We start from the raw sequence: 56,803 nt of genomic DNA, 5'->3' as shown, positions 1-56,803 counted from the left end.
CTCCAAGATCCCCGCTCATAGGCCGACCGTCCACCTGCCAGATCAACACCTCCGGCAAGGGATCCATCAAGGCCAGCAAATCCCGCAAATAGACCTCGAGGCCGGGACCATCGTTAAAGCTGATCGAGACGGCCCGCAGCCACCGCAGCCAGGGCTTTAGGGATCCCCACAATTGCGCGAATTGGCTCTGTCGACCGATACGGGTGTGGATTTCCACCGCCTCAACCCCCAGCTCTAGCAAGGACGGCAGGATCTCCGCCGCCGCAACCTGATAGCCTTGGGTGGCGATGCGTTGGTGGGGACACACCGGCTCACAGCGGCCACAGCCGTAACAGAGCTCTGCCCGGATGTGAACCTGGGTGGAAGTGCCTGCCCGGATCAGGGCGTGGGGCGGACAAACGGCTAGGCAGGGCTGCGGACAGTCGGCAGGACAGACGGGATCCGTCAGCACCGCCTTGCGAAAATGCACATCTTCGCCGTCGTTGACGCTGACCATCAACCAGGGGGACCCCACCTGGGGATCTTCTGCCTGGGCCCGCCGGATCCCTTCTTGGGCAGCTTGCACAATGGCTGGGTCAGCGGCGACGTCAATGCAATCGGCACCGGCAAGCGTGTAGAGGAAAGCTAACTCTCGAATCGACGGCAAGTGGTGGAAACTTGCGCCGCAGATCAGCTTAAACCAAGTACCCTGTTGCAGCGAGACGTTCGGCAAGGTCACAGGCACGGAAGGCCACCGGCAAGATGAGAGTCTGGGCTGCAGGCCGCCTACTTGAGATGGTAGCAAAGAATTTTCGAGGAATCTGAACAGATCCTCAGGCACTCTGCAGAGGTTGCCACCGAATTGACCGCTCTCGACCCAGCTCCACCACAAATTTCACGCCCTTATCTTCTTGGCTCAGCTTCACCAGGTAGGAGAGCTCTTGCCGGCTGAGCACATGCCCCTCGTAAAACCAAAACACCAATCCCTTGGCCTTTGGGGGCAAGGTGGCGCGGTACTGCTCGATCAACGAGGGGTAGAAATAGGTGCGCCGCTGCGATTTGCCCAGCGTGGCAGGCCGCACCCCATGGCTGGACGTCAGATAACTGGCCAGATCCCCAATCCCCTTGCTGGAAAGGGTGACTACCTCGTAGCCAGCTCCGCGCAGCCGCCGCAGGTAGTGCCCTTCCGATCCCCCTTCTGGGGTAACAAAGATGGCCAGAGCCCCACACTGCTCGAGCTGCTGCACAAACTTGGCGCCTGAGCCGACCAGCAACATGGCAATAACTCCGTCGTTTTCAGGGTTAGCAAAAGAATCCCCAGGCCAGCCCGCCTAGGCCGAACGGATCCCTTGCCTGTGCTCATTGTAGCGGGAGTATGTCCCCAGCCAGGGATAGAAGCTACAGATAGAACTCATAGAGAAGCTCGCCGACTCTTTGCCGCGCGGAAACTGCCGGCTTTGGCTGAGGGGTAGCCGACCAATGGTGAAGATACCCGTACCTTCGCCTTTGTGGGGAAGAAGACGTGAAGAAGAGTTAAGATACATACAAGCATCTGCTTGCAAGTCTCAGAAACAGCCGGACAGGGCAACTGGAGAGTCCGGCGGCGATGGCTTCACCCATGTCAGGACGGACAAACCGCTTATGCGACGAGGCAAGCTTTTGACTTGACAGTGGCCGGGTTCGTTACGGCACCCCTCAGCTTGACAGGAGAGCAACAGGCGATGGCTCAAGAAATCTATCCCGTTACCAAAACCGACGCTGAGTGGCGACAACTGCTCACCGAAGAGCAGTACTATGTGCTGCGCCAAGAGGGAACCGAGCCCCCCTTCCGCAACGCCTACTACGACAACAAGGCTCCAGGGATCTATGTCTGCGCTGGCTGTGGGCAGGAGCTCTTTTCCTCGGCAGCCAAATACGACAGTGGCACTGGTTGGCCCAGTTTTTGGGAGCCGATTGCTCCTCATGTGATCGGCACCAAGACGGATTGGAAGTTGCTTGTGCCTCGCACCGAGGTTCACTGCTCCAACTGTGGTGGTCACTTAGGGCACGTGTTTCGGGACGGTCCCCCACCAACGGGTCTGCGCTACTGCATCAACTCTGCTGCTCTGAAGTTCATCCCCGCCACCACCTGAGCCTCTCCTCAGGCAACGCTAGAATTGAGCCACCTGCCTGGGTGAACCTATGTCGGACTACACCTTTTTGGATGCTGCCTCGATTTTGCTGCGGGAGGGTCTGGAGGCGCTTTTGGTGCTGGTGGCTTTGCTGGCCCTTCTGCGCAAAAGTGGGCAGTCGGCCCCGCAGCGCTGGGTGTGGCTGGGGGGATCCATGGGTCTGCTGGCAGCGGTGATGCTCGCCTTGCTGGTGAAGTTGTTTTTCCAGCAGTTGCTGACCCACACCCGCCAAGAGGTACTGGAGGGGATGACTGGGCTGGTGGCAGCAGGTTTGCTGTTTTCGGTCAGCCTCTGGCTGCACCGGCGGGCCGCCCTTGCTTCCTGGCAGACCTTTGTGCAAGAACAAGCCCAGGCAGCGCTCGCCACAGGCCAGGTTTTTTCCCTAGCTTTCCTGGCCTTTGCAGCGGTGTTTCGCGAGGGGGCAGAAACGGTGTTGTTTTACGTGGGATTGGCCCCTTCCCTGGCGGCAAAAGATCTCTGGCTGGGGATCGGTCTGGGATCCCTGCTGCTGGTGGGGATGGCGGTCTTGCTGCTGCAGGTGGGGCTGAAGCTGCCCTTGGGGGCTTTTTTCCGGGGTTTAAGCCTGCTGATTTTTTACTTGGGCTTTAAGTTCCTGGGCAGCGGCCTCCATGCTTTGCAAGTGGCGGGCTGGCTTCCGATCACCCCCTTATCCGGGATCCCGAAGCTGCGCTGGTTGGGTTTGTATCCCACTTGGCAGACGCTGATCCCACAAATGGTGCTGCTGGGAACAGCCTTTGTCTTGTGGATGAGGCAATGGCGGCGGGCTGACTCTGCTCAAAAGCTTTCTCCGTGAGAAACTTTCTTTGCGAGCAGGGTGCCTCCCACAACCCTCAAGTTCGAGGGGCTGGGGTTTCGAGGGTTGTTGCTCGAAGTAGCCGGCGATCCTCCCTCTTCCTGGGGTGAGCAAAGTGTCCCGGCTGGACTCAATTCTCGGTGCCCAGCTACGCATTCCGGCCCAGAAAGACGAAGCCCGCCAGCAGGGAGCTGGCAGGCCGCTGGATCTTGTCGGGGATCCCACTTGCGATCGCTGTCGATAAACCGAGACCGATCTGCAGGGTTACCAGAAATCAGGTGTCGTAAACACGGCACTCGACGGCGTCGGGGTTTTCAGCACAGTGCTGCTCAAGGCTGCTGGGAGCTTTGGGCTGGTGGCTGCGGGCTGCCAGCACTTCCTCAACAGCATCCCAAGCTGCACGGCAGTGGGGATCCCCTTCGCCGTACTCAGAGCAGACTTTGCGCGCGTTCTCCAGCTCTTTGGCAATGACTTCAGACAGTCCCATATTCTCAAGCTCCTTTCAACGAGATGGGGCCAGGGGCCCACGGGTATAATCTGCTGACGCAGATCCGCAGGGATCTAGCGCACTCGCGGATCAACAGGCAGAAACCTGCCGCTCCGCAGGGTAGATAAGTCCAGGATGATGCCTTGCTGCCAACCTATCGATCGCTGTGGATACATTACCATTCTAAGCAGCGACCGCCGGGGGTTGCAGCCACCCTTTTGCGATCTCTTCGGGATCAGCGGGGCTAAGACCTGAAGGCGCCAAACAGTTGTCCAAGCTGTTGCCGCACCTGCTCTGGGGATCCCTGATGGCGCACCTGTCCTTCGGAGAGGAAAATTGCTCCATCCGCCCATTCCAGCTCTGCCAGCCGATGGGTTACCCAGAGAGCGGTGATCCCCTCTTGATCCACCAGGCGGCGGATGCACCGCAGCAACTCCGCCTGGCTCTCGGGATCCAGCAGGGCTGTTGGCTCGTCCAAAAGCAGAACCTCGCTGCGCCGGGCCAGCGCCCCGGCAACTGCTACCCGTTGCTTCTGCCCACCGCTGAGGCCGTGGATGGGCCGGCGGATCAAGTGCCGCAAGCCCACCTGCTCCAAGGCCATTTCCACCCGCTCGGCAATCTCTTCCAACGTGAGGGGTTCTGCCCCCAAACCAAAGGCGACGTCTGCCCCTACCGTCGGCATGAACAGTTGGTGATCCGGGTTTTGAAACACGTGGCCCAGCCGCCCGCGCACCTCCAGGTGGCCCGCTAGGGGCTGAGGATGGGTGAGGGATCCGGACAACAGTTGCAATAGGGTAGACTTGCCGCTGCCGTTAGGCCCCAGCAGCATCCACAACTGGCCTTTGGGAATGACAAAGCTGCACTCCCGCAGAACCGGGGGACGCTCCGGCCAGGCAAAGGTCAGGCCCTCCACCCGAATGGCCGGCGGGGACTCCCTCTTGCCGCCGCGCAAGGACTCTGTCCCCCTCTCCGACATGAGAATCCCTCGCGAAGACCCGAAGAGCTGCTCTCAACCCTGCAACTGCGCCAAAAAGCCGGGACGAGTTCCTGGGGCACCAGGGCCACCCGACTTGGTGGTCATTTGCACGCCACACAGCTCGCCGGTGAGCAGGAACACCTTTTTGCCGGTGCGGTCACAGGTCAGCTCCAAGCTTTGGGGGGATCCGCTCTGGAGAGCGTTGACCACGCTTTGGTAGGCGCGGTTGGCCGCTTCCTCCTCTTTTTGGTGGACGACGATGGGGGCGGGATTCCCTTTCAAAAGCAATTCTAGGATATACATGGCTGACCGTTCGCGTAGTGGGCTGTGGACACCTGATCCCAGTATCGCAGGTTAAGGCGAGAGCTGGAGATCCCTGCCCTAGGGACAGGGGAAGGTGGGGGCGGGATCCCCTTCACTGAGGCCGGCAAACCAACTGGAAAGGGCGGCTGGCAGGCACAGGCCGGGGTTGCCCCCAATGTGGAGCCGTTCTAGCCGCGGCAGTTCTGCCAAGAAGCTGGGCAGCTTGCCTGTAAGCTGGTTACGGGCCAGGCGCAGATCCCGCAATTGCTTAAGCTGGGCTAGCTCGGGGGGTATGGGTCCGCTGAGGCGATTGTCCGACAGGTACAGATTTTCCAGGTTGCGCAGTTGCCCCAGTTGGGGCGGAATGGGCCCAGAAAGCTGGTTGCGATCCAAAAACAGCCCCTTAAGAGAGCTGAGCTGGCCGAGTTGGCTAGGAATGCTGCCACTGAGCTGGTTATCTTGCAAGCAGAGGTTTTCTAGGCGGCTGAGCCGACCTAGCTCTGGAGGAATGGATCCAGAGAGCTGGTTGTGATCCAAAAACAGTCCCCGCAGCTTGCCCAGTTGTCCTAGCTCCGGTGGAATGGGGCCGGAGAACTGGTTGTAGTCGAGAAAAAGCTGTTCCAACTCCCTCAACTGCCCCAGCTCGGCGGGGATAGGGCCGGAAAGTTGGTTGTAGCTTAGGGACAGAGCCCGCAGCCGGCGAAACTGGCCGATCTCCGGCGGCAGGGATCCCCTTAGCCCGCGGCGATCCAACACCAACTGGACAAGGCACTGATCTCTATCAAACAGAGCTACTTCCTCCACCACCACCTCAGGCCGGCCCATTGCGGCCAAGATTTGCCGGAGGAAGAGAGGATCCTGGCAGGAGGCAGCAGGCCAGGCCATCCTCCCCCAGCTCAGCCAAGCCCAAATCACCACTAGACCCAACACCCACCACCGCTGCTGAGCTTTTCCTAGCCCCTGCCCCATTGCCCTGCTCCCGAGGATCCCTGCTCGAGCTTGCCCGAGTTGCCTTAAGGGAGCATAGCTCCAGAGGCCTCCCAACTGCCAGGCAGCCTCAGGAATTGGCAGCAGCAAGTTGCCAGGGAATAGAAGAGCAATGAGAAGATTGCCGCGACAGCCAACAGCGGCAAAACTGCTAAGATGAGAGCCTAGAGCTTAACTGCCTGGGAGCGCTGGATCACCTCAGCTTCGCTTAGAGGGGTGGGGGCGTGAAAAGACAGGCACCAGGGAGTTTGGATTTTGCAGGGCGGGTGAAGCTGCTGCGAGGAGAGATAAAACTGTCCCACCTTTAAGACAGCCACATCTTCTCCGCTTCCTCCCCGCTGGGCAATTTGCTCCCGCACTACCTCGATGGCTGCCGGAGACGTGACCCGGCCAAAAAACTGGGTGGAGCAGTTGGCGATGACGTTGTGGTCGATGCTCTTGGGTGCTTGGGTAGCAAAAATGAGACCCAAGCCGTATTTGCGCGCTTGGGCGGCCAGGCGCAGCAGGCTCTGCTTGCAGGGGGTAGTCCCCTGGGAGGGCACAAAGTCTTTGGCCTCGTCGATGACCAGCAGCCCGCGCACTGGCGCTTCCGGCGGGGCGGGGTTTTTCTTGATCCAGGTAAACAGCGCCATGGCCAGTTGATTGAGAAATTGCTGCTGTTCCCCCAGGGTGGGAAGGCCCACCAAGTTGACAACCGACACCCGGGTTTTGCCGTAGTCTGAGCCCAGCCCCAACAAGATGGCCGGATCCAACGCCATCCCCTGTTGATGGAGCAACTTGTTGTTAACCATGGCAGCCTTGAGGAGATTAGCCATCTGCAGCGCCAGTTGCGGCGCCTTGCTGATACCAGCTCCTGCTTCCGGAGGCAGGTCCGCAAGGAACTCGGCAAAGTCAGCTAGAGATCCCGGCTGGTGGGTGGCAAAGTATTTCAAAGCTGCCTTAAGAACCCCCCGCTTCAGCTCGTCGCTGACGGTCTTGCCGGGGGCCACGATCTCCTGGAGGGCGCCCCAGGCCATGTCGACGGCTTGCTCCAGCTCTTCGGGATCACCGGCCAGCGCAGCAAAGTCCGGCAGGGGGGCAAGGGTGAGGGGGTTGCCCGCCGCCAGCCCAGGGGTCCAAACCACCACCTCGGTTTGGGCAAAGTAGCGCTCTGCCTTGGCTTGATCCTCCTCTGTCCAGCCCTCGGGAGCGGCAGGCCAGGGATCCCCCAGCCGGGCCAAGTCGTTGGCTGCATCGATGACGATGGAAGGGATCCCTTGCAAGGCTGCCTCTTCCACCATTCGCCTCAAGAGCACCGTTTTCCCCGAGCCGCTGCCAGCCAAAATCACAGTGTGCCGCACCAGCTCCTCGATGGGCAGAAAAACTGGCTCACCCTCCCGGTTGGCTATCCAGCGTCGTCCGACAAACAAACCTGGCGAAGGTCTCGGCGGCTGCAAGTCTTGCTTGGCTTCAGGAGCTTTGCCGTTGCCTGCCCTAGGAGGGGAGGAAACTCCCTTTTCCTCAGGCTCAGCTCTCGTAGCCCAGTCAGCCGGGATCCCTTCCCTCAGCCAGGCAAGGATTTTGGCCAGCGCTGAATCCGGCTCAGCATTTGCCAGTTGGGTAAGAGGTTGCCGTTCCGCCAGCCAATCTCTAAAACCGGGTCTGGATTTGAGCTGCTCCAGGGCCAGCAGAACCCTGATTTCCCTTTCACTGGGCCGCCAGTGGATCCCACCCTCCTCAAGGAACTTTTGCCACAGTTTCTGAGTACGTTCGCCTCCTGGTAGGGAGGTAGTGCGCACCACTACCAACTTGCGAAATCGCAGGGCCGCGTCGATCCCGGCTGCCGTCCTAGCAGCTACTAAGCGAGTTTGGAAAGATCTAGGATTAGTTGATTGAATAGCTGTAAAACAAAGGTGCCTTTCCCGCTCGTTTGCCTCGTAGAAGATTAGCCGCAAGCGAGAATGCAGAGGCGAGAAACCTCTGGATCCAGGGAAGTCAGTTTCCACTTGGCTGCCAATACTAGCCGGCAACTTTTCCTGCCAGAAGAGAAAGTTGCACAGAGAAGCTAGGGGCTCTTTCCATATCTCGTTCTCGTTTTCCTGTAAATACGGGGAAATATCAACCTTTTGCTTGGTCTCCTCAAAGATTCGATCTAGTTCCTTCAGTGGAGGGGGACTTGGAGTGATAGGAGCAGAACTTGGGACACCTAACTCGGTAACTCTCCCTTCCCGTAGGCATTGCTCCCTGTGCTCATGACATTTCTGGAGGAGCTGCCGAGGATAGATACTCTGCTGGAAGAACTCCGGCTTAAACGGGTAGGAAGGATAGGGAGGGATAAAGCCCACCTTGTGGTAGGCAGCCTGCAGGCGAGGAACAACAACTCCCTCAGCGACAGCGACACTGTCCCGAGGAAGAGGCCTCAAAGTTAAAGGCGGCTCAAAGCGTCCTGTAAAGGTTTGAACAGCTGTTTTCGTTAGAATTTCCCAAGACTGGTTTAGGCAAGAGATGATGACAAGGGATCGGGAGAGGCAGTCCCGTAGCCCAATGAGGCCACCTGCGATGTTATGAGTGATGTTTTGGGAAGCTTCTCTTTCTGTCTCTGGCGAGAGCTCCTGCAAGGATGACGAAGGACTAGGACTTGTTTGAGATTGCACAAGAATGGGATCTAACTGATCCAAAGCAACTACAGTGGGTCCCCTTAGGCTCATCAGCCAAGAAAGTCCTGCAACAACTTGACTAGGATTTAAGCCGGCGTTGGTAAAACCGAATTGTCGGGCAACCTCTGATTCCACACCTAGGCCCTGTATCCAGCTAGTACCTATTGACGCCAGTGAAAAATCATTCGAATTAGCTAGAATGGCAGCTCGTACACAATCTTGGTACTTGATGGTGTGCTTGCGATCTTGAGTGAATAGCCATTGCAGAGTTTGTCTAATGACGTCGAGCAAAGATTCGTGGGAAAAACTGGCGATCTCCTTCGCCTGCTTGGGAGTAGAGAGAGCTCTCAGAAAGACCAGATCGAGAATTTTTTGGAGCTGGCTAGTGCCATCAGGCTCTTCCTGAAGCAGAGAGGTGAGGTAGCCCTGGATTACGGTTTCCCAAAAGTCTTTCACATCGGTCATGTCCACTAGGACAAATCCCACCCCTTTTTCAAAGCAGCGCTGTCTTAAGACCCTGAGAAGGTGGGTTTTGCCAGAGCCACCATTGCCAAGCACAGGGATTCCAAAGGGTGTCTCCATCTGGGGAGATTGGATTAACTTCTCCAGCCGGCTGAATAGCTGCTCCCTGACATCCCGGTTAAGCTCAGGAACGTCAAAATCCGGAGGTTGCCAGATTTTTCTAAGATGAACTGTCCAATCAAAATCAACCTCCTTGAGGGCTTCTAGAGCTTTTTGTTGGTTGATTGAGAAAGAGGTACTTTCCTTGGAAGTCATGGCTAGTTCCTAACACGAAGAACGTGCTTTTTGTAGCCGTACAGGTCAATAGCTGCGGCTTCGATTTCAGGAGTAATGGACAGAGGATCGTCCAGGTTCATCAGCACTATCTTGGCTTGGTCGTGCAAAGTCAGGAGCGCCTGATCCAATAGCCAGGAGGGAACATCGGGAAATCTTTTGCGCAAGTCGGATAAGTAGACTAGGTAGTAGCGCCCTCCCATCTCCTCGCAGGTGCGAAAGACCTTCTCGAGGAAGTTAGGATCAACCTCCCCTTCGCTAACTTCCCAGGGCTGCGTTTGCCCAGTAGGAACAGGGGCTGCTCCACCGAGAGAGGGTCTGTTCGCGCTACTCGGCCGTAGGCCTAGAATCCGCGCCAAGGGAACGTTCTCCCGCTGTGCGTAATCCACTAGGGTTGCCAACGCCTTTTGCAAAACAACTGCTGCCTCTGGCGACTTGGAACGGGCAATGGCCGTTGGAGGTGTGGTAGAAGCCCAGTCCCAGGCCTTGTCAGTCAGCACAAGCCGGGTTATCCTCCTTCCCTTTTCGACTACAGTCTTGCATTCAATGAGGCCCTTTTCCTCCAACAGCTTGAGCTCTTTGGCCCTATGCTTTGGCTTCACTTGCGACTTGGTCGGTTCTTCCCCTGTTAGCAGGAGCTTCCAGAGCAAAATTTCACTTTTGGGCAACAAATCGCTCATTTCCCCAACCTCCAGCCCTGCCTCAAAGCCGGCTCTGTTGCAATTGAACCACCTTGCGGATCATCTCCACCGCCCGCTCGCAGTCGGACATCACCAGCTCATTGGGAATCCGCAACACCAAGTAGCCGGAGATGAGCAACTCGTAGTCCCGCAGGCGATCCTGGTAGTAGTGGTTTGGCTCGCGGTGCTCTGGCCCATCCACTTCCACTACCACCTTACCCTCCCGCCAAAGCAGATCCGCTCGGAAAGCGCGTCCGTTAACACTCTGTACAGTTTGGTTGAATTCCAGCAAATTCTTTAACTGCGCATCTGCTGCCACCCGGTCGGCCAGCTTTCTCTCGGCGGGACTGAAGGGGTGAGGGGATCCCTTGTAACCCACCACCACCTGCACCGAGCTGTCGAACTCCTTTAGCCTCTCAGGAAGCGGCAGTCGAATGGCACCGTAGCTCACGGAGGCCAATTCGGGGTGATCAGTCAAAGCGCTCGGCACCACCAGCACCAGCCGTGCCTGACTGTGGTCAGCCAACCAGATCGCTGCCTTGGCCAAGCCGAGTAAGTAGCTGGGCGCCGGCTCTGTCTCGTCGGTTGCCAAAGCCAAGGTCAGCTCGCGAGGGGCAATGGCCTTGGCCAGTTGCTGCACCTGGATCGCCCGCTGGATCCCTGGCAGCAGAGGCAGGCGTTGCTGTTGGCACAGGTGCATGGCCGCCTTGAGCCAGGCGTTGGCAATGGTGGGATCCTGTTTTGCTGGTAGCTCTTGGGCGCGGAGACGATTGTGAGCCTGAGCCTCTGCCGTTGTGCCCGGCTCAAACTTTTCCCCATACCAATAAGGCCAGAGGGATAGAGCTACCCTCGCCAGCACCTGCAGACACTCATCGAGGATGGCATCCTGGGCAGGAATTCGGTGCCAAAGCTTGGAGACAAAGACCGTCTCTCGAGTTTCAGCCTCCTCCGCCAGGCTCGCTAGCGCTTCCTCCACGCACGGCGCCAGCAACAGCTTGACCTCCCCCTCTTTGCCTAGGTCTTGCCACGAAAGAACGGCCACCCCGCCTCTCCCACCTGCCTCCTGGAATCCTAGCCTAGGCCAGGCCGGGGGGAGAGGGTATCGCAAGCTGGGTCGGCAGGGATTCGAACCCTGGGCCAATCGGTTAAAAGCCGAGTGCTCTACCGCTGAGCTACCGACCCGAGTTTACACTTTCGTTATGATAGCAGGACTTTTGTCACATTCGCAAAGACTCTAGCCGGATCCCCGAGAGTTTTGCTAGTCTAGATTTAAGCTAACCCCGGGGCTGTAACGGTTTCGACGGGGTGGCGAACAAGGGTTCATGATGCAGGTCGGGATTGAGCTTATCCCGTTACCACCAGGCTCAACACAGTACGTGCGAACAACGTCGTACCTTTTGCTCGTAAAGCGGCCGCTCTGGCTGCCTAAGGCTCAGTAACCAAGAACTTACTCTGAGCTCGAGGATCCTCTCACGACCCCGTTAAGTGGGCGGATCACAACCCCAACGGGTGCAGCTCTCTTCTCCGGCTCCGTCGAGGGAGAGCCTAAGCTTAGGCGGAGATCTCCCATCGCCGGGAGCTAAACGGCGATCCCCGCCTCGAGGGTCAGAAAGGCTAAGCCTGTGAAGGAGTGAGCCCCCAGTACCCATCTCGGACACGGGTTCGACTCCCGTCAGCTCCATCTCCAGGTCAACCTGAGGTTATTGGCCCAGACCATCCTCGGTCAGGAGGGAGACGGGGCCTTTGAGTCCCTCTAGAGGTGAGTTCCTCAAGCGGCTTTACGGGCGGGGAAGCTGCCATGGCTGTGCCCTACAATCAGGGACAGTGGGTTGGAGAAAAGAGGGCCATGCGGCTCGTCGACCAACAGGGGCGTCTCCTGGGCAAAGTCAGTCTCCTGGATCTGGGGGCGCTGGCCATTGTAGTAGCGGCGATTGTGGCTGTCCTGTTTTTGCCAGGGCGGCAAGCGGGCAGCGTCGTCCAGGTGGGGGGTGGCCCCACGCTGCCGGTGGAAGTAGATATGATCGTGCGGGGGGTTAGCAGCCGATCCCTAGAACCTTTTCAAGCAGGTCAGAAGGCTGACTTGATTATCCGCAACCAACCCTACGGCCAGGTGGAGGTGGTGCGGGTGGAAAATGTCAGCCGCACTGTGCCGGTGGTTTTTCCCGATGGACGGGTTGAGAACTTGCCTGACCCCGAGCCCTACCGCTTTGATCTGGTGTTTACTTTACGGGGACGGGGCCAGCGGACAGAAAATGGCATTGTCCTAGGCAACAACCGCGTCAAAGTCGGCGTTCCCCTGGAGCTCGAGACCTTTAGCTACAACTTGCGTGGAACCGTGATGGATGTGCGGCTGCTGCAATCGTAGAGGATCTCGAGCCTGATGCAGCTACAGGAGATCGCCCAAAAATTGGGATGCCCCTACGAGGGAGATCCCACCCTAGAAATTCACGGCGTGGCTAGCCTAGCAGAGGCGCGCCCAGGAGAGCTGAGTTTTCTCAGTGAAGCCCGCTACCTACCCTTGCTGGAGCAGACCCAAGCCAGCGCCGTCATTGTGGAGGAATCGCTGGTTCTGCCCCGCCCCATTGCTTGCCTGCGAGGGAAGGATCCCCGTCTGCTGTTTGCCCAGGCCATCGAGCTGTTTTACCAGCCCTACCGCCTACCCGTTGGCATCCATCCCACCGCTGTGATTGATCCCAGCGTTGAGTTGGGAGAAGGTGTGGCCATTGGGCCGCATGTAGTGGTGATGGAAGGGGTGAAAATTGGCGACTACACCCAAATCCACCCCAACGTAACCATCTACCCCCACGTGCGGATTGGATCCCGGTGTCAGCTTTTCGCCAACTGCGTCATTCACGAGCGCACCGAAATTGGCGACGACTGCCTCATCCACAGCGGCGCGGTCATTGGCGACGACGGCTTTGGCCACATTCCCCTCCCCGATGGCTCCTGGCGGCGCATGCTGCAGGCGGGCCGGGTGGTGCTGGAAGACGGCGTGGAGGTGGGCAGCAACACCACCATCGACCGGGCTGCCGTCGGCGAGACCCGCATTGGCCGCGGCACCAAGATCGACAACCTGGTGCAGATCGGCCACGGCGTGAAGACGGGATCCCACTGCTTGATCGTGGCTCAGGTGGGCATTGCCGGCAGTACCCAATTGGGCCACCACGTCATCTTGGGCGGGCAATGTGGCTTGGCGGGGCACCTGCACATTGGCGATGGCGTGCGTGTGGCCGCCCAAACAGGGGTGACCAGCGACATTCCTCCTGGCCAAACAGTAGCCGGCTACCCCCACCAACCCATTGCCGAATGGCGTAGGAGCATGGCAGTCCAACGGCATCTGCCCGAGCTGCAGCGGGCCCTGCGCAAGCTAGAAGCCCGCGTGGCTAAGCTGGAGCAGAGCAGTGGGACATAGATGGGGATCCCTGCCGATGGCTAATTCACTTGCTTGCCCCCAACGCAAAGATGCTAGCCCAAGAGAAACTGCAGAAAATCACTCCCCTCACCCGCGAGCAACTGGCAGAGCTCATGCCTTCGGCCCAGGGGCTGCTCAGCGATGAGCCCGAATAATTCTGGTGAGCTGCCTCACCCGCATCTGGCAGGATCGCAACGACTACTTCCTGGCTTGGAACCTTACCGTTTACTACAGCCGCGACCAACTCAAAACCAAAGACTTCCACGGCCCAGATCTGTTTTTGGTCAAAGGGGTAGAAAACCGCCCCCGCCCTTCTTGGGTGGTGTGGGAAGAAGGGGGGAAATATCCAGACTTGATTGTTGAGCTGCTCTCCGAGTCCACAGCCAAAGTGGATCGAGAGGAGAAGCGGGAGCTGTACCAGAGGATTTTCAGAACTCCAGAGTACTTCTATTTTTCTCCTGAGACCCTGGAGTTCATGGGTTTGCGGCTAAGGGGGGAGAAATACGAGGAGATTCCGCTCACAAAGGAGGGGTGGCGGTGGAGCGGGGTGCTGGGATTGTACCTGGGGATTCACAACCAGCAGCTTCGGTACTTCTTCCCCAATGGTGAGCTGGTGCCTACTCCTGAAGAAGCTGAGAGAATCGAGCGCCAACGTGCTGAGCAAGAGCGACAGCGAGCAGAGCGCCTGGCCCAGAAGCTGCGGGAGCTGGGGGTGGATCCCGATACCTTGTAAGGGTAAAGAGAGGAGAACTAGCAATGACTAGCCCGAACCCAATTACTGAGGTGCTGGATCCGGTTTATCTACCCGAGTTGCCCCCCACCCAAGACGAGCTCCCCTACGACGACAGCGAACCTATGGAAAGCTGGCGGCACAGGTGCCAGATGGACTTGCTCATCTCCACTACCCAAACCTGGCTGCAGCAGCGCCCTGATGGCTTTGTCGGTGGCAATATGTTTCTCTACTACAGCTTGGAGCAGACCCGCGGCCGCAATTTCAAAGGGCCGGATTATTTTGTGGTGTTGGGCGTGCCTAAAGGCGAGCGCAAAAGCTGGGTGATTTGGGAGCAGGGCAAAGGGCCGGACGTGGTGATTGAGCTTCTTTCTCCCAGCACTGCCCAGGAGGACAAGACAAGCAAAAAGCAACTTTATGAGCAGATTATCCGGGTGCCGGAGTACTTTTGGTTTGACCCGTTTGATCCAGAAGACTGGGCGGGGTTTCGGCTAATGGGCGGCCGCTACGAGCCAATTCAAGAGGATGCAGAGGGTTGCTTGCCGAGCGAGGTTTTGGGATTGTGCCTAGTGAAGTGGGAGGGCAGGTTTCGGGACATTGAGGCCACCTGGATTCGCTGGGCCACTGCTGCTGGGGAACTGGTACCCACCGAGGCCGAACTGGAGCGGCAAAGGGCTGAGCAGGCCGAACAACGGGCAGGGCGCCTGGCCCGGAAGCTACAAGAGCTAGGGGTAGATCCAGACGCCCTGTAGACAGCCAAGTAACTCAAGACAACAGATGGATCCCTAGGAGGCCAACAGCAACACAGGTAGCTTTTGAATAGCAGGCCGTAATCCCTTGGGAAAGCGCTCCCGCTTCAAGGGATAGCGATAGTTGAGTTGGGGAATAAGTCTCTCCCATTGATAGGGGTTCAAGCCAGCTACCACTGAACAGAACGGCTCTCTACTGAGCTCTAACCCCTCTTCCATGAGCCTGAGAGCTATGTTGCCTGCAGCTATCTCCAGAGTTTGATTGGCCAGTTGCGGATCCGGATCCCCTAGGAAGATCAGAGCATAGTCTTCTGGCTGAGGACTGCGCAGAATTGGCTCCAGCAAGCCCTCCAGTTCTTGGATAAGCTGCTCTGTCTCCATTTCCCAGTAGGGGAAAAGGCCCACGTTGATCTTGCTCAGGCGGATCCCTTGTGGTTTGGAGGTTTCTGTTAGGCTATCTCTCATCACTACCAGGTTTTCTGAAGGACTCAGCCAAACTCCTGTGTAATCGACACTATGGAGCTGAAAAAAGGCTCTGATTTCCTGCTCGAAGTCATGAACAGCTTTGCAACATCCTTGCCAGTGTCCGTAATCATCGATTTGGATGAATCCTTGGGAATGAACCTGATCATAGAAATGATGAAAAATATCCATCGTTGATTGATACCAGTCAGCATCTGCATGCAGCAGAGCAATCTCACCCACTTGCTCTCGATAGGCAGGCAAGGTGTCAGCAAACAGCCCTGGCACGGGGACAATGAGATCCCAAACTCCCAGTTCCTTGGCAATCACCTCTAAGTTCTCCGAAATGGGTGCCGCTAAAGCACCGGATCCAAAACCCGTATCGTTGGAAGCAACTCCTCGATAATCTCGATCCACCTCTGTTGGATCAGGCATACCTGAGAAGGTATCGAAAGCATATAGCTTGCGAGGTCGACGGCTGTAGTTCTTAATCACCCAGGCCAGCAAAGCTGAGCTTCCACCCCTGCAAACACCACATTCTACAAAGTTCCCAGGAATGTCTTCTTCACAAACCTGCTTAGCCAGTGAATAAAGGCTCCAAAGACGCTCAAAGCCCAGCAAGGTAAAAGATTTAACTTTCTCTAGCACCCTAGACAACTCAAGGTTACAGACCGGATAGTCCTTGAGGTGCTCTGGCAATGTCCAATTCACAGCAGGGTCTGGAATATGCTCAACGGGCTTGACATTGCCTCGCCAGGCCACTCCCATAATTTGCATGGTCTGGTAAATCATCGTGTTCCAGCCCCTGTCTCTCAAGTAATTCAAACCTTCAGCCACATCCGGCGAGGCTAGATCATGAAACAGAATCAAGACATCCTCAGCAGCATAGCGCTCTGCCACTTGAGCATCCTGCAAGGGGGCTGGTGAGGTGTGGTCTCCATCGATAAAAATCAGAGACCAGCGGCGATTCTCTGTCTTGGCGATCTCCTCTACCTTTGCTGGGCTATAGCCAGGGTAGAGATTGACATTAGAGCGAACTCCAGCCGAGCGAAGAGATTGATCCACACTTCCATAAATCTGGGGATCGGCCAGAGCAGGATCTACCACATCGAGAATAACTCCTCCTGCCGCCAGGTGCGCAGTTGACCAACCTAGCCAACAGCCGATCTCTAGGGCGTTTTTTCCTTGTAGCTTAAGGGCAGTATTGTACAGAATATGAGCCTCGTCCCGACTAACAAAGCCGATGGTAGGTTGACGTAGATCCGTATGCCAAAGGTGAGGAACTTCTTTCCGTAGATAAGGCCAGGGGTGAGAGCTTGGCTCGGCCGCAATCATTGAAGGAAAGCTATGGTCAAGATGTATTCTAATCTGGTTAGGCGATACGTAGTCGTATCTCTTGACCGGAGTGGAGATGATGCCTGAATACCGCAAGCTAGCTTCAATCTTAAAACCTTCAGTTGTAAGCGCAATATGAGTTGGTCTCACCTTAACGTCGGCTGTAAGATGTATGATTCCTACTGGATTGTGAGGTGGAAAAGGATCCACCCAAATCTTCCTTTGCAAATCCCATTGGGGCATCTCATAATGGGCTAGCCAGTTGCAATTTAATGGCAAAAGTTCAACTCTATCCAGACCTATATCTCTATAAATAGCCACGTTTAGAGCAAACTGGTCTGTCCACAAATCAAGGCACCTAGAAATAGCTTGACCTAATCTTTTGCCCCATATTGACCAATGAATAGACTGTCTGGCACCAGAGAACACACCAGCATTTAGCAGAGGCTCTATATCTAAACGATCAAATTCCGTGTGGTAGAAGTAAAGGTGGTAGTGCCAAGATATCCAAGTTTGCATCCAGGGTCTATTCTTATGTTTAGCTACTAACTCTGGAACTATTGAGAAGCTCTTTCTTTTTGCTCCTAAGACAAGAAGATCAATCGCAGACCAGTCTTGCACCCAAGCATCTGCATCAATCCAAATGTAAACTTCATAACCTGGGAAATATTCAGGCAAAAAAGGTCTAGAGACCAGCGCTTTGAGGTACCTAGGTTGTTTATCGACATCAGGAACGTTGTAATTCCAATCTGGCTCTACGATATAGTCAACGTACTGACCTATCCATTGCAACTGCTCTGGCGTACACCCTACATCAAAAAATCCAATATCTACAGAGTCGCCCTGTGGCTTTTCTCGAATAGAGAGAATAGTTCCCTGAACCAATTCAAAAAACTTGCTATCGGCACCTGTAACGATGATAGTTGAGTTCATGACTTCTATCTCTCCTATCTAAGACCTTACTTCTTGTCGAAAAGATGAAATCTGTTTATGTAGCAAAGAGCTCCCTTTTGACCGGCTATGATCTCCCCCTGCCAGAGGAGATGAGAGGGATCCAGCATCTGGTCAATCCGCTTGCGGTCTTGCTCAGAAGTAAACTCCACGTAAATCACCTTGATGTCCCTAAGCTGCGGCTGCAGGTTAGCCAATACCTCCACCTCGTTCCCACCTGTAGCTACCCTGAGCACATCGATAGACTCCAAACCCAGCTCCCTCAGAGCTGTCCTTGCCCCCCGGAGAGGGAGCACCTGTTCTACTCCCCACTCTGTCTCGATGTCTTCTGGCCAGAGGCGACGAGTCCTGCAGCTATCCTGCCCTGCCAAGCCCACTGAGTGCACAAAGCAGTTGCCCAAACCAAGAGCATTCTGCTGCAGCAGGTGCAAAGCCAAGGGATCCACCTCAAAGCAGTGGATGACTGCTTCAGGGCAGAAACCCCGAAAACAAACGCTCGCAAGGCCTACTCCAGCTCCAATGTCAGTAATCGTCTTTACCTTAAGGACGAACAGAGGAAAGCTAAGGTAGACTCTTCCGTAAAAAACTGTATCTTTGTAAAGCTTTACCGAAAACTTAAGTCCGTTTACAGCCAACTCAGGCATTGGAGTTTCCATCAACTTGCCAGCGTTAGCAAACAAAAGCTGGCCATCTTCTGCCAGGACAAAGGCGAAGTTGGCCTTTAGTGGCTGCCCCAGCCGCTGCAAGTCCTGAGCCGTGCACACCACGGCATCAAAGCTAGGCCAACCACTCGGCTTGCCCTTCAGCTCATGCACTCGCTCCGGCACCCCCCGCTGTTGCCACAAGGCGCAGGGATCCCCAAACCCCTCTTCCACGTACAGCTCCAGCCGCGGCAAGTCCAGCAAGTCCGCGGCTATCACCCCAGGACAGCCTCGGCCAACAAATACCCTCAGTCGCTCCTGCACGCGATGCAGCTCTTGAATGGGCTCGTAGATTCGTAGTCGTGTGTCTATCCAGGCAGAGCTGGCCGTGCTGACAAAGTAGCGCACATCAGAGCGGGGCGAGTAACGAAAGGGCTCCGGCAGCTCTCCCCCAAACACCCAGTCCAGCAGGTTCTGAATGCGGTGGCGGGGATGCCAGTGTTGGTCGAAAGTGTGATAAGCGCGGCGGGCAATTTGAATGGCTTCTTGGGGATGGTCTAGGTAGTAGCGAACTTTTTCCAGGAGTTCGGCTTCGGAGTTGTAGGTGTCGCAGTAGGTGCCGGGCGCCAAAAGTTCGTCCAATCCTGAGGCGAAGGAGAGCTGGTCAGTAAGCAGAAAGCCCCCTGCAGAAATCACTTCCAGGTTCCTTAAGTTCAGATCCCCATTTTGGCTGCAGTTAAAGGAAATCAGAGAATGGGCAAACCATTTGGCTGCCTCTTGGCGGTTGGCTGTTTTGATGAGGATGGGCAAATCTGCATTCTTTATGGCTTGAACCAGCCGGCAACGCCTGGGATGGCGGGATCCCTGTTGGCCGACAAAGACCACTTGATTTTCTCTATCTTCTACCCAATCGTGGGTAACAGTGCGCATGGAGATAAGAGGCAACCAGGCAAGATTCTCAGCGCCTGCTGCGGCAAACCAGTGCAAATGCTGGAAGTTATAGGCAGTAGCGACGTAATCAAAGCCTTCAGTAGCCCAGTAGGCCAAGAGATGGTTGATGGGAAGTTTCCGGTGGTGGGTGTCTCCAGCTAGCAAGAGTGTGGGGCATTTAAACTTCCTTGTATTTAGGGGATTACTCTGTACAAAGCTGGAAGTCCAAACAATAACTAGGTCAAACTCCTTATTTGTAATTTGCTCAGACTGCTGCACAAAGTCATAGAGGTCATAGTCTTCCTCTGGGCACTCCACCAATTCCTTAGAGAGATTGACAAAGTTTAGTCCAAAGCCCTTGGCTTTCCTCTTGGGGCAAAGACTGACCTGCCGATCTGAAAGCTGCGGGGGCGGGATATAGTCTGGCGGAGTTGGCCAATTGAGGAGAATTCGCGGAGCATTGGCCTTGATGTCTTGCATTTCTCGACTCCCCAAGTTGAGCGGCAGGTTCTTCTAGCTCCTACAGGCTACTAGGATTGGACACAACAACAAGGGATCTCTGTTGCCCTGGAAAACGATAAGCCGAGCATAGGTTATAAGCAACCCCATGGATCCCTGTCTGCAAGAGCCGAATCCAGTTTACCTGCCTGGATGGCCCCTACCCAAGACGAGCTCTCCTACGACAATGGCATACCCATGGAAAGCTGGCGGCACACGTGCCAGATGGACTTGCTCATCTCCACCACCCATGCCGAGCGAGGTTTTGAGGCTGTACCCAGCGAAGTGGGAGGGTAGGAGGCCACCTGGATTCTGTGGGCCACTGCCGCTGGGGAACTGATGCCTGCCAAGGCTGAACTGGAGCAGCAAAGGGCTGAGCGCCTGGCCTAAAAAGCGCCTGGCCTAAAAGTTGTGAGAACTGGGGGTGGATCCGGGTACATTAAGTTAGAGCAGACGTCAGGGATCCCTCCCCATGGATTGCCAAGACCTTGCTCAGGATCTTCTCCTAGAACTGGAGCAAGCTCAGAGTCTCACCCAGCTCCTAGATTGGGCTTTAGCCTGCCTTCCTAGCCAGCAAATCTTCTGCCAGATTGGCTGGGAAGAGTCCGCAGCTGTTTTGCAGGCAATGCTTCGCTATCCTGAAAAGTTAGCAGTGATTCTACGGAATCCCCTACAGAGCTCATCCGAAAAGTCAATCAGCACAGAAGATATCCAAACCCAAATTTCTCAGTTGGGATTAGAAGAACGGGTTCTACTCCTAGAAGGCCCCATCCCTGCCCTTTTGGCAGATCTCGGTCAATGTTTCCCAGAGACCCAGATTGGCGTTTGTTTCTGGACTGAACTCACGGACTACCGTACCTGTCTGCTTCAGTCTTTGCTACTGCGGGATTACTTGGCCGACTCAGCCCTGTACTTAGTTAACCATTGCCACTACGGAGCCATAGCCCAAGCCAGCCTAGATTTGATGGGGGTGGATCCCAGTTTTCACCTGCAAAAGATTTTTCACAATCTGGGTCAAGGTATCTATCTCCTAAGCTGGGATCCCCAGCGCAAAGGCTTAAGCGAACGAGACCTGGCTTACATCCAAGCAACTGCCCCTGGATTATTGCTATCTACCAGTCCACTGTTCCTCACCTTTGCTCAGCCGGATCCACCGGAGCCAGCGCGGTTTTATCCCTGCAGGTACGTTAAGCTAGATAACTTCCTACCTGCTGAAGTCAACCAAGCAATTCTAGAGCATGCCATCGCTCACCAAGATAAGTTTATCCCCTCCAGAAGCTATAGCCAAAACAACACCGAAGCTGAGTCACTGAAGTTCCGGCGATCCTTACGTCTGGATTATGCTTATTTTCAAGAGTATGGATTCCTGCTGAGAGAAAAAATTGCGGCAGTGGCTCCTGATATCTTTGTTAAGCTTGGTATTGAAGATTTTGATATTCAAATCTTTGAAATGGAGATGGTTGCTAGCCATGATGGTTGCTACTTTACCATGCATGCTGATAACTCCTACCCGCAAACCACTTTTCGACAAGTGAGTTGTGTATATTACTTTCACAGAGAACCAAAGCCCTACCGAGGAGGTGAGCTACGTATCTATGACACGCAGAGGCAGAAGCCACACCCACCAATCCTGTACGGAACCTATGACGAGGTGATCCCGACCAACAACAGCATCGTCTTTTTCTCCAGCAGCTGTCTGCATGAGATCCTGCCAGTGTTCAGCCCTAGCCAAGCCTTTGCCGATAGCCGCTTCACTATCAATACTTGGCTAGGAGCCAAGCAATTCACCTAAAGGCTTGCAGCTCCACCATGGCCAGAGTTTGCATAATTACCACTGTTCGGGATCCAGGCGTGTGCTTGGAGTCGTTCATTCGCTATCACCTTGCCCTTGGAATTGCCCATATTTATATCTTCTTTGACGATCCAGAGGATCCCGCTATTCAGGTGGCACTTCAGTTTTCCGATGTAACGGCTATTCCCAACGATGAAGCTTTGCAAGTCCAACAAGCATTGGGGAATGTTCTCTACCCAAAATATGGCCCTCATGTTGGCTATGAGGTCATGGCTCGCCAGATCCTTAACGTAGAAACTACTATACAACTTGCCCTGGATCAGGGCATGGACTGGATTCTTCGTATTGACGGAGACGAGCTTTTTTATCCTGGCCAGACAACGGCTCCAAATTGGTTTGATCGAGTAAGCGACGACATATTTCAAGTTACGTTTCTAAACCACGAAGCAGCTCCCGAAGCGTTTGAGATCGAAGACTACTTCCGCGAGGTCACTTTATTTAAGAGAAACCCTGCTATTTTGGATCCCGGATTCTATACCCAGTTTCAGAAGATCTCTAGTAAGAGTCAATACTTTTTGGCTTACCAGAATGGAAAGTCAGCAGCTCGGATCTATCCCTCTCTTCTGCCTAACAGCGTACATAGCTTTGATATTCCAGGGGATCATACTCTAGTAACGTCGTCTCCCTCTATTTTGCACTACTTGAACTGCGGATTCCAGAACTACTATAAAAAATACGCCCAACCGGGAAACTTTCCCGACTACTGGTGGCGCTCCAAGTCTAATCCTATTCGGGTGCCTTTTCACTTAACCTCACGGGATGCTTACTGCTCGGGAGATAGAACTCGCATGGAAGCTCTCTATCAGGAGTTTATACTTTACAACAATCCTGAAGCCAGTCAAAGCCTCATGGAAAACGGCATTCTCACACGCATTTGCTACCCTTCCCAGCTACTGTCATCTCTCTCTACCTCACCGGTTTAGTCTGAGCTCTTATCCGCTCTCCAGTGCGAGACTAGTCAGGGTAAGAAAAAGGCTCCCTATAGGGAGCCATGGAGTACTTGAAGTGAAAAGAGAAATTATTGAAAGACGTTACAGCTCTTACCAACGAAGGTATCCAGAGTAGCCACAGCTGTCTCCTGCGCTCCCAGCCCAATGGTGCATTGAATTTTGCTGCCAGACCTGGTGATGTATGGAGCACCGTTGGATGTTGTGTCCCACCTTAGTGCGTGAGGAGCATTGGTCGAACGTTCAGTAGCCTTTGGTGTCTGGTAGTTGGGAGCCCTCCACGGATCGTTCATGTACTTGTCATTATTTGCTCCACCGTACTTGATATTATCATACGTTTCAGGATAGACGCCGAAGTCGAGTCGGTAGACTTCAGAGGCACGGCCTACTTCAGTGAGAGCCGCTTGAGCTTCGGCTGTACGGGAGCGGCGCACTTGGTTTAAGAACTGCGGGATTGCCACTGCAGACAGCACACCCACAATTACAATCACCACCAACAGCTCAATCAGGGTGAAGCCCTTGGCTTTGGAGAGAATTTGCTGAGCCAGTTTGGCCCGCAACAGAGACTGACGAGACTTTGCACTCATGAGTACCAGATCCTTTAGCAAACTAGAGAGTTAACTGTGCAGCTCACCTGCTAGTGCTAACTTACCCCGCTCAAGGGCGATTCATAACAGCCTGCTCCCTGGCGCAATTGCGGATTTTTGCCAGATGAGCCTGACACAGGTCAGTGGTTTAGCTGAGCTGGCCTCAGCGTGGCAGACTAGGACTAGCGCTCTCTCTTCAGCCCATGAACCCTACCCCACAAGCTCGGATTTTGGAAGCCAAGCAACTGCTTCAGCAGTCTCCCGATACCTTTGCGGAGTGGTTGGTTGCTTTTTACCGAGAGCAAGACGCAAAGGATTGGCAGGAGTTCCTGTGGGGTTTCTTTGATCTCTCTCCATCTTCATTGGCCAATGAGCCAGCCTTCCCCTCTGAGCCAGAGGCAATTACCCTATCGGCGCTGGAGCAGGCCTTGGCTGCGAACCAGCTGAACCTTGCTTACCAGCTTTACACGCCTCTGGTGAGGGCAGGGATCCTGTCCCAGGAGAAAGTCTTGGATTTGTTACTATCCCTCGCAGGCCGTCTAGAAAATAGCCCCACGCAGGATCCACAGCAGCGTCTTCAGGCTTGTCTAAAGCTGCGGGAGATGGCCTTTGAGCTGGATCCAAGCCGGCGGGACAACACCCAAGTTTTGCTGATGCGGGCTCTGCAAGCTCAGGACGAGCTGGCAGTAGGCTTTTATGGGCAAGCCTTGCTGGATGGCCTAGGAGGCGAGGGCAGCCTGGACATTACTCAGGAGCCGCTCCTCACTGAATTGCTCGCGCGGCTATGGGATGACGGCTACCTGGATTTGTTTTTTGAGGTGGCCACAGCTTTACAAGCTCGTCTTTTGGAGGACCAGAAATCCGGATTTGCTGCTTTGCTAGCCCAGCTAGCCAATGCGGTGGATCCCGAGCAAGCCAATCGCTACAAAGGGCTATGGATCATAGAGGACTTGATCGGCGATTTCTTTCAAAAAGCAGCTTGCGCTCTTTTTCAAAACTCTACTAGCGATGGCTATTCCATTTTAGGAGAAGCTCTCATCACGGCGGCCGAGAGCTCACAGGTGCAAGAGAACTTTACTCTTCGTCTATCCCTTCTATCAGAATCGCTGGAAAAGTTGATCCATGCTGCCCAGCCAGAACGGATAAACCTTGTTATCCAGAAAATTATAGACTTAATTTTATCGAGGGAAGCCGACTTAGAATCACTAAGAATTAACGATGAAAATCTACTCGAGAGTCTAACGATTGCTAAAGTCATTCTGTTTCGAGTTTGCTTTTGCTGGAGCTATCTAACTGATGATCGTTCTCTGATTCGTCGTTACCAGCAGATTGGTGGTAGAATCTTTAACGATTGCCTAAGCTTAATGGCTTCTCAGCGAGGCTTCCTCTGGTCAGAGTATTGGCAGAGAAACCAGCAAGATTACTGCAGATCCGGTAGAGCTGAGCGCAAGTTGCGAGTGGGCTTTTTGGGTAGCTGCTTTCATCGGCACTCGGTTGGCTTTCTCAGTGAGGCTACTCTCAGGAACCTATCTCGCGATCTTCTGGACGTTGTCTACTACTACTACTACCAGGGGTGGAAAAATGAAGATATGGCCAGTCATGACAATATGTATCAAAAGTTTCGCTCTCACGAAAATCTCCATTTTCGCTTTTTTCCAGGAGAAACCAAGCCGCCTCAAGTAGCTGCTCAAGCGCGTGAGGATCGCATCGATATCATGGTTTTTATGGACTCCCTTACCAGTCACGATGCCAGCATCGTAGCAGCTTTGCGGGCCGCTCCTATCCAAATTGGTTGGCTTGGCGGAGATGCTGTCGGTTTGCCGGAATTTGATTACTTTTTCGCCGATCCCTATATCCTTCCTGAAGATGCACAGGCCGATTACCATGAAAAAATTATCCGCTTGCCTAGCTACTGTGCTGTGGACTATCTGGACGTCCTGCCCGCTGATGAGATAGATTTCAGAGCTAAGCTGAGAATCGATCCGCAAGATATTGTTCTTCTAACTGCGGCCAGTGCCTACAAGCGCACCCCTGAATGCATTGATGCTCACCTGCAGATTCTAAAAGCCGTACCTAACGGTATCCTAATTGTCAAAGGCTCAGGGGAAATTGCCACAGTTATCAGGCGTTACCAGGAAAGAGCTAAGGAATTGGATGTTTTGGATCGCGTCCGTTTTCTAGCTCAAGCAAGCAGCGTGGAAGAGCACCGGGGCCAACTAGCTTTGGTGGATCTTGTTCTCGATACCTTTCCCTACACAGGCGCAACCCACACTATGGAAGCCCTCTACATGGGCGTGCCAGTTCTCACCTTGGTAGGTCGCCATTACTATGGTCGAATGAGCTATAGCTTACTTAGGAATATAGGTCTTGATGACTGTATTACCTGGTCAGTTGAAGAATTTATTGAGCGAGGAATCCAGCTGGCTAACAATCCAGAGCGACTGGCCAAGGCCAAACAGACTATTCGAGAGTCCTACAGTAAGTCGATCATCTGGGATCCAAAACGTTTGGCTATGGCTATTGAAAAAACCTATTTTGATCTGGCTCATAAACATCAGATTATCGACCAGGTTCCTCCTCTAGACGGGGGTGAACCTAGACTCCAGGTCAGTCAGCGTATCCGCCTTCATATAGGGGGAAAAGATCCCCATCCAGACTGGAAGATCCTAGACATCCAACCAAGAGAGTACGTGGATTACGTTGGCAACGCTATGGATCTCAGTCAATTTGAAGACAACTCCGTAGAAGCCATCTACGCCTCCCACGTTCTGGAGCACTTCGACTATGTGCGAGAATTGCCTGTTGTTCTCAAAGAGTGGCATCGAGTTTTACATTTCGGTGGCCAGTTAATGATTAGTGTTCCTGACTTACCTACTCTTTGTCACCTTTATATAGAGGAAGGAGCTTCCGCCGAGCAGCGATTTAGTATTATGCGCATGATGTTTGGTGGACAGACAGATGAGTATGACTATCACAAAGTTGGTCTCTCGTGGGAATATCTGTTCATGTTGCTGACTCAGGCAGGCTTTCGGATTATCCGCAAGGTAGATCGGTTCGGCTTATTTAATGACTGTAGTGAAATGGTTGTTTTCGGTAAACCTGTTAGTCTAAACATAATTGCGACCAAGTAAATTAAATTAAAATAAAAAAAGTTGTCTGGTTCTAGGCAATTCCTATCTCCCTAACTATCTTTTGGTATGAAATCAGTAGTTATTATCACCGCAGCCGACTCCAAGTTCTTCGATCTAGTGCAAGGAACTGTTCTTTCCATCCGAGGTAAGGAGCAGGGTAAATCTGTTGAGATAGGCTTCTTCGATTTGGGCTGTACCCCTGAGCAAGTAGACTGGCTTTCAAAACACGTCAATTACATTGTTGAGCCGGATTGGAACTATAACTTTGCTGGAGTTGAGAGTGTGCCTTCTTATCTGCGGGGATTACTAGCTCGGCCCCGGCTACGTAGGTACTTTCCAGACTATGAAGTTTATATTTGGATTGACGCAGATGCTTGGGTTCAGGATTGGTTCGGGATTGACTTGCTCATCCAGCGAAGCAAAAAGCGAGGGCTAGCTATTGTTCCGGAGATTGACCGAGGGAATAGATTACTCTATGGCCCAAAAGATTACCTAATTGATCTTAGTGAAGCTTACAGATACCACTTTCCCAGTCTGAGTGTCGAGGACTTACATACGTACCCCCTCCTTAATGCTGGTGTTTTTGCAATTTCCTATACTGCCAAGCACTGGGATCTTTGGGACTTTCGGCTTTCTCAAGCTTTAGCTAGAAGACCTTCTATCATAACCGATCAACTCGCTCTAAATGTAGCGGTCTATCTAGATGGGCTACTTAAGGAAACAGAACTTCTACCTGCCTATTGCAATTGGACTTGTCACTACGGACTGCCAAAATGGGATCCAAGGCAAAACCTACTTGTTGAGCCTTACCTACCTCACACTCCTATTTCTATCATACACCTAACCAGCCATAGTAAAAGAGAGGGAAGGCATGTACTATTGACCACTGAAGATGAGAAAATTGAAATGAGCTTAAAGTTTAGCGATGCCTCGCTGGAACACCAGAAGCAAAGCTTGACGCCTGCTTCCGCAGAGCAACTGAGTTTTACTACTTTAGGGATTTATCTAAGCCAGATTAATCTAGCTCTTTTTCCCGATTGGGATCCAAATCTTCGGGAATCAGTTACTGCAAGCTTGGAGCCTTTACTAAAGTCTATTCTGCTTAGTTCCAATCCTCAGCATTACGCTTTGATCGTGTCTGCAGAGCCAGACTACGGGATGGCGGAGTCAGTTCTGGAAGCCGCAGCAGCTAACGTTACTATCGAGCTTATGGATTTGGGACACGAGTTAAGTGTTGAGCCGTCTATTTCTTTGGTTAAAACTCTTAACTCTGAGCAGTGGAAGCAACTACTGGCTCGGGTTGATTACTACTACCCCCTTACTCACGAGCGAATCCCCGCAGGGATCCAGCCTGCCCTGGATAAGCTGCCCCGCTTCGAGTTTCCTACTGGTTAGAGCCCTGAGGTGATAAAGAAAAGTTAACCGGAAGAGCGTAGCAACTGCATCAGCTGCTGGGGCGTCATCTGCTCGTAGGGCTCAAAGGGCTGGTGGATCCAAGGGTTATCCGGCAAATAGTCCACATAGTAGTCGGGTTGATAGACGGAGGCGGCCTTGTACCACAGTACGCCGGTGCGGATCTCCTCGATGTAGAAGCCGTAGTGGTGCTTGAGCCAGTGGACAGAGCGCTTTAGGGTCATGCCAGAGTCTGCCAGATCGTCCACCAACAGCACGTGGCTGCCCAGGTTGGCGGTGGTCATGGCCAAATCCCGCGAGAAAATTAGCTGCCCTCGCTGGCGATTGCCAGGGCCGGAGTAGGAGGAAGCAGCAAGAATTGCTAGAGGGAGATCGAATAGGCGGGCTAGAGTGTCGCCAATACGCAGCCCGCCCTTGGCGATGCAGACAATTTGGTTAAACTCCCAGCCGCTTTCGTAAACCTTGACGGCCAGCTCTTCGATTTTGCGGTGGTAGTCGGCCCAGGTGATGGAAATCTCGTGCAAGGGATCCCTCTCCAGCTCTAACTATCTATATCGCACCTAGCCAGCTTGGAGATGGCAACCTAGTTCAGAGGGATCACCTTTACCCAGTGGGAATAGGCGGGATCCCGGTTTTCCATGATGGCTGTTAGCTTCTGCCGCAGTTGCTCGGTAATGGGGCGGGACGACGGCAGGACGTACTGCTCGATCTGGCGAATGGGCGTGATCTTGGCGGCGGTGCCAGTGAGGAAGGCCTCGTCAGCGATGAACAGCTCTGACTTATCGACAGGGCGTTCTTGGGTGGGGATCCCTAGGTCGCGGGCCAAGGTGAGGACGCTGTCGCGGGTGATCCCTTCTAGGATGTCTTGGTCGAAGCTGGGGGTAATCAGCACGCCGTTGCGCACGATGAAGATGTTCATGCCCGAGGCTTCGCTCACTTTGCCCTGGGAGCTGATTAAGATAGCTTCGTCGAAGCCAGACTGTACTGCCTCGGTCTTGGCCAGGGAGGAGGTAATGTAGGCACCAGTGATCTTGCCCCGCAGCGGTAGGCTGCGATCCTCCTGGCGGGCCCATGAGCTGATGCGGCAACTTACCCCTTCCGGCGAGAGGTAGTCTCCCAATTCCAACCCGTACACGAAGAAGTCTTTCTCGATGTTGTGCAGCCGCGGTGAGATGCCCAGGTCGGAGGTATACACCAAGGGGCGGATGTAGAAAGAGGTGGAAGGGCGGTTTTTCCGGATCAGCTCCACAATGACCTGCTCGATCTTCTCCGCAGGCAAATCGAAGCAGAGTAGGCGAGCACTCTGGCTTAGCCGTCGGCAGTGGCGATCCAGGCGAAACACCAGCACTTGATCCGGATTTTGCGGATCGGGGATCCCGCGCAGGCCGCCAAACGCTGCCGTCCCGTAGTGCAGAGCATGGGTGGCAATGGAGATCTTCGCCTCGGCAAAGGGAACGATCTGGCCCTGAAAGTAGGCGTAGGGCAGAAAATCGGGCATGGTCGGCACCTACTGCAGCAGGAAAAGGGGTAGGAATATTATCGCCGATTGACGCAGCAGCGGGAGTCCGCCGTTCTCTAGCCCACCTGACGGGCGCCAGAGAATCAAGGGCCGGAGGCGCTCTAAGCTAGAATGCTGTCTATCCGTCTTGCTGCTCCCCTGATGGACGACCCTCCTTTAGGCTCGGCACCTAGCTCTAAGCTTGCGTGGGGAGAGGCGTCTCTCAGTCTCCTCTGGATTATTGCCCTTCTCCTCATCAACGCTTTCTTTGTGGCGGTGGAGTTTTCCTTGGTTTCGGCGCGGCGCTCCCGCATGGTGCAGTTGGCCGGTGAGGGGAACCGCCAGGCGGCAATGGTCCAAAAAGCCCAGGAGCAGTTGGAGTATGCCCTCTCCACCGCCCAATTGGGCATCACCCTAGCCAGCATCCTGTTGGGCTGGATCGGGGCTACCCAAGTGGCGCCGACGCTGTTCTTGGCTCTGAGGCAACTGCCCTGGTTGCAGGGTATGGATCCCGCTCTTGTGCAAGGTGGGTCGGGGGTAGCGGTATTTTCGCTTCTCACCTATTTGCAGATCGTGTTGGGGGAGCTGCTCCCCAAGACTCTGGCCATTCTCTACTCGGAGCCAATTGCCCTAAAGCTGGCCTGGCTCAACCGACTGGTAAGCCGCTTTTTACATCCTTTTGTGGAGCTCCTGCGGTTTTCCTCCCGCTGCGTGCTGCGCCTTTTGGGCGTCCGCGTTCCGGAGGCTACTTCTTTTTACAGCACGATGACGGTGGAGGAGCTACAGCTGCTGATTGCCTCGTCGGTGGAGTCGGGCAACATCGAGGCGGAGGAGCGGGAGCTGTTGAGCAACATCTTTGAGTTTGGCGAGACAGTGGCCAGCGAGGTGATGATCCCGCGTACCAGCATCGACGCTGTGCCGGAAACTGCAACGGTGCAAGAGGTTCTGGCGGAGGTGGCGGAATCGGGGCACTCCCGCTATCCGGTCTACGGCGAGTCTTTGGATGACATCCGCGGGCTGATCCACGTTAAGGAGTTGATCGGCCAGTTGGCCAAGGGATCCATAGATTTGCACAGCCCCATCACCAACTTCATCCGCGAGGCCCACTTTGAGCCGGAGAACAAGCCAATTGCGGAACTGTTGCCCGAAATGAGGCAGCACCACTGGCCGATGGTGGTGGTGGTGGATGAGTTTGGCGGCACGGCGGGCCTGATCACCATTCAAGACTTGGTGGAGGAGATCGTCGGCAAGCTCTCCGATGGCCCGGATCCCGAGGCGAAGGAGCCGGATATTCAGGAGCTGGACGAAAATACCCTCCTCATCCAGGCCCAGTTGGACATTGAAGAGGTTAACGAGCGCTGCCACCTCAACTTGCCCCTCCACGAGGACTACCAGACCCTGGGGGGCTTTTTGATCTACCACCTGCAGAAGATCCCGCGTGCTGGGGAAAAGTTCACCTACCAAGACATGGAGTTCCAGGTGGTGCGCATGGAGGGGCCGCGGGTGGATCGGGTGAAGGTTGTCCGCCATCGCCGCAACTCTCCCAGCCCCCTGCCAGCACTCCCCCCCGCCCAGACGGCGAAGCCTGGCAGTTGAGGAGCTAGGTTTTGACGACTTTGAGGGTCTGCAGCCGCACGTCTTCGGGGCCGTTGATGAAGCCGCCCGCCTCGTGCACCAGCAGCAGATAGTCCACTGCCTCTTGGGTTACCTCTTCGCCAGGCACCAAAATGGGGATCCCAGGCGGGTAGGGGGAAATGATTTCGGCACAGATGCGGCCCACAGCTTCTTGAAAAGGGATCCGCTCGATGGGGGCAAAAAAGGCCTGCCGCGGCGAGAGCCGTTGGGGCGGGAGGGGGGGGCGTTTCAATTCGGCCAGGCGCCGCAGTTTCTCGGCCATTGCCAGGGAAGGCGGGGATCCCTGGGCATACTTCGACAAAGCCGCAAAGCTCTCCACCAGCCGGTCGATATCCCGCTGGGTATTGCCGAGGCTAACAATAAAGACCACGTTGTGCAGGGTAGACATCTCCGGCTGCACGTGGAAGTGCTCGTTGACCCAGTCGTGGGCGTCGAAGCCAAAGAGGCCCAGCCCCGACACCGTCACGGTCAAGCGGGTGCGATCCAAATCGAAAAAGCCGGGAGTGGAGCCAATGCGTTCCGGGCCAAAACAGAAGATCCCGGAAATACGGTTGAGGCGGGCGCGGGCCTGATCCGCCAAAGCCAGGGCTTGGCCCAGGAGAACTTCCCCTTCCAGGGCCATCTGCCGCCGCGCCACGTCCAGCGACATCATGAGCACGTAGTTAGGGCTGGTGGACTGCAGCAGCTGCAGGATGTTGCGGACTCGGTTGGGATCGACTCGGGATCCCTTGAGGTGCAGCATCGACGCCTGGGTCATGCCGGAGATGACTTTATGGGTGGACTGCACCACCAGGTCAGCCCCGGCTTCCAAGGCGGAGAGGGGCAGTTCTGGGTGAAAGCCAAAGTGGGGCCCGTGGGCTTCGTCCACTAGCAGAGGCAGGTTGTGGGCATGGGCAATGGCTGCCAGCGCTTCTAAGTCGCAGCAAACCCCGTAGTAGGTGGGGCTGACCACCAACACGCCCTTGGCGTCGGGGTGTTCTGCTAGGGCCCGCTCCAAGCCAGCTGGGGTGATGCCATGGGCGATGCCCAGCTCAGCGTCGAAATCGGGCTCGATGTAGACGGGCACGGCCCCAGAGAGGATCACGCCGGCGATGGCCGACTTGTGACAGTTGCGCGGTAGTAGGATCTTGTCCCCTGGGTCGCACACCGCCATCACCAGGGTTTCTACGCCACAGGTGGAACCGTTGACCAAAAACCAACTGCGATCGGCGCCGTAGGCCGCTGCAGCCAGCTCCTGGGCCTCCCGGATCACGCCGTCGGGATCGTGGAGGTTGTCCACCTCCGGCAACTCGGTGAGATCGGCCCGGAAGACGTTTTCTCCCAAAAACTCCCGCAAGTCGGCGGCGATCCCGCGTCCCTGCTTATGGCCTGGCGTGTGAAAGGGAGCCTTGTCCAAGCTGCAATAGTGGCGGATGGCCTCAAAAAGAGGGGCCCGCTCTTGGGCTTTGCGGTCCAGCAGGCGCAGACGACGGGACGCTTTGGACAGATGCGACAGAACCATGGACCACTCCCCAACACACCAGCGTCCAGCCATTATCCATCCCCAGCCTAGCCAAGTCCACCCTCAAGGTCGCCTCAGGAAGTGTCTTTCCTGCTAGCCTGGGTTTCAGGTTGCCTTTTCTTCCTGTATGTTTGAAAAACTGCCTCTTCCCCTGAGCACGCTCGTGTTGCTGGCGGGCGTTGCCGCCACAGCTTGGGGCTTTGCCCAGTACAGCGATCCCACCCTCAATCTCATCGGCCTGTTTGTCGGGATCCCTCTGCTGCTGGGGGGGGTGACCATGAAGGTGGTGGAGCTCAAGCCAGTGCCTGCCCTGACGTCCCCTTCGCCAGAAGTGCTCCAAGCCCGCGCTCAGCAGGCCACGGAAATTCAAAAACAAGTCCGCGCCGACATCACCAAATATAGCTATGGGGCCAACGCCCACCTGGAAGAGGCCCTGGAGTTTCTCGGCCTGCGCGGCCCTCTGGAAGCAGACCTACCCAAAATCAAAGGCTACAGAGAAGAATTGCGGGATGGCCGCTACACCCTGGTGCTCCTGTTTGATTCGCCAGCCGTTTCCTTCCAGCAATGGCAGGAAAGCTACCAAAAAAAAATGCAGGGCTTCTTTGGCCGCGACGTGGAGGTGCAACTGGAGCAGCCCCGAGAACATCAGGTGGAGCTGGCGCTCATCGCCCGTCCCGGATCCCAGGCCACCTGAGCAAGACGGCGGGGCTTAGGTCCTTTGATTTCACAGTTTTGTTCTTAAGATTAGAACGACTCACACAGGTGTGTTCAGAACTGAAACACTAGAGGAAGGAGACTTGGGGATCCCTATTTTTTGAATGGTAAAAAGTTAGCAGGATTCCTCTCTGAGCGACACGAAAACAGCGCCAGCAATGACGCTAAGCTCTCGTCCTCAAGCTGGTTGCCAGTCGCTTGCCAAAAGCTTCTACAACCCACCTCATGCAATCCAAGGGATCCCTGGCAGCAGTTGTCACCAGTTGGTCTCGTAGGGTTTTGGTTCCAAGATAAGCAGTTGGTCAAGAAACTTAACATCTAGGTCAACTCATCTTAACTCAATAAAGACTCCCCGAGCCATCGGGTTAACTTTTGTAGGTCTCAGCAGCCCAATCCTGAATAATCCAGGTACGCAAGATCTGGATTTCCTCAGGGCTCAAGTGGCCCAAGCGATCGGTGCCGGTGCCGTTGCGGCGAATATAGGCCAATTCGGGAGATCCGCTGCGTCCAATAAAAGAGCCGGGAAATTCTCCTTGGGGATCACTCACGGGGGGTCTCGGCGTCGGCATGGCTCCTGTCCCAAGCTCCAACAAGGAACCGGGGGCGTCGGCCTCTTTTCCTTCCCCATTCAAGGGGATCCCTGCCGCCCGCTGAATAACAGCATGGCGAGCCAACCAGCGCGGTTTCAGCAACTCGCTATTTTCTGATCCGGGCGTTACGTAACGCATCACCGCGGCATAGCTATCCAAAGGGCTGCGCCGCATCCGACCGGCCCGCTGATGACAACCCACACAGCTAGCATCCAGTAGGGGCTGAATATCTCGCTGGTAGGTGTATTGAGGCTCGGTGCGGAAGGTCAACTCTATGGGATTTTGTAAATCGAGCTCTTTGGCAGCAGGTAAGAACACTCTGTAATCAGTGCTGTAGCTGAGTGGCTGTAAAGGCTGTACAATTAGCTCGTTGCCCTGGATATCAAAGGCTACTTCCAAAGGAGGCTGGATCCCAAAAGCCAAACTCGTTATTCCTGTCGGAAGCTCTCGGTCGAAACGCAGGCGAATGCTTTGACCAACTGGGATCCCTCTTTGGCCATTGGAAGGATTGCTAGAGGCCAATGCGACTCCACCTTGAGGAAGAGGAGTAAATTCTACCTGAGCTTTTCGGGCCGGCACTCTTGGTTGTAAAAGAGTCAACGCATTGGGATAGAAAGTGGCATATCGTTCCAGTTGGGTTGGCAATGGGTTTTGCTGCCAAACACTGCGAGGCATTCGCACTGTGAATAGGGGCACCTGTTGTTCGCCGGCTTGCTCCCGTACTTCTAAAGTAAGCTGCTCCGCTTGCGGCTGTGCCTGAAATTGTTGTGCCAAGGTCTGCCAAACCAAAGAGCGCGATTGCTCGACAAGCTGTGAATAGCTCTGCCCCTGCACCCGTAGAGAGAGATGGTAGGTTTGCGGCCAGCCCACCTCACCCAAAGCTAGCACCCAGGCCAGCCCGAAGGCGAGCAACAGGGATCCCAGCTTTAGCCAAAGTCGGCGGCAAGAGTTCGATATCAGCATTAAGCAGCAACGTATCTTAGGTTTTAGCAGTTTCTATGAGTGTCTTCCATCTTTGACAAAGCAACTGATTTGGGAAAATGACAGTCATTGGTGGGGCACTCTTCTAGTCCTCTAGAATAGTTGGGGTAATCAAGACAACGACTTCACTTCTAGTGTTCGTCGTGTTTTGCCTACGAAAGAGAGAGCCTAGCAGAGGGATCTCAGCAAGAAGTGGAACTTTATCAACAGACACTCGATCCTCCTCTTGTATCAATCCTGCCAAAAATAGTGTTTCCCTGTCTTTAAGTCTGATTTGCAAAGAGCCAACAGAACGCTGATTGAGTAAGCCAATTACGGTTCCGTCTGCTAAAGTAATTTGGCTACCAATAGATGAAACCTGGGGAAGAAGATTCAACGTAACGTAGCCATTGTCATCAATCCTGACGTTTTGAATAATTAAGTTGACTCCTGCGTTTCCTTTTTCAAAAACGACTGTTGACGTACCCGTTGCAGGGTCTGTTACCAACCTCCTATTGGTGATAACTTCTTGACCAACTACAATAGCCGCACCCGTGTTGTTAGCGACGACCACTTTTGGGTCAGCCAGTATCTTGGCTGTTCCTGAAGCAATAGCTGCATCTATGCGGGCCGCAAGAGATTGCTGGAGTCGGTTTAAGGTGTTGAACACAAGTGAGCCTCCAGTTCCTACGGAAGGAACTACGCCAACGTCAGGAACCGAAGACCCTGCGGGCTGGTTGAGGGGAGTTCCACCAAAGTTGGTATTATCTCCAGAGCCCAGTGCAAAGTTTCCGGAAGCACCGCCTAATGCAACTCCTAGATTAGAGTTATTATCGAGGTTAATCTCAATAAACCTAGCACTAACTAAGACCTGACGACTTCTAAGATCAATTTGGGCAAGGTAGGCTGCAATCACATCATGCTGGGCAGGTGTGGCAACAATAGTTAGTGAGTTCGTTCTTGGATCTGCTTGAATGGCTGACTCTTGAGCGAGAGGGATATTCGATGCTTCCAGAATAGCTAAAATTCTACTTCTGATTTCACTTGGAGTGATACTTAGTTGTCTAGCATTGATTTCGACTGTTGCTTGCCCGCCTCCGGCCCCAGCAGCAGTAAGGTTAAAAGTCTGTTCTGTCTCTTCAATTCTCAATTGATTAAGTCTATATGTTTTGACGATCCGCTGGCCGACTCCAGGGAGTGTAGTACCAATAAAAACTGTTTGCCCTACACGGGTTGCTTGCAGTTCCTTCAGGCGCAAGATAAAGTTAAATGTCTCTTGCAAAGGTGAGTCAGCTACATCCAAGGAAATCGTTAAGTCTGGAGGAACATCATTAAGGACTACATTTAGTCCAGCTCGACGCACCAAGAGACTCAACACGTCACCTACGGGAGCATCCCTCAGGGTTAAGGTGATCTTGGCATTTGAGCCCAAGTCAACTGGAGGGGGAGCAGGAATGATGCTGCCGACTGCAAGATCCCCTGCCGGAGGAGCTACTGCTCGACCCTGGAACGGAGAAGTGCTGAGATCAACAGATCCCGGTGGCAGTTGGGGTTGGTTGAGCTGTCCTACAGAGGGCACCTGAGAAATAACCGGCCCAGGAGAAGCTGGCTGAGGGGTAGGAGCTGCCTGAGCTGGCGGGGAAGAGGGAGGGGTTTGGGCAAGCGGCTGAGGATTAGGGGCTGTCCCCTGGGGAGAAGGAGGGTTTTGAGCAGCCGGAGAAGAGGCAGGGGTTGCCGGTGGGGCACCAGGCTGAGCTCGAGTTGGCGAGGCTGGTTGATTGGGCGCTACTTGGCTAGGCGATGCCGCTACAGGAGCCGGTGGAGCAGAGGGCAAGCCCTCAAACTCGAAGACCAACTGCGTTGGGCTGCGCTGGGCCAGCAAGCCCTGGGGAGCTGCCGCAACGCCGGCAATTTCTATCCGCACGCTGTCATTGCCCATTTGCTTGGCCTCGATGAAGCGCACTCCCGGCAGGGGAGACTCCTGACGATAGCGACCTTGACCTCCATCCAGTTGGGCATTGGTGATATCCCCAATCCAAGATTGGCCCTGCTGGGTAAAGAACACCTGTGGACGGGCGCCCCCTGCGGTGTTGATCTCCAGCTTCATGCGGTTGCCGTGGGGCACCAGGCGGATATCGGTAATGCGGCTGAGGCTTTGTGGATTGGCGGAGGTCAACTGCTGGGCGGCGGCTTCATCGAGCTGGCTTTCCACAGCCAACAGGGGCAGTGAAAGGATCAAGCTCAATGCACATCCCCAGGCGACTCGACGGTTCATCATCCTCACACCTCACTCCGTTAGCCAAGCGTGTTTCTGCTTTACTTCAGCACGGGTTCACCCAGTGCTTCCCTAATCAAAGCCGAAATTTTCGGCTTTGCCACTACCTGCAGCCGCTTTAGGGGAAATTTTTCGATAGGCAACACTATCTGTGCTTTTCCCCAATGGTTCCCATTTCCCGCCCGTCCCCTCCAATCCCAGTAGCGAGTCTCTTCAGGTGGGATCCCGTGGGGAAGCGACACTCAAACGCAGTGTATAGATTGGCTACAGATTGGCCTTGCCAAGCCGGGCTACTGGCTGGGTGTTGGCTGTCCTCCCTCAGGAGGTGTTTGCCCTTCAGGTGCAGGAGCAGTGCCGAGAGGAACGCCTTTGTTGTAGTAGTAAGCAACCAGATCGAAAGCGGCGTCTAGGTTCTCTGTGCCTTGGCCAGGGTTGAGAGAGATGTTGCTCACCCGGAACAGAGCGCGAAAACGCTCGATGTCTCTCATGAGGTTGATGATGTCGGTGTAGGGACCCCGCAGGGTGACGCGGGTTGTCTGCAGTTGGATGGCTGGGGCGATGATGGCAGGCACTTCTGGGTTGTTCGAGGAAGCTGGCGTCAGAGGGGAAGGGCTGAAACTGAGCAACTGAGCATTGGGTTGTCCCCGCACCAGTCGGTTGAGATCGATCAGTTGCGTGTCGGCATTCTCGGGGGTGGCGAGCAAGGCGCTGATCTGTTGCTGCTGCGCGCGAGCCCTCTCGATTTGGTTGGGCAGATCCTGTAAGCCGGCAATCTGGCCCTGTACCTCCTGCAACTGGCTGGTTTTTTGGGCTACCTCTCTTTCTAAGGCTTGCACCTCTCTAATCAGAGGACGGAGTTGGGTGAAGGCCAAAAAGCTCGCCGCGCCCAGGCCCAGGATCCCGATCAACAGGCCAATGCGAATAGGGGTCAGCTCGACCCCCAACAATACCGGCGGCCCTGCCGGAGGTGCCACCAGTTGTTCGTCGTGAAAACTTTCCACCGAGCCGGTCATCAGTTCCCCTCCACTTGACGCAAAATGCGGATCTTTTCCACCAAGCCTATCGCTCCCCGCTGCTCCAGCTCGCGGGTCAACTCCGGGTCGGGATCCCCTATGGTTCGAATAGTAACCGTTAGGCCGTAGGTGACGCTGGGTTCAGTTTCAGGGGTGCCCTCCACTCGAGAGGCACTGTTGAGAACGGCACTGGTTACGAAGTTGGAATCCAGCAGAGTGAGCAAAAAGTCGTTCACCAAGGGAAAATCCAGCGCCCCGCCTTGGATGTTCACAGTATCGCCAGAGGCGCTGATGTTGGTTATCCATACCCCTTGCCCAGGGATCCTGCGCCGCAGTTCTTCTAGAATGGCCGACCAGGGCTGGACGGATCCGAGAAAAGAGCGAAACCCTTCCGTCTGGGTGCGAATGGTTTGCAGTTCTTGGCTGAGGCCCTGGAGTCGGGTCAACTCGGCATTGGCTGTGCTGAGTTCACCGTCGAGGCGGGTTCGCTCTGCCCTCAGAGTATTCCGCTGACGGGAAAAGCTGTCTTGGAAATACAAGAAAGCCCCCATGGCCACAGCAGCCACGGCAACCCCCAGACCAATGGCCAAAGCCCAGCTCTCAGCTCCGGCGGCAGTTTCCGGGCCAGCCACCACTCCCCCTGTCTGAACTGTGGTGGGAACCTCCGGTCTTTCTTTCAGAAAGTTGATCTCTGGTGTGTACATCTCACCGCCTCGCTCATGGTTGGGTATTGCGCTTAGGGGATCCTCTTGGGCGGATCCCGAAGACTACTTGCTGGCTTCCCGCATGGCCAGCCCCAGGGCCACTCCCATCGCCGGTCGCTCCTCCAAGGGCACCTCGATTGAATCCGGTATCAGGATGCTGCCGAAGGGATCCGCTAACTCTACGGCCAGGCTCAGCGACTGCGACAAGAAACCATCCATTTGGCCAATAGCCGCCCCCGGCCCAGCCAACAATACCTTCACCACAGGGGAGTTACTCTCTGCGCTGGTAAAGAAATCAATGGAGCGCCTCAGCTCGTCCGCCAAATCGGAAACGACCCGCGCCACGGCTGCCACGCCCGGGTTACTGGGAACCGGTTGCTCTCCCGTGGCCAAAACATCGGCGGGGTTGATCAAGGGTAACCTTAGAGTTCGCAACAGGTCGCCGGTGCGGCTAACCGGCAAATTCAGGGCCTGGGCTAGCACCTGCCGCATGTGAATGGTGCCGATGTTGACGGTGCGGGTAAACTGCGGGATGCCGTTGACCAAGATGCTGATCTCGCTGCTGTCGTAGCCGATGGAGCTGAGCAACACCGCCTCTTGGGGGCTGTACTGGATGAGTTGGTCACGGATGGTGCGAATGAGGGAGAAGCTGGCCAGCTCCACACAGCGCGCCTTCAAGTTGGCCGCCTGCAGCACGGCCAGGTAATTGTCCACCACCTCTTTGGGGATGGCTGCTAGCAGCACCTCGATGCGCTCAATGCCATCCTGGGAAAGGTCTAGGCCCAGGGGCTGGTAGTCCACATCCGCCTGATCCCGGGGGTAGGGGATGTAGAGCTCCGCCTCCTGTTCTAGAACCACCCGCCGCAACTCATCGGCAGGCAGGTCAGCAGGCAGGCGAATGAGACGGACGATCGCCTCTCGCACCGGCACCGCGGTCGCCACTGGCAAGCTGGTGGGCACCTTGTATTCGTTTAGTAAGTTGGCCAATGTCAAGCCAACTGTGCTCGGATCAAGAATGCGCCCCTCGATCACTGCCCCCTCTGGCATTTCCACGCTGTGGTAGTGAACCAGACGATAGCGACCATTGCCCTGCTTCTTGACTTGGGCAACAGCAAGGCGCTCGGGATTGATATCTACCCCAAGCATGGTTTGAGTTTTGGAGCCACCAAGAAAGCCGAACACGCCCTGCCCTCTGCGCCACTGCTAGACGCATACTACCCAATTTGTCTGGGGGTTACCACCATTTGCAGTTGACTGCTGGCAAAGATTTGTGCTAGCTGACCCTCCCCTGCCAGGGATCCCAACCCGTTCCAAGCAAGCGAGGCTTGCCTGTAGCTACACCCTAGATGGGAAAGGCAGAACTTGCGGCTAGAATCGTAGTCTGTATCTATATATATGGACACTGGGCTGACCCTATCGCCCCTCTTTGAAATGCTGAGAACTTGTGAATTCGACCTGGCCATTCCGGCCCCAGGCCGGCTATACCGCGGCAGCGGCATCCTCGAGGCTGTCCCCCTGACAGCTCTGGGATCCCGCGTGTTGGTGATCGGGGGGGAGCGCTCCCTGGCCGTGGCCGAGCTGCCCCTGAAGCGCAATCTGGGGCGGGATCCCGCCGTTCAGGTTTACTGGAGCACCTATGGTGTCGACTGCAGCGAGTCGGAGCTGGCTCGCCTACAGGCCCTGGCCACGGCAGAGTCCGTAACCGGCATTGTAGGGGTGGGGGGCGGCAAGGCCCTAGACACGGCCAAGTTGGTGGCCCATCGCTTGGGGATCCCGGTGGCGACGGTGCCCACCTCCGCTGCCACCTGTGCCGCCTGGAGCGCCCTGTCCAACATCTACTCTGACACAGGTGCCTTTCAGCGGGATGTGGCTTTGGATCGGGCACCTGCCGCTTTGATTCTGGACTATGAGCTCATCCTGCAGGCCCCGGCGCGCACCCTGGTGGCCGGGATTGGAGATGCCTTGGCCAAGTGGTACGAGTCTTCTGTCAGCAGCGGCGCCTCGGAAGATGCCCTGGTGATCGGAGCTGTGCAGCAGGCCCGCGTTTTGCGGGATTTGCTCTTGCAACAATCGGTGGCGGCCCTGCGGGAGCCGGGTGGCACGGCTTGGAAGCAGGTGGTGGATGCCTGCATTTGCCTGGCGGGGATCGTCGGCGGCATGGGAGGGGCCAAGTGTCGCACCGTGGCCGCCCACGCCGTTCACAACGGCCTAACCCATTTGCCGGGACACCGGGCCACCCTGCACGGGGAGAAAGTGGCCTTTGGCATTTTGGCCCAGCTCCGCCTAGAGGAGATCCTGCAGGGAAGCCAGTTGGCGCTAGCGGCCCGCACTCAGTTGCTGGCGTTCTACCGCCAGGTGGGACTGCCCCTGAACCTGCGGGATCTGCACCTCGACCACCTGGGATCTGCCGAGCTGCTGCAAGCAGCCCAGGTGGCCTGCCAGCCAGGCTCCGATATCCACCACCTGCCCTTCCCCGTCAGCCCGGAAGCCCTGCTGGTGGCTCTTACCACCACCGACCTGACCAGCTCCAGCCCCGCCTTGCTGCGGCTTTAGGCCCGCCAGCCTCTGCCACCTTAAACTTTGCCGGTACGGGCCTGAGTTTTCCTCACCCGCCGCCGCGCCTCGCCGTAGGCCCCGGAGGTGGCGCCTGCCAAGATCAGGGCTCCGCCCAGCCAGGTCCACCCATCTGGGAGCTCGGCAAATGCCCAGAAACCGATTAGACTGGCCCAGAGCAAGCGGGAAAAATCCAGAGGCAGCAGCATCGTCACCTCAGCCAGCTTGTAGGCTTGGGTGAGGGCCACCTGGCCCAGGCTGCCCAACAGCCCCATCGCTGCCATCCACAGCCACTGCTCCGGCGAAGGCCAGGTCCAAACCCAAACAGCAGCCAAGAAGGAAAGGGGGGTCTGCAACAGGCCCATGTAGGCCGTGATCGTGAGGCTGGACTCGGTGCGGGAGAGGATCTTGAGCACGATGGTCACCCAGGCAAAGAGTGCTGCCGCCCCCAAGGCCAGCCCTGTTCCCAGAGAAAACTCTCGGAAGCCTGGCCTCAACATCACCAAAGCCCCGGCAAACCCCAGGCCCAACCCCAGCCAGCGGGACGAGCGCATCTGCTCGCCCAACACCCATACCGCCATCGTGCCGGCAAACAAAAGCTGGACAAAGCTCAGCGCCGTAGCTTCTGCCAGAGGCAACAGGCTGGCCGCCCAGAAGGAAAGCAGCATCCCCACCGTGCTGATTGCCGAGCGCAGGAGGTAGAAGCTCATCTTGGCGGTGCGCAGCGAGTGGATCCCTGCTCGCAAAAGCAGCGGTACCAGGGCAAGAAACCCGAATAGGTTGCGCAAAAACACAATCTCAAAAGGGTGCAGGGCAGGCGTGTTGAGGCGGATGATCGCCCCCAGGCAGGCAAAGCAGAAGGTGGCCAGCAGCTTCAGGGCAACCCCTTGCCAAGCCCTCTTGTTTCTCCGCTCGGCAAGGTGATCCACCTGGTGGCGATACCCCGTCCCCAAAGTCACAGCTCACACCCAAATGGTTTAGGCACAGAGTTTTCAGCCTCGGGCTCTCAGCTTAACCAGGCTCCTAGGGATCCGGCTGCGCTTCTGGGCACTCCCTGCCGTCCACTGGCCCATCTGATCGGCGGGGCGGGGATCCCTGGGAGCTATGGCCATCTCAAATAGCCATGAACAAGTTGTTCCCTCGCTCCACAGCTCCCCTCTCCCAGAGGGAGAGGGGCTGGGGGTGAGGGGAGAGACGGGCTGGAAGGTCTAGGTCTTCTTCAGGATCTGTCGGAGGTAGGCAATCACTGTCTCTGGCTTGAGGTGGGCCATGCAGGGGTGGCCTTCCACCAGGCAGGCTTCGTTTTTGAACTTGTTTTCTGCGCAGATCCGGCATTTATAGGAAGTCTGGGTAACGTAAACATGGGGCAGGCGTGGAGCCCACAGCCGCACGGGGCTAGCTCCATCGCCATCGGCGTCGTTGCCAAACAGGGCAATGGTGGGGCAGCCCACGGCCGCCGCAATGTGCATCGGCCCCGCGTCCACGGAAATACAAACCCGCGCCCGCTTCAGGGCCCCGGCCAACTCGAGGAGGCCGGTCTTGCCCCGCAGGTCGATCATCCCCGTCTGGATCAGGAGTTGGTCTTCGCCGTCGCCGTGGTAGAGGGATCGCTGTAGCTCGGGGGCGCTGCCAATGAGCCCCACCTGCAAGCCCTGCCCCTGGCACCATTCGATCACCTGGCGCCAGTACTGCAAGGGCCACATCTTGGCACGGCGGGTGGTGGTGATGTGCACCAAGACTTCCGGTACTGCAAAGTCGGGATCCCGGCTGGGCAGCTCCAGGCGGAAAAAGTCGGTCTCTACGTAAGCCAGGCGGCAGAAGATCTCGGCGATGTAGTTGCTAGTGAGGATATCTTTGTAGCGCTGCAAAAACGCCAGGCTGTTCCAGTCGTCGTCCTGGAGCATGCGCTGCACCGGGTCGGAGCCGGGATCCAACTTGCGGCGAAAATCCAGGGTCAAGCCGGCCCCGGCAATGTACCGGGGTCGCAGGGCCGTCACCGCCACCAGGTTGAGCTCGCTGAACTCGTCGCAGTTGATGGCCAGATCGTAGGGCCCGGCCTGGGCCACCCGATCCCGCACTGCCGCCGTCAGGGCCTCGAGGTAATCGGGGCGGCGGCTGTAGAGGGGGAAGCTGAAGTCGATATAGGGACAGTGGAGCTCAAAGTCGCGGGTGGTCTCGCTGCCGAAAAAATCCAAGACACAGCCGGGGTATTTCTCCTTGAGGCCGCGCAAGAGGGGGACGGTGACCACGAAGTTGCCCACCTTGCTGGAAGAAAATACCGCTAGGTGGGGCCGTTCCCGCAGAGGCTGGTTGGCAAACCGTTGCATAGGGTTGGGATCCCCAAAAAAAGCCGTTTGCGTCGGCGGTGCGGAGCACGTTTGCTAGGCTAGCATCCCCAGATCCCCTTCGCGGCCAGCGCCGGGATCCCTGGGCCAGACTTTAAGGCCGGCTGGCTTGGCTGCCATCCCAGATGACCACCACGGCAAAGCGATCCAGAAAGCCGCTGCTGGCGTTCATCTGGCGCAGGTTGAAGGCGTCTTCGGCGGAGATCACCAGGTCGTAACCCAGCGTGCGCATGGCGCGAAGGCGGTGGGGCCGTTCTCCAATCCGGTTGACCAGCGAGCGGGCCTGCTCTTCCGAGGTGGTGTAGGCGGCGGTGCCCTCGCTGCCCACAAAGGCGGCGTTGAGGTCTTGGCCAAGGTTGATAGGCGGGTAAACTGGGTTGCCGTCGGGATCCAAAAGGCGCATCGACTGGCTGGGCAAAAAGTCCAGGCCCCGCGCATCGACAATTAACCCAGTTACCTGGGGCTCTCGCCGCCGGGATCCCGCCTCTAGGCCAGTTCCACCCCCTGGGCCCATCCCTGAGCCAGGGCTGGAGCCGCGCACCCCGCTCTGGCCGCTGCCGGGCCCGATCACGTCTCCCTGTCCAGAGCCAGAGCCGCCGCCGGGGCTGGTGCCCAACTGCCGCAACAAGTCCAGATCGAAAATCGGCCCTTCCGACCCTGCGTCCTCGACAGGAAACGCCGACTCTACGTTTTCTACCTGGTCGGGAGTGACCGGACGCCAAGGCGTTTCTTCCGGGAGGGGTTGTTTCTCAACCGCTGGGGCAGGGGATCCCCCCTGGAGGCGGTAGAGGGGAGGAAACAGGGTTTGCGCTTCAACAGCTTCCCCCGGCCAGACCAGGATCCCCAGCGCTGCCCAGATCGCTCGCATCCCTGCACCGTGAGTCCTATCTTTCCACCACCTCATGCCCACACCTCTTGGCCTGATAACCTGCGGCTCACCCTTCCCCCATGCTACCCAGGCAAGGCCGGTGCGGCAGGGGATCCCGCGCAGTCCTCTTTTGGACTGGAGAGCAGCGGCTGATGCTTGGCCGCCCATCCGCCGGCAAGGGCGGGCCGCAAGCCCATTTTGGGGATCCCTGACTCGAGATGGCGGGGAAAACGAGGCTTTGATCCCCAGCGATCCCCAAGCTCTTGACCAATAGGCAAAAATACGTGAACATAAGTTCATCATTCCTTTGATCCCCGTTGATCCCGACCTATGGTCATCAGCGGTTGGAAAACGCCAAGCAGGCTGTTACCCCAGTGGGCCAGGGGTTGCCCTTAGCCACAAGCTGGGATCGGCCTTTGGGTTAGCCAGTGGAGTGTGCGCACAAGCCCGATCTGTTGAGGACAGGAGACCCCGACCATGCCACAAGAGCGGATCCCGTTGGAAGAGATGACCATCCGGCAGTTGCGAGAAGAAGCTGCCCGCTACCAGATCCCCAAGTACAGCCGCATGACCAAGGATCAGCTCATCCAGGCTGTCCGGGAGGCCCAGGCCAAAGCTGGCCGCCCCGCCGATACAATGCCGGAGCCGAGCGGCCAAGAAGCGGTGACTGGCACCAAGTTTGTCGGCCCAGGGCGTAGCAATCCCGATCTGGTCGATGTGGACAAGCCGCTGGGGGATTTGCCGGATGGCTATGGCGAAAGCCGCATCGTTTTGCTGCCGCGGGATCCCCAGTGGGCCTACGCCTATTGGGATGTGCCCAACGAGGCCAAAGAAAGCAAGCGCCGCGAGGGAGGGCAGCAGTTGGCGCTGCGCCTCTACGACGTAACCGATATCGATTTCGAACGCCAGCCGGCCCACAGCATGCAGGAGTACCCCTGTGACGAGCTGGCCCGCGAGTGGTACTTGCCGATCCCGGTGAGCGACCGCTCCTATTTGGTGGAGATCGGCTACCGGACCGCAGATGGCCGCTGGCTGATGTTGGCCCGCTCGGCGGCGGTGATGGTGCCGCCGGTCTTCCCCTCCGACTGGTTTGAAGAGCACTTCCTGACGGTGCCCTTTGACATGCCCCTCCAGGGCCGCACCCTCTACCAGCTCACCGAGCCCTACAAGCGCAGCGCCACCGGCATGGGCGTGGTGGCCTACAAAGGCGACGAGCCGCAGCGGCAGAGGACGGCGGATCCCTTCCTGGAGATGGTGGGCGGCTTCGAGGCGATGCGGGTGGCGGGATCCCTGTTTGGCAGCCACCAGATGGGCAGCCGTCAACTGGTGCCCGAGCAGGCCATCAGCTCGTTTATTATCCCGTCGGGCGTGGGCATGATGGGAATGGCTATGGCCATGGCCGAAGTGCCTGCTGCTCCCTGGATGGCTTCCGGGTCGGGACTAGGGCTGTTCTCCGGCGCTTCCGAAGTCCTGCCGCGGCGCTCCCGCAAGTTCTGGCTGGTGGCCGATGCCGAGCTGATTGTCTATGGGGCCACGGAGCCCGATGCCACCGTCACCATCGGCGGGCGCAAGATCCAGCTCAACCCCGATGGCACCTTCCGCTTCCACATGGCTTTCCCGGATGGCAACATCGACTTCCCCATCTTTGCTGTGGCTGCCGACGGCGAGCAAAACCGGGAGATCCACATGACCTTCGACCGCCGCACCCTCTCCCGCCGCACCAACACCAAGGAGGAGGCCATCGAAGAGTTGTTGCCCTGAAGGATCCAACCTTTCCCTTCTTGCCCCCTGGAGCTGGCCGGGGGGCTTTCTTTCCTGGGCTGGAGAGCTTGACTCCAGCCATCAAAACAGGGGATCCCAGCCCTAGGAGAGGTCGATCACCTGGATCAGTTGTTTCAGCTTCTCCATCACCCGTCCGGAGCGAAGCAGGTCTTCCGCCTGTTGGATCCCTTCTGGCAAGGATGGGGCGTGGCCGAGGAGCCACAGATAGCTGCCCCCATTCCAGAGAACGGCTGGGGTGAGTTCACAGGGATCCCCGCTGAGCACCTGCTGCATCTGCCGGAGCAGCTCTTTCTCTCCGGAGAAGGGGATCTCCGGGCCTGCCAAGTGGCAATCTCTGGCCTTCAAGAGCAGCCGTTTCCCGCCCTGGTTGAGAATGGCCGCTCGCTCCCGTGGCAGGTCGCAACTGCCTTCCAAACCTTTGACGGTGGTGAATTGCCGAATCTCCCGCAGGGCAAACAGCTCCAGCATCGTGGCCTCGGTGGGAGGATGCACATAGCCGGCCACCAGGTGAAAGGGGCCTTGGTAGGGTGTCCAGACCAGCTCCAAGGTGGCCAAGGGGGGGCGCTTGCCGATTTGATCCCGGTAGTCCATCAGAGCCTGAGCCTGGGGAAAACAGGTGGGCAAATACAAAAATCCCAGCCCGGTTTGTTCCAGCAGTTGCCCCACCCGCTCCAGGGATAGCCCTCGCCAATCCACCCCCAAGCTCCGCCACACCGTTTCCAAAGGCAGCCCATACTTGGTGGGACAGAAGCCAGAGCCATGCAGCAAAACGGCTGACCCTGCCGCTGCCAGCAGCAAAGCCACCAGCACCCCCAGCGGTGCCGTCCGCGAGCGGCCATCGTAGGGATGGCCAAAGATGATCAAGGGATGAGGCAGATCCTGCCGGGGCAGAAGAGGGCCGTACTCTGCATAGGCATCCAACATACCGGCCAGCTCCTCGGCAGTGGGGCGCTTGATGCGGTGGGCAATTAAAAAAGCCCCGATCTGGGCGGGAGTGGCCTCCCCCCGCAGGAGCATTCGAGCAGCGCTGGCGGCCTCTGCCCGGCTGAGATCCTGGTGGGTGTGGGTGCCGCTGCCGATTTTTTTCAACAGCTCGCGAAACTCTTGGCTCATAGCATCGGCGGTCGGGAGCGCTGGGCTACTCAGGATAGGGGGAGATAAGGGCGGAACACTTGAAACTACCGATATGGGTATTTGACCAGAAATTTCTACAAAAGGTCTCTACAAAACCGACAACAGCCCAGCAGAGGGCCAATGGGGATCTGCGCCGGAAGCAGGCTCAACCTCAGACTGCCTGATAAGCTGGGCGGCCAACTGCAAAAACCGGCGAATGGGAGGGATCCGATAGCGATCGCTGGTGGTAACCATAACCACCTGTCGCCTCAATAGGGGGGGCTCGGTGGGTCGCACCTGCAAATCCGGATCGGCGCAGCAGTCCACCAGGGCCGACTCCGGCAGGAGGGCAATCAACTGCCCCTGTCGCACCACCCCCCGAAAGGCATCCAAGGTGTTCAGTTCCAGGGCTGCTTTCAGGGGAAGCCCCTGTCGGGCCAGATGGGATCCCACCAAGGAGCGCATGGCATAGCCATCCTTGAACACAGCCTGGGGATACTCCGCCAGCACCTTCCAGGGGATCCGCTCGTAGCGGCTGAGGGGATGGGTGGCGGGCATCAATACTTGAATTGGCTCCGAGTACAGTGGCTCCACCACCAGTTCTGCCCCCCGGGTCATCAGGGGATTCTCCATTACCAGGGCCACGTCCACCAGCCCATCCCTGAGCACCTTCAAGGCGCGGTCGCTGCCCAGAGCGGTAACCCGCAACTGCACCTCTGGGTACTCCCGGCAAAACTGTTGCAGCACCGGCGGCAGTTGATGGGCGATCAGGGAATGGATCCCGGCAATGCAGAGCTCGGTTTGCTGGCCCTGCAGCCATTCTCGAATGCTTTCCTGAGCCCGCTGCCATTCTTGACAGATGCGACGGGCATGGGGCAAAAGCCGTTCCCCGGCCACAGTTAGGGCCACCGGGCTTTTGCGATGCAACAGCGGAGCCCCCACCGCTTCTTCCAGGGCCTGGATCTGGCGGCTAATAGCCGATTGGGTCAGACCGCTGAGGCGAGCAGCGGCCAAAAAGCTGCCCGTTTCCACCACGTTCAAAAAGGCTTGCAACAACTCCAGCCGCACTCGGGATCCCTTGATGATGTAGCCTGCCGTGGTGGCATCCTAGCTGGGGAAGCGGTAGGCTTTTGTAAACACCGTTACAAGTTGTTTGTTGGACTGGGGATCCCCAAGCCAGGAGGAGAAGCAGATGGGCTGGGATCCGACCTTGCTGGAGGGGCTGCTCAACTCCGCCATTCCCCACCTTTTCCCCGCTGCCCAGGTGGTCATCCGCCACAAGGGAAGGTGTATCTACTCAAGGGCGGCAGGCCATCTCGACCCTGAGACCCGGCGCCAACCGACAACCTCGGCCACCCGTTTTGACCTGGCCTCGCTGACCAAGCTGTACACCGCCACCGCCTGCATGGCCCTGGTGGAAGCCGGAGCGTTGCTGCTGGATCAACCGGTGAGTCTCCTGTTGCCGGAGTTTCAGGGATCCCGCCCCATTGCCCCCTATGAAGATCCTCTGCAGCCGGGGAAATGGATTGCTGTGGAACCGGAATCCTTAGGCCAGCTTGTTGCAACAGAACAGGTGACGGTGCGGCAGTTGCTGGCCCACACCGCCGGTTTGCCCGCCTGGCGGCCCCTGTTTCGACAGCCCGATGCCGAATCGGCCCGGCACATGGCCCTGCACACCTTTTTGGCCTACAGGCCGGGATCCCGCAGAGTCTACAGCGATCTTGGATTGATCCTGCTGGGGCTGGCTTTGGAACGTCTGAGCGGAACCCCTCTGGATCAGATCTTGCATGCCCGGATCTTGCAGCCTCTGGGCCTGAGCCAAACTCAGTTTTATCCAGGGGATCCTTTCGACCCACCCCCTGTCTCTGTCTCTTGTGCCCCCACCGAGCTGTGTCCTTGGCGAAAGCGCCGCCTGCAGGGGCAGGTTCACGACGAAAATGCCGCCCGCCTGGGCGGGATCGCCGGCCATGCCGGACTATTCGCCACGGCAGAGGAAGTAGCTGCTTTCGGGGAGAGTTTTTTGACGAGATCCCTGTTGCAGCCGCAGACGGTGAGGGAAATGACCCGCGAGCAGTTGCCTCAGCAAGGGGATGCCCACCGCTGTCACGAGCGCCGGGGTTTGGGGTTTGCCTTGCGCTCTCCGGATCCCTTGGCCAGCAGCTACCCGTTCAGCCCCAGCGCCTTCGGCCACACCGGCTTCACCGGAACCTCCCTGTGGATCGATCCAGAGCGGGAGCTGGTGGTGACGCTGCTCACCAACGCCGTCTACCACGGTCGGCAGGAGAACGGATTCCAGGCTTTCCGGGTTGCCTTCCATCAGGCCATCCTAGAGGGGCTTTCTTGATCATTGAGTCCCTGACCGTTCCCGCTAGGGTGCCGTAGGCATAACCGAGGCTGAGGTGGACGAGACCTTTTACCGACAGTTGGCAGACATGCTGATACATTTACGCTGAACACTGCTGAACATCACTGTTCAACTATGCAGCGATAGCATTCTGTTTGTTTCCATTCGCGTTAGCGGGACGGAGTCCAAACAGAATGGCGGTATCCCGCAAAGCTTTGAGTAGAATACCCAAAGCGCAGTTTCCGTGTCGTCTTACTACCAATTTTCTGCTTTGCTTTGGCTACCATGTTGGCAGACTCGAAAGTAAACAGAAAGATCAACTGGTAGTAATCCGTACTGAGCATATTATACATTATTTTCAGTATAGTTGAGCTTATTATTGACTAGAGTCATGCTCTCCCGCGGGCCGCTGGTGGTAGCCACCGTGATCCGCACCCAGGGATCTGTGCCTCGCCAGGCGGGGGCGAAACTGGCTGTGGGATCCGATGGCACCCTGTTGGGCACTGTTGGCGGTGGGGCTGCCGAAGCGGAAGTCATTGCCCGAGCGCAAACCCTTTTGCAGACCGCTGTTCCCGTTGGCGATGGCGATGGGGAGTCCTCGCCGGCTGGGATGCCGGTTTCCCTCGATCTCAACAGCCCTCCCTTGGGCGTTTGCGGGGGACGGATGCACATTTGGCTACAGCGATGGCAGGGATCCCTTGCCCAAACGTTGGTGGCCCAGATCCTCCAGGCTCTGACCCAAGGGCAAAGGGCTTGGCTGATCACTCCCCTCCATCCTCAGGGGTTCCCCTACCTCAGCCTTAGCGACAGCGGTGCGGAGCACTTTGCCCCCCTGCCATCCCGCCCACAGCTCCTCGCGGGATCCTGGGTCGAGCCCCTCCTCCCTTCCCCCACCCTGCTGATCGTCGGAGCGGGCCACTGCGGCCTGTCCCTGGCCCAGGAAGGGATCCCGGAGACCGCCTTCAGCTAGAAATCGCAGGAGCCCCGCACTGTACCCGTAGGGTCAGTGTCGGGAGGAATGCGGAAGTTATGATAGAACCATGACCCAAGTCCTGACCGTCTCCTGCAAGCTCAAGGTGTCCCAGTCGCAAGCCGCAAAGTTGGATGCGACAATGGATGCCTTTGTGCAGGCGTTGAACTGGGTCAACCAAAACACACCAGAAAAAGTAGTCAACGCAGTCAAACTCCAGTCCCTTTGCTATTACCAGATTCGCGCTCGGTTTGGCTTGTCCAGTAACTTGGCTCAGCAAGTCTGCAGACGGCTGGCCGGTGCCCGTAAAGTTGCCCAACAGAAAAACCGCCCCGTCAAAGCGTTCAAGAGAGGCTTTGCGACCTACGATGCCCGTATCTTTTCGTTGCGCGAGAAAGACTGGACGGTGTCGCTGACCACGGTGGAGGGTCGGGAGCGCTTTGAGCTGGCGATTGGCCGCTACCAGAGAGAACAGTTGGCAGGCTCCAATCCCAAATCTGCCACTCTGGTCAAGCGCAAAGACGGTTCCTACTCCATTCAAATCTGTGTGGAAGCGGAGCCATCCCCACCGCAACGCACGGATAGAGTGCTGGGGGTGGATTTGGGCAGGACGGATATTGCTCATACATCGGAAGGAGATAACTGGAATGGACAGCAGTTGAACAAAGTCCGAGACCATCACTCGCGGTTGAGGGCGGTACTTCAACGCAAAGCCAGTAAGGGCACCCGCAGTTCGCGGCGCAGATGCAGAGAACTGTTGCAACGGCTGTCTGGCAAGGAGAGGCGCTTTCAGGCGTGGGTCAATCATCGCATCTCCAAAGCTATTGTCTCTAGGGCAAAGGCGACAAACAGCGCTATTGCTCTGGAAGACCTGACAGGGATCCGGAAAAGAGTCAATCAACAGCCACGCAGCAAGACAGAGCGTAGGCGGGCAAATAGTTGGGCGTTTTATCAACTCCGTCAATTTTTGGAGTACAAGGCTCTGCGTGCGGGGGTTGCTCTGATTCTTGTTCCGCCTGCCTACACGTCGCAGACCTGCCACCGGTGTTTGCACATTCATCCCGACCCTGCGCAATCCTACCGCAGTGGAAAGAAGTTTAAGTGTGGACACTGTGGATGGGAAGGGGATGCGGATTTGAATGGTGCGAATGTGATTGCGCTTTTGGGGGCTGTCGTAAACCAGCCTAGAGGTTCGGGCCTGTTTTGTTCTCTGGTAGAGCAGAGCAGGCTCAGGGCTACTGAAAGCCCGCTCCGTACCGCTTTAGCGGTCGGAGTCGGGTAGTTTACTCGGCTCTTTGCCCCCATCGGTCTGGAGATCCACGCCGAAACCCCCGCCGAGATTGCCATCAGCATCACCGCCCAGCTCATCCAGGTGCGACGGGGATCCCCGAAGAGAATGCCCGGCGAAACTCAAGGTGTAGGCTTGCCGGTTAGCCGGAGGACAAGCTAGGCTAGAAAAGCGCCGCGGGGTAGAGCAGCCTGGTAGCTCGTCGGGCTCATAACCCGAAGGTCACTGGTTCAAATCCAGTCCCCGCTATAGGAACTCAACATCTGCAGGCATTGGGAGAGCTTCTCTAAGTTGTCTTGAGCCGAAGCTAGGAAGACGGTGCATGGATCCGCGGGAAATCGAGGCGTTGATACAGGCTGCCCTGCCCGGAGCCAAGGTGCAGGTAGAAGATACAGTTGGCGATGGCAACCATTTTCAGGCTGTCGTCGTAGCTGAGCAATTCCAAGGCCTCCCCCTCATCAAACAGCACCGGCTGGTGAACGAGGCCTTGAAGCCCTACCTTCAGGATGGCCGTCTCCACGCCCTAGCCCTCCGTACCTTTACCCCTAGCCAGTGGGAGGAGCTTCGGAGAGCAGCCCCCGGCTCAGCTTGAGCGGGCTTGCACTAGCCAAAGCTAATACGGAGCAGAGAAAAATCATCCTCAAGATCGGCCTTGCCGCGGAAAGACTGAATGTGCTGCAGAACGTGATCGAGGCCAACGCAGGCATGCTTGCTTAGGAAGGACTTCCAGTTCTCTATCCCCCAGATCCCTTCCGAGCTGGACACTTCGTAAACCCCGTCGCTGAACACGTAGAGACAACTGTTGGCCGGGATCCGGACTTCGTCCCTAGCAAAGTCCTGATCGGGCAAAATGCCAATCGGCAAATTGGGGGTCTTCAGGTCTAGGGGGATGGGGTCTGATTGCGCAACCAACAGAGCGGGGGGGTGGCCAGCGCTGGCAAAAGAAAGCAAGCGAGATCCCGGCTGATAGACCCCATACCAAAGGGTGAAGTACATTTCATGGTGGGATCCCATTGGGAAGGATTGGTTGAGGGCGCGCAACACCGCATCCGGCTGCCGCAGGTCTGTATCGGGCAGGCTCTGGGAACGCAACTGGTTCATCACCGACACCGACAACAACGCGGATCCCACCCCGTGCCCTGACACATCTAGCAGGTAGATGGCCAGGTGATCCTCGTCTAGCCAGTGGTAGTTAAACGAATCCCCCCCCAGCTCCTGGGAGGGCAAAAAGCACCACTCAATCGCTATTTGGTGAGGTGGGAAGTCGGCCGGCTTGGGCAAAAGCGAACGCACATAGCTGGCTGCTTCGGCCAACTCCGCCCGCAGTCGGGCCGTTTGCTGCTGCAGGTCATAGCTGAGCTGGTGCAAGCGCAGCCCAGCCCGCACCCGCGCCCGCAATTCATTGGGATCGATGGGCTTGCTGAGGAACTCATCTGCCCCGGCATCCAGGCCCTGGATGCGGTCTTCGACTTCGGTGCGAGCGGTAAGCAAAATAAAGAAGGTGGTGGAAAACTTGGGATCCGCCTTGATGCGCCGGCAGACCTCCAGCCCATCCATATCCGGCATCATCCAGTCACAGATAATCAGCCCCGGGGTTAGGAGATGAGCTTTCTCCAGCCCTTCCAAGCCACCGCTGGCCATCTCGACGGTGTAGCCCTGCCGCTCCAGGGATCGCTTCAACACCAGCCGAATCGTGGGATCGTCGTCCACAATCAAAATGGCCGTCATGACCACTGCACCTCAATCCCGAATCAACCCGAATTAAAACGCAACTCTAGCCCGTACTGGTAGGCAGACCGTTTATCCTAGCCCAGGAGTTGCGGCAGAAAAACCGGCTTGGAGGGCGGTTAGCGGAAAAGCCTCAGCAACCTCATCCCCCAGAGCTAAAGTTGCGTATCCCTTAGTGGATCCCTAAAACCGTGGTTGCACGCTACCCAAAAGCTGACCGTTTCAAGATACTGGTGGGAATAGATAACAGCGGGGGGGTTTTTGGGCAGATTCTGCTTTAGAGACTTCCATTGGACAAAGAGATACGGATCACATCTTATCCATCCTTTGCCGGTCTAGAGTGAACTTTGAGGTTAAACGGCCTTGGCTGCATGAGCGCGTCTCCTCTACCGTTATCTCCTCCGTCCGTTCGGGATTCGCAGGCGGCTTCAGCCGCGGCACCCCGCCAAGCTCCCAGGGGAGAAATCCGGCTGGAGGATCTGGACGAGAAGCAATTGCTGGCCGGCCTGTCGTCGGTGGTGCTCAACCCGGCAGCTTGGAGTTGCTTTAGCATCAGTGAAACCAGCCGCTTGCTACGCCCCCTGCAAATTTGCCCCGACTTGACCGGAACTCCCGTTCTCTCCCCAGGCGCCACTGCTGAAGTTGTCTATAAGTTCCTGCTGAGCGACGGTCGGATTGGAACCATGAAGGGGCTGATCTCGATCGAAGACTTTCGCAGCAAGCGGCTGCATTCTATTTACGAGGAACTGCGTATTGAAAAAATCATACCGGTTTTTAACGAAGCGGTTGTCGAGCAGATCATCGATCAGTTGAAGCCGATTTTTGCCCGCGACCTGGACGAGCTGCTTTGGCAAGAAAGTTTTTACTTCACCCCTCAAGATCTACGCCAGCCGGAGTTCTTGTTGCGCGGCCTGCGGCCCGAGGCGATCCCACGCCGCTTTCGGCCGCACCTGCAAAGGGTGTACTCCCACATCATAGGGGTGTGTCGCAGCTTGCCCAACATCGCTTTCCAACTGTGTCTGCGGGCCTACCTGGAGTACAACGAGGTCAAAAACAAGCATCTGTTGGCAATTCTGCTCAGCAAGTATTTTTACACGCTCTATCGCATCGGTGGACTGGACGGTTGGAAAAGTCGGGATCCGGTGGAAGTGGGATCCCTCTACTCTTCCAATCGACGGGCTCGGCTGCAGGCTCTTTCTCACCTGCTGACGCTGGACAACGACAGCGACGAACCGCTGGCAAGCCTTGGGGATCCAGGGCCGCGCGGCAGCTATTTCAGTGGAGAGGGGGAGCCTGCTGCTGGCGAGGTGCCGAGCGCAGAAGAGATCGAAAAGCTGCGGCAAGATGTGGAGGCAGCGCGCAGCCAGGCCGCCGAGGCCCAGCAGCTGGTAGCCCAATATCAAGAAGAGAAAAAACAAGAGCTGCTCAACCGCCTGCAGGATCCCAATAAGTTTCTCCTTTTCAGCCTCCATCAATTTTTCGACACTCTCCTCACATCCCTGCCGGTGGAGGTGAAAAGCGAGTACGGAGCCGTCTGGGTGCCCCGCACTTCCCACTTGGACGAAAAAGAGCGGGACAAGCTGACCGAACATTTGCACCAGATTACCAGCGAGGCCTATTTGCTGAGCATCCCCTTTGCCGAGGCGACGATCATTGGCTATTGGCGGGTTTTGGCCGATTCGTTCTACAACCAATGGGTTTTGAATCAGTACAAGCAGTTGCAAAGCTACGGAGTGGATCTAGAGCAGCAGGGCATCCAAATCCTGGAGCGCGAACGATTTTTAGATGAAGTGCAACTGCGCTTTGCTGGCCGCCACCGCGAGATCGTGACTCAAAATGTGGAGAAGATCAGCCAAATTGTGGTAGACAGCCTGGCCAAGCGGGTGGCCCTCAACACCAGCCAACAGAGCTTTCAAGCCATGCGAGCCAAATTGGCCACCGTTTTGGATATGGAGATCTCCCGCAAGGACATGGCGCAGGTACGGCGGCTGATCGACTACTTCACGGATGTGTTTTTGGGCAAGCGGGAGGAGCTGCGCTCGGCCTATCCGGTGGGCACCATCTTGCAAGTAAGGGCAGCCATCGAGCTGCGTCCCCCCGACAGTCGCACCCGCATTGGCCTGGAAATCCTAAACCAGATCTACCGCGAGTACATGCCTGTGCTGCAGCAAGAGTAGGGGCAGGGATCCCAGGGGCTGGCAAGTTTTGGGCACAATGGGGACTGGTGTGCTGTTTAGGGTTGGAGACGGCAAGTTCCCATGCGCTACCGCCAGCTTGGCCACAGTCCTCTGCAGGTTTCGGAGATCTGCCTCGGCACCATGACGTTTGGTGAGCAGAATACCCAGACTGAGGCTTGGGAACAGCTCGATTACGCAGTAGAACACGGGATCAACTTCATCGATACGGCTGAGATGTACCCGGTGCCGGCGCGGGCGGAAACCCAGGGAGCCACAGAACGCTACATCGGCGAGTGGCTGCAGCACCAGCCGCGGGAGCGCCTTGTCATCGCCACCAAGATCACCGGCCCGGGGCGGCCCTGGCACTGGATCCGCGGCGGGTCTCTCTCGATTAGCCGCAACAACCTCAAACAGGCGGTGGCCGGCAGCCTCAAGCGCCTGAAAACCGACTACATCGACCTCTACCAAATCCACTGGCCGGATCGCTATGTGCCCCTGTTTGGGGGCGTGGCCTACGATCCCTCTCAAGAGCGGCCCACGGTTCCCATTGCCGAGCAACTGCAGGGTCTGGCGGAACTGGTGCAGGAGGGCCTGGTGCGCTACATCGGCCTGAGCAACGAAACCCCTTGGGGAGTCTGCGAGTTCTGCCACGTGGCCGAGCAGTTGGGCTTGCCCAGGGTAGTCTCGATTCAAAACGCCTATAGCCTCCTCAACCGCACCTTTGAGATGGGGCTGGCGGAGGTCTGTCGCTACGAACAGGTAGGGCTGCTGGCCTACAGCCCCCTGGCCTTTGGCCTGCTGACGGGCAAATACCTGGGGGGCGCCAAGCCGCCGGGATCCCGTTTGGCCCTGTTCGAGGGCTTTGGCCAGCGCTACCGCAAGCCCAATGTGGAAGAGGCCGTGGCTGCCTACGTGCGCATTGCCCGCCAGCACGGCCTGACCCCTGCCCAGTTGGCTTTGGCCTTTGTGCGCAGCCGTTGGTTTGTCACCAGCACCATCATCGGGGCCACCAACCTGGCCCAGCTCAAGGAAAACCTCAGTTGCCTCGAGGTGGAGCTGTCGCCTGCGATCCTGGCAGAAATTGAGGCGGTGCACCAGCGCTACCCCAATCCCGCCCCGTGAAACTTCGGAAACCGATAGAACTTTTCAGGAGATTTTTTCGTCTAGGGTTACGGAGTGGGTAACTGATACATTTACGCTGAACACTGCTGAGCATTACTGCTCAGCGGTGAAGCGATAGCATTCTGTCCGTTTCCGTTGTCACTACGCGACGCTGACG

At 56.6% G+C, this 56,803-nt stretch carries 49 protein-coding genes, 2 tRNA genes, 1 other RNA gene and 1 pseudogene (1 of these 53 cut by a window edge); 25 read left to right on the top strand and 28 right to left on the bottom strand.

All coding sequences use genetic code 11. The features are described 5' to 3' along the window. Positions 1–724, bottom strand: the 5' portion of a protein-coding gene (locus ACVW0R_RS03510) for a Light dependent period protein LdpA domain-containing protein (protein ID WP_011429908.1). It extends 287 nt beyond the left edge of the window; the window shows 724 of its 1,011 coding nt (coding positions 1–724); it begins with the start codon at positions 722–724; the stop codon falls past the left edge of the window. Positions 725–812: 88 nt separating this feature from the next. Next, complete coding sequence (ndhN, locus tag ACVW0R_RS03505; protein WP_011429907.1) at positions 813–1,256, bottom strand: NAD(P)H-quinone oxidoreductase subunit N; 444 nt, start codon at positions 1,254–1,256, stop codon at positions 813–815. 444 nt (positions 1,257–1,700) lie between these two features. Between ndhN and msrB the strand changes: the two genes are divergently transcribed. Together msrB and ACVW0R_RS03495 are read left to right on the top strand one after the other, a co-directional pair. Beyond that, positions 1,701–2,111: a peptide-methionine (R)-S-oxide reductase MsrB gene (msrB, locus tag ACVW0R_RS03500; RefSeq protein ID WP_011429906.1), complete on the top strand. Its 411-nt coding sequence runs from the start codon at positions 1,701–1,703 to the stop codon at positions 2,109–2,111. A 49-nt stretch (positions 2,112–2,160) separates the two neighbouring features. Then, complete coding sequence (locus ACVW0R_RS03495; protein WP_099812250.1) at positions 2,161–2,964, top strand: FTR1 family iron permease; 804 nt, start codon at positions 2,161–2,163, stop codon at positions 2,962–2,964. Positions 2,965–3,238: 274 nt separating this feature from the next. On the opposite strand, the gene ACVW0R_RS03490 is transcribed toward ACVW0R_RS03495, so the two are convergent. The 8 genes from ACVW0R_RS03490 to ACVW0R_RS03455 form a co-directional block, all read right to left on the bottom strand. After that, positions 3,239–3,451 (bottom strand): CP12 domain-containing protein, encoded by a 213-nt coding sequence (locus tag ACVW0R_RS03490; protein WP_011429904.1) that lies wholly within the window; start codon positions 3,449–3,451, stop codon positions 3,239–3,241. 244 nt (positions 3,452–3,695) lie between these two features. Beyond that, positions 3,696–4,427: an energy-coupling factor ABC transporter ATP-binding protein gene (locus ACVW0R_RS03485; protein WP_099812251.1), complete on the bottom strand. Its 732-nt coding sequence runs from the start codon at positions 4,425–4,427 to the stop codon at positions 3,696–3,698. A gap of 33 nt (positions 4,428–4,460) precedes the next feature. Beyond that, positions 4,461–4,730, bottom strand: a complete 270-nt coding sequence (locus tag ACVW0R_RS03480) for a hypothetical protein (protein ID WP_011429902.1) — start codon at positions 4,728–4,730, stop codon at positions 4,461–4,463. A gap of 78 nt (positions 4,731–4,808) precedes the next feature. Continuing rightward, on the bottom strand, positions 4,809–5,699 hold the full coding sequence (locus ACVW0R_RS03475) for a leucine-rich repeat domain-containing protein (protein ID WP_457501661.1): 891 nt from the start codon (positions 5,697–5,699) through the stop codon (positions 4,809–4,811). Between the two features lie 182 nt (positions 5,700–5,881). Beyond that, a complete protein-coding gene (locus tag ACVW0R_RS03470) occupies positions 5,882–7,495 on the bottom strand; it encodes a helicase HerA domain-containing protein (RefSeq protein WP_457501660.1) in 1,614 nt (537 codons plus the stop codon). Positions 7,496–9,132: 1,637 nt separating this feature from the next. Then, positions 9,133–9,828 (bottom strand): hypothetical protein, encoded by a 696-nt coding sequence (locus ACVW0R_RS03465; RefSeq protein WP_457501659.1) that lies wholly within the window; start codon positions 9,826–9,828, stop codon positions 9,133–9,135. A gap of 22 nt (positions 9,829–9,850) precedes the next feature. Continuing rightward, positions 9,851–10,870 carry an endonuclease domain-containing protein gene (locus ACVW0R_RS03460; RefSeq protein ID WP_457501658.1) on the bottom strand — a complete coding sequence of 340 codons (1,020 nt, stop codon included), beginning with the start codon at positions 10,868–10,870 and terminating at the stop codon, positions 9,851–9,853. 68 nt (positions 10,871–10,938) lie between these two features. Continuing rightward, positions 10,939–11,010 (bottom strand) — tRNA-Lys (locus ACVW0R_RS03455). Between the two features lie 100 nt (positions 11,011–11,110). Here ACVW0R_RS03455 and ssrA point away from each other — a divergent pair. The 5 genes from ssrA to ACVW0R_RS03430 all read left to right on the top strand — a co-directional run bounded on the left by ssrA (position 11,111) and on the right by ACVW0R_RS03430 (position 14,722). Further along, positions 11,111–11,512, top strand: a transfer-messenger RNA (tmRNA) gene (gene ssrA, locus ACVW0R_RS03450). A gap of 162 nt (positions 11,513–11,674) precedes the next feature. After that, positions 11,675–12,193: a DUF4330 domain-containing protein gene (locus tag ACVW0R_RS03445; RefSeq protein ID WP_457501657.1), complete on the top strand. Its 519-nt coding sequence runs from the start codon at positions 11,675–11,677 to the stop codon at positions 12,191–12,193. Between the two features lie 15 nt (positions 12,194–12,208). After that, positions 12,209–13,240: a UDP-3-O-(3-hydroxymyristoyl)glucosamine N-acyltransferase gene (gene lpxD / locus ACVW0R_RS03440; protein WP_457501656.1), complete on the top strand. Its 1,032-nt coding sequence runs from the start codon at positions 12,209–12,211 to the stop codon at positions 13,238–13,240. A gap of 160 nt (positions 13,241–13,400) precedes the next feature. After that, complete coding sequence (locus ACVW0R_RS03435) at positions 13,401–13,973, top strand: Uma2 family endonuclease (protein WP_457501655.1); 573 nt, start codon at positions 13,401–13,403, stop codon at positions 13,971–13,973. Positions 13,974–13,996: 23 nt separating this feature from the next. Beyond that, a complete protein-coding gene (locus tag ACVW0R_RS03430; protein ID WP_457501654.1) occupies positions 13,997–14,722 on the top strand; it encodes a Uma2 family endonuclease in 726 nt (241 codons plus the stop codon). Positions 14,723–14,755: 33 nt separating this feature from the next. Here ACVW0R_RS03430 and ACVW0R_RS03425 read toward each other — a convergent pair whose 3' ends face one another. Beyond that, entirely contained in the window at positions 14,756–17,449 is a 2,694-nt protein-coding gene (locus tag ACVW0R_RS03425; RefSeq protein ID WP_457501653.1) for a class I SAM-dependent methyltransferase, read from the bottom strand. A gap of 26 nt (positions 17,450–17,475) precedes the next feature. Beyond that, positions 17,476–19,038, bottom strand: a complete 1,563-nt coding sequence (locus tag ACVW0R_RS03420; protein ID WP_457501652.1) for a glycosyltransferase family protein — start codon at positions 19,036–19,038, stop codon at positions 17,476–17,478. Positions 19,039–19,689: 651 nt separating this feature from the next. On the opposite strand from ACVW0R_RS03420, the gene ACVW0R_RS03415 reads away from it, so the two are divergent. From ACVW0R_RS03415 to ACVW0R_RS03405, 3 genes are all read left to right on the top strand, one after another. After that, the gene (locus ACVW0R_RS03415) at positions 19,690–19,833 is read left to right on the top strand and encodes a hypothetical protein (protein ID WP_011432125.1); all 144 of its coding nucleotides are present in this window, start codon (positions 19,690–19,692) and stop codon (positions 19,831–19,833) included. A 175-nt stretch (positions 19,834–20,008) separates the two neighbouring features. Continuing rightward, entirely contained in the window at positions 20,009–21,328 is a 1,320-nt protein-coding gene (locus ACVW0R_RS03410; RefSeq protein WP_457501651.1) for a 2OG-Fe(II) oxygenase, read from the top strand. Between the two features lie 17 nt (positions 21,329–21,345). Further along, the gene (locus ACVW0R_RS03405; protein WP_457501650.1) at positions 21,346–22,311 is read left to right on the top strand and encodes a glycosyltransferase family 2 protein; all 966 of its coding nucleotides are present in this window, start codon (positions 21,346–21,348) and stop codon (positions 22,309–22,311) included. Between the two features lie 95 nt (positions 22,312–22,406). On the opposite strand, the gene ACVW0R_RS03400 is transcribed toward ACVW0R_RS03405, so the two are convergent. Then, on the bottom strand, positions 22,407–22,922 hold the full coding sequence (locus tag ACVW0R_RS03400; protein WP_457501649.1) for a type IV pilin protein: 516 nt from the start codon (positions 22,920–22,922) through the stop codon (positions 22,407–22,409). A gap of 203 nt (positions 22,923–23,125) precedes the next feature. On the opposite strand from ACVW0R_RS03400, the gene ACVW0R_RS03395 reads away from it, so the two are divergent. Further along, positions 23,126–26,053 (top strand): O-linked N-acetylglucosamine transferase family protein, encoded by a 2,928-nt coding sequence (locus ACVW0R_RS03395; RefSeq protein WP_457501648.1) that lies wholly within the window; start codon positions 23,126–23,128, stop codon positions 26,051–26,053. Between the two features lie 66 nt (positions 26,054–26,119). Beyond that, complete coding sequence (locus ACVW0R_RS03390) at positions 26,120–27,448, top strand: hypothetical protein (RefSeq protein WP_457501647.1); 1,329 nt, start codon at positions 26,120–26,122, stop codon at positions 27,446–27,448. 23 nt (positions 27,449–27,471) lie between these two features. Here ACVW0R_RS03390 and ACVW0R_RS03385 read toward each other — a convergent pair whose 3' ends face one another. Together ACVW0R_RS03385 and ACVW0R_RS03380 are read right to left on the bottom strand one after the other, a co-directional pair. Then, positions 27,472–27,990, bottom strand: coding sequence for a phosphoribosyltransferase (locus ACVW0R_RS03385; protein WP_099835031.1), 519 nt, complete (start codon positions 27,988–27,990; stop codon positions 27,472–27,474). Positions 27,991–28,049: 59 nt separating this feature from the next. Next, positions 28,050–28,964 carry a branched-chain amino acid transaminase gene (locus tag ACVW0R_RS03380; RefSeq protein WP_414393039.1) on the bottom strand — a complete coding sequence of 305 codons (915 nt, stop codon included), beginning with the start codon at positions 28,962–28,964 and terminating at the stop codon, positions 28,050–28,052. 162 nt (positions 28,965–29,126) lie between these two features. Here ACVW0R_RS03380 and ACVW0R_RS03375 point away from each other — a divergent pair, with 162 nt between their 5' ends. Continuing rightward, positions 29,127–30,560, top strand: coding sequence for a hemolysin family protein (locus ACVW0R_RS03375; protein WP_457501646.1), 1,434 nt, complete (start codon positions 29,127–29,129; stop codon positions 30,558–30,560). Positions 30,561–30,564: 4 nt separating this feature from the next. Here the strand turns inward: ACVW0R_RS03375 and ACVW0R_RS03370 are convergent, their stop codons facing one another. After that, on the bottom strand, positions 30,565–32,100 hold the full coding sequence (locus ACVW0R_RS03370) for an aminotransferase class I/II-fold pyridoxal phosphate-dependent enzyme (RefSeq protein ID WP_457501645.1): 1,536 nt from the start codon (positions 32,098–32,100) through the stop codon (positions 30,565–30,567). Positions 32,101–32,227: 127 nt separating this feature from the next. On the opposite strand from ACVW0R_RS03370, the gene ACVW0R_RS03365 reads away from it, so the two are divergent. Beyond that, the gene (locus ACVW0R_RS03365) at positions 32,228–32,794 is read left to right on the top strand and encodes a DUF2854 domain-containing protein (RefSeq protein WP_011429883.1); all 567 of its coding nucleotides are present in this window, start codon (positions 32,228–32,230) and stop codon (positions 32,792–32,794) included. A gap of 385 nt (positions 32,795–33,179) precedes the next feature. Here ACVW0R_RS03365 and ACVW0R_RS03360 read toward each other — a convergent pair whose 3' ends face one another. From ACVW0R_RS03360 to pilM, 5 genes are all read right to left on the bottom strand, one after another. Next, positions 33,180–34,367: an Ig-like domain-containing protein gene (locus tag ACVW0R_RS03360; protein WP_457501644.1), complete on the bottom strand. Its 1,188-nt coding sequence runs from the start codon at positions 34,365–34,367 to the stop codon at positions 33,180–33,182. Positions 34,368–34,470: 103 nt separating this feature from the next. Further along, a complete protein-coding gene (locus ACVW0R_RS03355) occupies positions 34,471–36,642 on the bottom strand; it encodes an AMIN domain-containing protein (protein ID WP_457501643.1) in 2,172 nt (723 codons plus the stop codon). 287 nt (positions 36,643–36,929) lie between these two features. Continuing rightward, positions 36,930–37,652, bottom strand: coding sequence for a hypothetical protein (locus ACVW0R_RS03350; RefSeq protein ID WP_457501642.1), 723 nt, complete (start codon positions 37,650–37,652; stop codon positions 36,930–36,932). Next, positions 37,652–38,356 carry a PilN domain-containing protein gene (locus ACVW0R_RS03345; protein WP_011429876.1) on the bottom strand — a complete coding sequence of 235 codons (705 nt, stop codon included), beginning with the start codon at positions 38,354–38,356 and terminating at the stop codon, positions 37,652–37,654. Before ACVW0R_RS03345 ends, ACVW0R_RS03350 begins: the two co-directional genes overlap by 1 nt. A 63-nt stretch (positions 38,357–38,419) precedes the next feature. Continuing rightward, positions 38,420–39,502: a type IV pilus biogenesis protein PilM gene (gene pilM, locus ACVW0R_RS03340; protein ID WP_240530483.1), complete on the bottom strand. Its 1,083-nt coding sequence runs from the start codon at positions 39,500–39,502 to the stop codon at positions 38,420–38,422. A gap of 249 nt (positions 39,503–39,751) precedes the next feature. Here pilM and ACVW0R_RS03335 point away from each other — a divergent pair, with 249 nt between their 5' ends. Further along, positions 39,752–40,909 carry an iron-containing alcohol dehydrogenase family protein gene (locus ACVW0R_RS03335; RefSeq protein WP_240527701.1) on the top strand — a complete coding sequence of 386 codons (1,158 nt, stop codon included), beginning with the start codon at positions 39,752–39,754 and terminating at the stop codon, positions 40,907–40,909. 20 nt (positions 40,910–40,929) lie between these two features. On the opposite strand, the gene ACVW0R_RS03330 is transcribed toward ACVW0R_RS03335, so the two are convergent. From ACVW0R_RS03330 to ACVW0R_RS03320, 3 genes are all read right to left on the bottom strand, one after another. After that, a complete protein-coding gene (locus tag ACVW0R_RS03330) occupies positions 40,930–41,868 on the bottom strand; it encodes a DMT family transporter (RefSeq protein WP_457501641.1) in 939 nt (312 codons plus the stop codon). Positions 41,869–42,117: 249 nt separating this feature from the next. Further along, a complete protein-coding gene (locus ACVW0R_RS03325) occupies positions 42,118–43,236 on the bottom strand; it encodes a glycosyltransferase family 9 protein (RefSeq protein WP_011429872.1) in 1,119 nt (372 codons plus the stop codon). A gap of 112 nt (positions 43,237–43,348) precedes the next feature. Next, positions 43,349–44,122 carry a hypothetical protein gene (locus tag ACVW0R_RS03320; protein ID WP_228375449.1) on the bottom strand — a complete coding sequence of 258 codons (774 nt, stop codon included), beginning with the start codon at positions 44,120–44,122 and terminating at the stop codon, positions 43,349–43,351. Between the two features lie 34 nt (positions 44,123–44,156). On the opposite strand from ACVW0R_RS03320, the gene ACVW0R_RS03315 reads away from it, so the two are divergent. Then, the gene (locus ACVW0R_RS03315; RefSeq protein ID WP_011429871.1) at positions 44,157–44,396 is read left to right on the top strand and encodes a hypothetical protein; all 240 of its coding nucleotides are present in this window, start codon (positions 44,157–44,159) and stop codon (positions 44,394–44,396) included. Between the two features lie 203 nt (positions 44,397–44,599). Further along, positions 44,600–45,883: a DUF4912 domain-containing protein gene (locus ACVW0R_RS03310; RefSeq protein ID WP_099812268.1), complete on the top strand. Its 1,284-nt coding sequence runs from the start codon at positions 44,600–44,602 to the stop codon at positions 45,881–45,883. 102 nt (positions 45,884–45,985) lie between these two features. Here ACVW0R_RS03310 and ACVW0R_RS03305 read toward each other — a convergent pair whose 3' ends face one another. Both ACVW0R_RS03305 and ACVW0R_RS03300 read right to left on the bottom strand, forming a co-directional pair. Next, the gene (locus tag ACVW0R_RS03305; RefSeq protein ID WP_414401733.1) at positions 45,986–47,017 is read right to left on the bottom strand and encodes an anthranilate phosphoribosyltransferase family protein; all 1,032 of its coding nucleotides are present in this window, start codon (positions 47,015–47,017) and stop codon (positions 45,986–45,988) included. Between the two features lie 108 nt (positions 47,018–47,125). Next, entirely contained in the window at positions 47,126–48,085 is a 960-nt protein-coding gene (locus ACVW0R_RS03300) for a LysR family transcriptional regulator (RefSeq protein ID WP_414407088.1), read from the bottom strand. Positions 48,086–48,209: 124 nt separating this feature from the next. On the opposite strand from ACVW0R_RS03300, the gene ACVW0R_RS03295 reads away from it, so the two are divergent. From ACVW0R_RS03295 to ACVW0R_RS03275, 5 genes and pseudogenes are all read left to right on the top strand, one after another. Further along, a complete protein-coding gene (locus ACVW0R_RS03295) occupies positions 48,210–49,361 on the top strand; it encodes a serine hydrolase domain-containing protein (RefSeq protein WP_457501640.1) in 1,152 nt (383 codons plus the stop codon). Positions 49,362–49,752: 391 nt separating this feature from the next. Beyond that, a complete protein-coding gene (locus ACVW0R_RS03290) occupies positions 49,753–50,331 on the top strand; it encodes an XdhC family protein (protein WP_049749728.1) in 579 nt (192 codons plus the stop codon). A 70-nt stretch (positions 50,332–50,401) separates the two neighbouring features. Then, entirely contained in the window at positions 50,402–51,613 is a 1,212-nt protein-coding gene (locus ACVW0R_RS03285; RefSeq protein ID WP_011429863.1) for an RNA-guided endonuclease InsQ/TnpB family protein, read from the top strand. Between the two features lie 6 nt (positions 51,614–51,619). After that, positions 51,620–51,781, top strand: a pseudogene (locus ACVW0R_RS03280) (XdhC family protein); the annotation flags it as partial. A gap of 13 nt (positions 51,782–51,794) precedes the next feature. Further along, positions 51,795–51,868, top strand: a tRNA-Met gene (locus ACVW0R_RS03275). A 58-nt stretch (positions 51,869–51,926) separates the two neighbouring features. Here ACVW0R_RS03275 and ACVW0R_RS03270 read toward each other — a convergent pair. Further along, positions 51,927–52,139, bottom strand: a complete 213-nt coding sequence (locus tag ACVW0R_RS03270) for a hypothetical protein (protein ID WP_240527422.1) — start codon at positions 52,137–52,139, stop codon at positions 51,927–51,929. Between ACVW0R_RS03270 and ACVW0R_RS03265 the strand changes: the two genes are divergently transcribed. After that, positions 52,077–52,211 (top strand): BolA/IbaG family iron-sulfur metabolism protein, encoded by a 135-nt coding sequence (locus ACVW0R_RS03265; protein WP_240527421.1) that lies wholly within the window; start codon positions 52,077–52,079, stop codon positions 52,209–52,211. The two genes, ACVW0R_RS03270 and ACVW0R_RS03265, sit on opposite strands and share 63 nt — an antisense overlap. Before the next feature lie 11 nt (positions 52,212–52,222). Here ACVW0R_RS03265 and ACVW0R_RS03260 read toward each other — a convergent pair whose 3' ends face one another. Beyond that, positions 52,223–53,347, bottom strand: coding sequence for a PP2C family protein-serine/threonine phosphatase (locus ACVW0R_RS03260; protein ID WP_414391001.1), 1,125 nt, complete (start codon positions 53,345–53,347; stop codon positions 52,223–52,225). Positions 53,348–53,718: 371 nt separating this feature from the next. On the opposite strand from ACVW0R_RS03260, the gene ACVW0R_RS03255 reads away from it, so the two are divergent. Both ACVW0R_RS03255 and ACVW0R_RS03250 read left to right on the top strand, forming a co-directional pair. Then, positions 53,719–55,524: a hypothetical protein gene (locus ACVW0R_RS03255; RefSeq protein WP_457501639.1), complete on the top strand. Its 1,806-nt coding sequence runs from the start codon at positions 53,719–53,721 to the stop codon at positions 55,522–55,524. An 81-nt stretch (positions 55,525–55,605) separates the two neighbouring features. Continuing rightward, entirely contained in the window at positions 55,606–56,646 is a 1,041-nt protein-coding gene (locus ACVW0R_RS03250) for an NADP(H)-dependent aldo-keto reductase (protein WP_457501638.1), read from the top strand. Positions 56,647–56,803: the final 157 nt, after the last annotated feature.

The organism is Thermostichus sp. MS-CIW-15, assembly GCF_054060575.1.
The sequence above is the reverse complement of the archived record's forward strand: the minus strand, read 5'-3'. Positions and strand labels throughout refer to the sequence as shown.

What these genes read in the sequence shown, in the direction of transcription:
- ndhN (WP_011429907.1), bottom strand. Translation starts at nt 1,256, where the DNA reads ATGTTGCTGGTCGGCTCAGGCGCCAAGTTTGTGCAGCAGCTCGAGCAG.
- ACVW0R_RS03370 (WP_457501645.1), bottom strand. Translation starts at nt 32,100, where the DNA reads ATGGTTCTGTCGCATCTGTCCAAAGCGTCCCGTCGTCTGCGCCTGCTG.
- ACVW0R_RS03260 (WP_414391001.1), bottom strand. Translation starts at nt 53,347, where the DNA reads ATGACGGCCATTTTGATTGTGGACGACGATCCCACGATTCGGCTGGTG.
- ACVW0R_RS03465 (WP_457501659.1), bottom strand. Translation starts at nt 9,828, where the DNA reads ATGAGCGATTTGTTGCCCAAAAGTGAAATTTTGCTCTGGAAGCTCCTG.
- ACVW0R_RS03485 (WP_099812251.1), bottom strand. Translation starts at nt 4,427, where the DNA reads ATGTCGGAGAGGGGGACAGAGTCCTTGCGCGGCGGCAAGAGGGAGTCC.
- ACVW0R_RS03295 (WP_457501640.1), top strand. Translation starts at nt 48,210, where the DNA reads ATGGGCTGGGATCCGACCTTGCTGGAGGGGCTGCTCAACTCCGCCATT.
- msrB (WP_011429906.1), top strand. Translation starts at nt 1,701, where the DNA reads ATGGCTCAAGAAATCTATCCCGTTACCAAAACCGACGCTGAGTGGCGA.
- ACVW0R_RS03375 (WP_457501646.1), top strand. Translation starts at nt 29,127, where the DNA reads ATGGACGACCCTCCTTTAGGCTCGGCACCTAGCTCTAAGCTTGCGTGG.
- ACVW0R_RS03325 (WP_011429872.1), bottom strand. Translation starts at nt 43,236, where the DNA reads ATGCAACGGTTTGCCAACCAGCCTCTGCGGGAACGGCCCCACCTAGCG.
- ACVW0R_RS03480 (WP_011429902.1), bottom strand. Translation starts at nt 4,730, where the DNA reads ATGTATATCCTAGAATTGCTTTTGAAAGGGAATCCCGCCCCCATCGTC.
- ACVW0R_RS03350 (WP_457501642.1), bottom strand. Translation starts at nt 37,652, where the DNA reads ATGACCGGCTCGGTGGAAAGTTTTCACGACGAACAACTGGTGGCACCT.
- ACVW0R_RS03290 (WP_049749728.1), top strand. Translation starts at nt 49,753, where the DNA reads ATGCTCTCCCGCGGGCCGCTGGTGGTAGCCACCGTGATCCGCACCCAG.
- ACVW0R_RS03255 (WP_457501639.1), top strand. Translation starts at nt 53,719, where the DNA reads ATGAGCGCGTCTCCTCTACCGTTATCTCCTCCGTCCGTTCGGGATTCG.
- ACVW0R_RS03420 (WP_457501652.1), bottom strand. Translation starts at nt 19,038, where the DNA reads ATGCGCACTGTTACCCACGATTGGGTAGAAGATAGAGAAAATCAAGTG.
- ACVW0R_RS03345 (WP_011429876.1), bottom strand. Translation starts at nt 38,356, where the DNA reads ATGTACACACCAGAGATCAACTTTCTGAAAGAAAGACCGGAGGTTCCC.
- ACVW0R_RS03320 (WP_228375449.1), bottom strand. Translation starts at nt 44,122, where the DNA reads ATGCGAGCGATCTGGGCAGCGCTGGGGATCCTGGTCTGGCCGGGGGAA.
- ACVW0R_RS03430 (WP_457501654.1), top strand. Translation starts at nt 13,997, where the DNA reads ATGACTAGCCCGAACCCAATTACTGAGGTGCTGGATCCGGTTTATCTA.
- ACVW0R_RS03360 (WP_457501644.1), bottom strand. Translation starts at nt 34,367, where the DNA reads ATGCTGATATCGAACTCTTGCCGCCGACTTTGGCTAAAGCTGGGATCC.
- ACVW0R_RS03495 (WP_099812250.1), top strand. Translation starts at nt 2,161, where the DNA reads ATGTCGGACTACACCTTTTTGGATGCTGCCTCGATTTTGCTGCGGGAG.
- ACVW0R_RS03490 (WP_011429904.1), bottom strand. Translation starts at nt 3,451, where the DNA reads ATGGGACTGTCTGAAGTCATTGCCAAAGAGCTGGAGAACGCGCGCAAA.
- ACVW0R_RS03400 (WP_457501649.1), bottom strand. Translation starts at nt 22,922, where the DNA reads ATGAGTGCAAAGTCTCGTCAGTCTCTGTTGCGGGCCAAACTGGCTCAG.
- ACVW0R_RS03395 (WP_457501648.1), top strand. Translation starts at nt 23,126, where the DNA reads ATGAACCCTACCCCACAAGCTCGGATTTTGGAAGCCAAGCAACTGCTT.
- pilM (WP_240530483.1), bottom strand. Translation starts at nt 39,502, where the DNA reads ATGCTTGGGGTAGATATCAATCCCGAGCGCCTTGCTGTTGCCCAAGTC.
- ACVW0R_RS03410 (WP_457501651.1), top strand. Translation starts at nt 20,009, where the DNA reads ATGGATTGCCAAGACCTTGCTCAGGATCTTCTCCTAGAACTGGAGCAA.
- ACVW0R_RS03335 (WP_240527701.1), top strand. Translation starts at nt 39,752, where the DNA reads ATGGACACTGGGCTGACCCTATCGCCCCTCTTTGAAATGCTGAGAACT.
- ACVW0R_RS03425 (WP_457501653.1), bottom strand. Translation starts at nt 17,449, where the DNA reads ATGAACTCAACTATCATCGTTACAGGTGCCGATAGCAAGTTTTTTGAA.
- ACVW0R_RS03305 (WP_414401733.1), bottom strand. Translation starts at nt 47,017, where the DNA reads ATGAGCCAAGAGTTTCGCGAGCTGTTGAAAAAAATCGGCAGCGGCACC.
- ACVW0R_RS03475 (WP_457501661.1), bottom strand. Translation starts at nt 5,699, where the DNA reads ATGGGGCAGGGGCTAGGAAAAGCTCAGCAGCGGTGGTGGGTGTTGGGT.
- ACVW0R_RS03415 (WP_011432125.1), top strand. Translation starts at nt 19,690, where the DNA reads ATGGCCCCTACCCAAGACGAGCTCTCCTACGACAATGGCATACCCATG.
- ACVW0R_RS03390 (WP_457501647.1), top strand. Translation starts at nt 26,120, where the DNA reads ATGAAATCAGTAGTTATTATCACCGCAGCCGACTCCAAGTTCTTCGAT.
- ACVW0R_RS03405 (WP_457501650.1), top strand. Translation starts at nt 21,346, where the DNA reads ATGGCCAGAGTTTGCATAATTACCACTGTTCGGGATCCAGGCGTGTGC.
- ACVW0R_RS03380 (WP_414393039.1), bottom strand. Translation starts at nt 28,964, where the DNA reads ATGCCCGATTTTCTGCCCTACGCCTACTTTCAGGGCCAGATCGTTCCC.
- ACVW0R_RS03285 (WP_011429863.1), top strand. Translation starts at nt 50,402, where the DNA reads ATGACCCAAGTCCTGACCGTCTCCTGCAAGCTCAAGGTGTCCCAGTCG.
- ACVW0R_RS03365 (WP_011429883.1), top strand. Translation starts at nt 32,228, where the DNA reads ATGTTTGAAAAACTGCCTCTTCCCCTGAGCACGCTCGTGTTGCTGGCG.
- ACVW0R_RS03315 (WP_011429871.1), top strand. Translation starts at nt 44,157, where the DNA reads ATGCCCACACCTCTTGGCCTGATAACCTGCGGCTCACCCTTCCCCCAT.
- ACVW0R_RS03445 (WP_457501657.1), top strand. Translation starts at nt 11,675, where the DNA reads ATGCGGCTCGTCGACCAACAGGGGCGTCTCCTGGGCAAAGTCAGTCTC.
- ACVW0R_RS03355 (WP_457501643.1), bottom strand. Translation starts at nt 36,642, where the DNA reads ATGATGAACCGTCGAGTCGCCTGGGGATGTGCATTGAGCTTGATCCTT.
- lpxD (WP_457501656.1), top strand. Translation starts at nt 12,209, where the DNA reads ATGCAGCTACAGGAGATCGCCCAAAAATTGGGATGCCCCTACGAGGGA.
- ACVW0R_RS03250 (WP_457501638.1), top strand. Translation starts at nt 55,606, where the DNA reads ATGCGCTACCGCCAGCTTGGCCACAGTCCTCTGCAGGTTTCGGAGATC.
- ACVW0R_RS03310 (WP_099812268.1), top strand. Translation starts at nt 44,600, where the DNA reads ATGCCACAAGAGCGGATCCCGTTGGAAGAGATGACCATCCGGCAGTTG.